Below are 46,529 nucleotides of genomic sequence, written 5' to 3' on the forward strand. Positions count from 1 at the left end.
TGACAGAGGCCTTGGCAGAACGGGGGCGATCTAATTCAGTGGGCTGATCCGGTCATGGGGGTCATGTTGGCCATGAGCAAATATATCCCCACAGCTGAGCTGAAATATTTACCCATTCGCCACCTGCTGCGCAGATTTGACCAATTAAAGCAGGCCCTGACGCCAAGAAAATAAAAAGGAAATGCCATGGCCAAGCAACTTGTCACCGATATTGTTATTAACCTTGCTGGCAACCTTGCCAATAAGGCGCGGCAATATGGACAGAGCATGACCCAGTTCGCTGCCAATAATCAGCGCGCCATGAACATGCTCAAGATGTCGGCCTCTGCTGCTGGCCGTGGTATCGATGCCCTGGGTAATCGTTATGTTGCCTTGGGGGCGGCGGTGGTCGGTGGTTCAGCGGTCCGTGGGTTCTCGCAGCTTGACCGCCGCATCTCCCGTATCGCCATCGCTGCCGAGATAAGCCGCGAGAAGTCGGCAGAGCTGTATGACGAGATCCAGCGGGTATCCAACCTCAAGGGCATTCGCATTGACCCTGCCGAAGCAACATCCGCCATTGAAGAGATCCTGACCAAAACCGGTGATCTTGAATACGCGATTGCCAACCTGCCCAATATTGCCGCCGTGATCCAGGCCACCGGCGCGGGCGGCCTTGAGGTCGGTGGTATCTTCACCGAATTCAAGAAGCTCAACATACAGAATAATGAGGCGGCCATGAGGGCCATTGACACCCTCAACCTGCAAGGCAAGAGCGGGGCCTTTACCCTGGGCAATATGGCCAAAGAGGGTCCCAAGATATTCGCGGCCTATGCCGCCACCGGTCGCCAGGGTGCCGAAGCAGTCACCGAACTGGGTGCGGCCCTGCAGGTGATCCGTCAGGGCGTCGGATCTGATGCCGAAGCGGTGACGGCCTTCGAATCCATCATTCGTGACCTGACCAGGCCTGATACTGTCAAGAAGCTCAAGCAGTTGGGCAACATCGATGTGTTCGACCCAGAGCAGCTCAAGCAGGGCAAAGAGGTCATGCGCTCCCTGCCAGCGCTGATTGAAGAGATCGTCACCAAGTCGGGCGGTCTCTCCAGCAAGTTGGCCGATCTTAATCTGACCGACGAAGCCAAGCGGGCCCTCAAGCCGGTGATCGCCGAGTTTGTACAGACAGGTGACGTCAAGGCGTTCGACGAGTTTCTGAAACTGTCGGGTGACGGCACCACCACCCTCAACGATGCCGCTGTGGCGGCCAATGACTTTGCCGCGAGCCTGCAATTGGTCAGCAACAGCTGGAACCAGTTCGCCAACCAGCAGTTGGCTGGCCCCGTGGCCGAGCTGGCAAATGCCATCAACAGCCTGGAACCGGATGCTGTGCAGAACTGGCTGGAGACAGGCAAGAATATCGCCCTGGTGGTAGGTGGTCTGGTGGCCGTCAAGAAGGGAGTGGATGCGGTACGCTGGACCAAGGGCGTCTGGGATGCAGCCAAGCCCAGCAAGGGCGGTGCCGGTGGTATGGGTGGCGCCATGTCCGATCTCGGCGCTACTCCCGTCTATGTAGTCAATATGCCAGGGGCTGGATTTGGTGATGGTTCATTGACTTCAGCAGGTAATGCGGCAGGGAACAAAAGCACACTCAATGTTCAGAAGCTTATTGCGGGAGGCACCGTGCTTTATGGGGTGTCACTTATTCCTGAACTGGGCGGATTGCCAAAGTTCAGCAGGGCTGAAGAACGTGCCAAAGAGTTGGCAGAAAAAGGCCCGGGACTTTTTAATCTGAGTACTGATGGAATCACGCCAGCCCCCGGCATTCTCGATGTGTTCGATGAGATGAAGGCCTTTTTTACCAGGGACATCAGCGCCAGCCCGCGTCCGGATAATTTGTCTGGCACCCTTGATATCAATGTCAGGGATGATCGCATTACCGTCCGTACCCGCGACACTGCCCCCGGGCTGAAAGTGAATGTGGATAACGGCCCGTCACTGATGCCGTAAGCGAGGTTTGAATGAGCTTTGAAGAGCGTTTGACCGCCTCGGTACGGGGCGTTGAATTCCTGCTGAATACCGTGGATGGCAAGGGCGGCCGCCGCGCCATCCCCCGTGAGTACCCCAAGCGCGAAAGCGGATGGACAGAAGATAACGGCGCCGTGCTGACCAACGAGCAGATCGTCGGCAAGCTGGTCGGAAAAGACTATCTGACCCAGCTGCGCAGCCTGCTCGATGCCCTGAATCAACCGGGTACCTGCGAGATGCTCCACCCCTGGTGGGGCGTGCGCACTGTGCAAGTCGGCGAAGTCAGCCACCGCCTGGACAACGAAGAAGACGGGGTGGCCTATGTCACCTTCACCGTGTGGGAAGCCGGTACCCGGTTGTTTCCCTCTGCTGCCATCGATACCGCCGCCACCCTGGGCAATGCCGCCGACGCCGCCAATGGCGCGACTGAGCAATCCTTCCTGGACTCCTTCCTGACCGGCATCGACAACATGGGCCCCATGGTCGATACCCTGCTCGATGACCTGGACGAGTTGACCCGTGGCCTGCCTACCTTGCCGGATCAGTTCCGTGAGTGGACTGATCGCCTGATGCGTACCAAGGATAGCGTCGGTAGCCTGCTGGCCTACCCGGGCGAACTGGCCCGCGAGGTAACGGGTATCGTCGAAGACATCAAGGGCGTCGTCACCGATCCCATCAGGGCGCTATCCGTATATGACAACGTGAGCCGCCGCTGGGAAGGTATGCGGGCAGAGCTGGCCATCACTGGGGGGCTGCCCACTGGCATCATCAGCGATGCCAATGCCGGGAGCGCGTCATCCGTGCCGACCATTGATACCCCTGACGAGCGCGATGCAGCCATGGCCAATGGTGTGGCGTTTACGGCCTTGATCCGTCGTGCCTCAGCCACTGCTGCTGCCAGTGCCATTGCCAGTGCCAACTTTGGCAGCGATCGCGACTTCACGGCGGATCCTGCCGGTTCGGTCACTATCGGCCAATCCCTCACTGGCGATCAGGTCAACAACCAGCTGAGCCGCCCCGTGGTGATGGATGGGGTCATCGGGGCAGACCGCAACCTGCTGCTGACTGCCGATGACCTGGAGGCCATGGCCAACCAGTTGGCCGCCACCTTGGCCGAGCTGGCCATGGATGCGGTAGAAGCCGGCGAAAGCGGCGTGTGGCGCTCCTTGCGTGACCTGCGCCTTGCCCTGCTCAATGACAGCCGAGAGCGAGGGGCCCAGTTGCCGCGCCGACGTCAGCTCACGCTGGCCACTACCACGCCTGCCGCTTTGCTGGCTTGGCAGCAGTATGGCAATACCGAGTACCGCGATCGCCTGGTCAGCAGCAACAACCTGCGTGATCCCGCCTTCATCACCCCCAGCACCCGAATCGATGTGATCGACGAGGTGGCCAATGGCTGAGCCCATTACCCTGCGTGTCGATGGCCAGCTCTATGAGGGATGGCAGAAGGTGCGCATCACCCGCAGCCTGCGCGATATCGCCGGCGATTTCGAACTGAGCCTGACTCGCAAATGGAACGATGCCAAGGCGATGGCGATCCGCGAGGGCAGTGCCTGCACTGTGCATATCGGCACTGACCTGGTGCTGACCGGGTATATCGATGACTTCATCCCCAGCTATGACGCCAAAGAGGTCAGCTGGGTGGTCAGTGGTCGCAGCAAGACCAGCGACCTGGTGGACTGCTCGGCCATCTATAAGAGCGGTCAATGGCAGGGCGTGACGCTGGACAGAGTTGCCCGCGATATCTGCCAACCATTCGAAATAGAGGTGCTGGTCGAGTGCGACCTGGGGGCGGCATTCCCTCGCGTGGCCATCGAGCAGGGCGAGACCTGTTTCGAACTGCTCGACCGCTTGGCCAAGCAGCGCGGGATCTTGCTCACCACCAACGAACTGGGCCAGCTGGTGCTGACTCAGGCCAGTGACCAGGTCATGGGGGCCAGCCTTGTCCTGGGTGAAAATATCCTGGCCGCCCGTGGCCAGTTCAGCATGCGCGACCGGGCATCAGAATGGATTGTGAAGGGCAGCAGCTATGGCGGCGGGACAACGTGGGATAACACGGCACCGGCTACCATTGGCGGCCAGAAGGCAACGATTACTGATCCTGCTGTCACCCGCTATCGCCCGCGCATCATCATCGCCGAAGACGTCACCACTGTGGCCGGGGCCAGCAAGCGCGGCCAGTGGCAGAAACAGCGCAGCATCGGCGAAGGCACCCAGACCGAGGTGACCGTCGCCGGCTGGCGTACTCAGGGCATAGAGGGTGACCGTGGCCCGCTCTGGCGTACCAACCGCCTCTGCCCCGTCAAAGACGAGATCCAGGGGCTAGATGAAAGCTGGTTGATTATCACCATTACCCTGATGGAAGACGATAAGAACGGCCGCGAAGCCATCATCAACCTGATGCCCCGCGAGGCCATGTTGATCCCGGTAGAAGTCGCCAAGAAACAGACCAAAGAGGTAACCACATGGTGACCATTCGTGATGTGCAGAAGTTGCTGGCGCCTCTTTCGCGCCGCCTGCGCCTGATTGCCGATAGGGCCATCGTCACCCTGGTAAACGACTCGTTCCAGCGGCAAGGATTGCAGTTGAAAGTGCTGGCCGACGAGAGCGCTGATGATGTGGAACGCTTCCAGAACTATGGCCACACCAGTGTGCCGCCAGAAGGGTCTGAGGCCATCGTGTTGGGCATTGGCGGCGCCCGCGCCGGGCTGGTTGCTATCGCTGTTGAGCACAAGGGATTTCGGCCAAAAAACTTGGAGGCGGGCGACTCTTGCCTATACCATCTAGAAGGTCACCGCGTTGTTCTTGGCAAGGAAGAAACAGTCTCCATCACAGCGAAATCCGTCATTACAGAAGCCAGCGAGAAAACCCTCACGATAAGCCCTGATAACGAGATTCAGGGCGCTATGCATGTCACATTGAACATCACCACCGATGCCGATGTGATCATCAACGGCAAGTCGTTCCTGGATCATAAACATGATCTACCGGGTGGAGGGCAAACATCTCCCCCTGTGTGAGGGGCGATGACCACAGCAATCACCTGGAACAACGAAACCGGCCGAGGCGATATCGAAATCACCTCGGCCGGTTTGCGTCAGGATGATGGCCTCGCCACCCTTGTATTGCAGATCCTGTTCACCGATGCCCGCGCCGATCCCTCTGACGTCTTGCCTGATGGCACCAACGACCGCCGTGGCTGGATTGGCGATACCTTCGCTGATGAGCCATGGGGCAGCAAGCTCTGGTTGCTCGACCGGTCAAAGCTCACCACGGACGTGCGCAACAAGGCGGTGACCTATGCGCAAACGGCCCTTGAACGCCATTTAAAGCCCGATTACGCCAAGCAAGTCGTCGTCACCGGCGCTATCCCCCAGCTCCAGATGCTGCAACTCGATATTGCCATCACCCGTCCCGATGGCTCGGCCATGACCCTCAGCATCAAACAGCGCTGGGAGGCGCAAGCCAATGCCCTATAACGTGCCCACTCTGCGCCAGATCATCGCCAGTGGTGAGCTGGATCTGGAATCCAGCCTCGACACTGTGCTGCCAAAGTTCAGCATCGAACAGGCGCTCAATATCGCCGTCAGTGCCGGCATCCGCGATGCCTATGACCACCAGGCCTGGATCGTGCGCCAGATCATCCCCACCACTGAATCTGATGACCAGACCATTGTTGAGCTGGCCCAGTTTGAAGGGGTGATCCGCAAGCAAGCCACCTATGCCGCTGGCCCTTCCACCTTGAGCGGAAACGTGCCTGCTCCGGTCGGTACCGTATTGCAGCACAAGGATGGCCGCCAGTATGCCGTGACATCCAGCGCCAGCCCCAGCAGCGGCACAGTCGCTGTTCAGGTGCAGGCCACCGCCGTCGGCGCATCTGGCAATCTATCCCCGGGCGAGGTGCTGACGTTGGTCACGCCTGTGCCAGGACTGCAATCAAGTGGCGTCAGTGGGGATATCAGTGGTGGTGCTGACATCGAGCCTATCGCTGAGCTGCTGGAACGCCTGCTGTTTCGCAAGCGCAACCCGCCCATGGGGGGCGCTGTGGCAGATTACGTGGCCTGGATGCGGGAGGTGCCCGGCGTGACCAGGGCGTGGGCCTATGACGTTTGGCAAGGCGGTGGCACGGTAGGCATTGGCTGGGTTTTCGATGACCGTATCGACATCCTGCCGACCCCGACTGACACGCTTGCCATGATGGAGTACCTCTTCCGTCATCCAGACCCGGCGACCGGCGTGCTGGTTGGGCGCCCTGGTGGCATTGAGCCGGTGCCTATCGGCCCTTTGCTCAAGACCACTGATCTAGCCATCACTCCCACGCCAGACAGTACCGATATTCGCGCCGCTATCCAGCGCAACCTGGACGGTTACGAACGCACCCTGCAGCCGGGCGACACCCTGCTGCTTTCCAAAATCCGCACTGCCATTGGCACCGCCGCCGGGGTGAAAAACTACACCCTCGATCTGGCTGCTGATGTGCCGGCTGATATCGATGAGTTGAACGTCATCGGGGTGATCACGTGGCCCACTCTGTAGAGCAATGGGGTGAATCACTCCAGCAGCAAATGCCCCGTGGCCGCGCTTGGCCACGTGACGTCGATGCTGACCTGCCGAAGTACGTCATGGGCTTTGCCAAGCGCCTGGCCGATTTGGAACTCAGTGCCGACCAGCTGCTGCTGGAGATGCGGCCAGAGACTACCAACCTGCTGTTGCCAGAGTGGGAAGCCTATCTGGAGCTGCCGGAGTGTGAGGCTGCCGAGCAGTCTTTCGAACGCCGCCGCGCTGCTGTTGTCGAGAAGTACCACCGCAAAGGCGGCCTGCAGACCTGGATGATTGAGCAGATCGCTGCCGCCCTGGGCTTCACCGTCAAGGTCTATGAGCAGTGGCCCCACCACGTGCTCAGAGACGTCAACTATCCACTCTATCCCGCCTCTACGCGCTTCGTGCTGCGCGTGGACGCGCTCGACATGCCAGAAGACCGCTTCACCGTGCTGGACAACGTTCTGACCCCTTTGCGGGGCAATGCACCCCTGGTGCTCGAATGCGTGCTCAATCGCCTGAAACTGGCTGGTTTTTACTACGACTTTAACTATGAGGTGTAACTATGTACTGGCCTGACCGTGGAAGTGGCGTTGGTGCAGAACCGGCCCGTAAACCTGTTATATCTGCTGTAAGGCAGTACTTCACAGAGGGTGGTGTTGGCCAGCCTCCCACCGTTCCTGGTGGGGATTGGTTCAACCAGATCACCAACGAGCTGCTGAACGTGTTGGCTGATGCAGAAATCTCTCCAAGTAAGAACGATGATACCCAGCTCTTGCAGGCTATAAAAAAAATAAGTGATGAAAATCTATCTCAATTAGGTGATTTCCAATCCAGATGTACGACGGCTGAACTTCCATTAAAACAATTTCCTGTAGGGAGGAGAATATTAGTTTCAGACCGAGATGATGCCGCTTTTGATGTCGTGGCGGGTGGTATATTTAATGGTTTCGATATCCTTGATGCTGGCGGTGGTAACACGGCAGCTCTAGTTCTTAATCGGCCAACTCCAATTCATTTTGGCGCAAAAGGTAACAAGATCGATGACGACAGTGATGCGCTTGAGCATTGGCTTAACTGCCCATATGGGGCCCTGTATGGTCTTGGTAAAGGATACAAAGTAACAAGAACGCTAGATGCCACGCAATCGACCTTCAAGCGCCTTGTCGGCGATGGAATGACGTTCTGGAGTGAGTTTGGAGTTCTTTCTGCTGAGACAGTAATCCTTGATATCAAAGAGCGACCAGTCGGGCAGCCTTACATCGAGAAGGTCTACTTCGATTGTCTTGACCCGGACAGTCCCCAGTCAGAGACTCTAAACACTGGAGAAACCTTTAACTGGATAGCAAAATCCTGGTTGTGCAGCTTGTACGCATCGGAAGGCGTGACTATTGAAAGTAGCCGTTTTTTCCGACATAAGCTCCCATACCGAATCAATGGTCTTCCAGGAGATACATTCAAGAAAGGTTCTAAAACACGAATCTTTGATTGCTGGCACATTGAATGCAGGGCTAGTGGCGGCATCACTGGTAGTGGTGTAGTGACACTTTGTGATGCAGTAGAGGTACAAAACAACTTCTACTGGCTAGGAGGTGAGGCTACATTCCCGAGCAACCGCAGGTTGTCAATCAGCGACAACATAGCGTTCATACCAGGCACTCCTGCAATTGATGTCGGGGGTAGTCTTGGTGCGCTGACAGACACAGTGAAGATTACCGATAACATCAGCTTTGGTCGTGACCCTATTGTTTGTGAGCTCGGAACGAAGGTTACGCTGATAAGTGGCAACATCTGCGTGGTCAGTTCAACATCCCCAAATGGGGTTGGAATAGGCGTGACGTCTGACTTTGCCGGCGGTCAGACCATAGACACTTTGAAGGTTGAAGGAAACCAAATCAGCCACTATAACGACCTTGGTACGACCGCGCAGTACTCGCACGGGATAAAAGTAAACGCCAACGCCAACTCTATATCCCGTGTGGATGTAACGGACAATACTGCTTACGGCCCTCGCATATGTGTTCAAGTTGATTCAAATGCAACTGATTGCGATGTTAGCAATAACAACGGATACCAGTGCTACCGAGGGGCCGTTCTTAACTGTTCTGGCACGGCGAACAGGAATAAGTTCACATCTCTCGGCGGAGTCCCTCAAACGGGAGGCTATGGGATTGGGGTGTTCGGTGGTGGGGTGATGAAGCTGAAAGATAACGATACTGCCAGATTTGAAAAAGACTATCGACTTGAGGGGGCATTGGATAGATACAAACTGCTGTCACCGATCCATGATCATGTCGATATGGCAGATGTAATCCACCTAGCCAATCAAACTGGGTTCCTTTATTTCGAGGGTGTGCGAGCCGGTGGGGTGGATACGTTCTTATCCAACTACAAGCGAGGCTCAACAAAGCTTAACCCGGCCCCATCAGCCGGTGGCTATATTGGCTTTGTTGCCGTAGGTGATGGTGGCCCAATGAAGGGGTATGGCGCTATACAGGCTTAACCTCTCTCCCTTCTTGTTCGCTCTGTGCGAGTGTTTTGATCATTCCTTGTAATGTTCATTACACTCGCTTTCTTTGCTCAATCCACTCGCGCCGCGACATCGGGGGCCGTCTATCCCTACGGCGTGATCGATACCCTCACCGGCCAGAAGCAGATGAAGTCCTATCAGGCGGTCTGGCTGGAGAACGACTTTATCAAGGTGATGTTGCTGCCGGAATTGGGTGGCCGCATCCACCGTGCCTACGACAAGGTGATGCAGCGGGATTTTGTCTATTACAACGAGGTGATCAAACCGGCGCTGGTGGGGCTGGTGGGGCCCTGGATCTCCGGCGGCATCGAGTTCAACTGGCCGCAGCACCACAGACCCACCACCTTCATGCCGGTGGATGTCACCATTGCGGATCGGGAGGGCGGCGCCAAGACCGTCTGGCTCGGCGAGGTGGAGCCGATGCGCGGTCTGCAGGTGATGGCGGGTTTCACCCTCTATCCCGACAAGGCGCTTATCGAGATCACCGGCAAGGTGTTCAACGGCAACGATACGCCGCGCCACTTCCTCTGGTGGTCCAACCCGGCGGTGAAGGGGGGCGATGCCCACCAGAGCGTCTTCCCGCCCGACGTGACCGCCGTCTATGACCACGGCAAGCGCGACGTCAGTGCCTTCCCCATCGCCCGCGGCACCTACTACAAGGTGGATTACTCCGCCGGGGTCGATATCTCCCGTTACCGCAACATTCCGGTGCCCACCTCCTACATGGCGGACAAGTCTGACTACGACTTCGTCGGCGCCTACTGCCATGACGAGCAGGGCGGCTTGCTGCACGTGGCGGATCACCATGTCTCGCCGGGCAAGAAGCAATGGAGCTGGGGCAACTGCGACTTCGGTCTGGCCTGGGATCGCAACCTGACCGACCACAACGGCCCCTACATAGAGCTGATGACCGGGGTCTACACCGACAACCAGCCCGACTTCACCTGGCTGGATGCGGGGGAGGAGAAGGTGTTCGTGCAGAACTTCCTGCCCTACAACACCCTCGGCACCCTGCAAAATGCCAACACCCGCGCCGCCATCAAGCTGGAACGCACCGACGACGGCCTGCTGTGCGGTGCCTACGCGATCGCACCGCTGTGCCAGGCCCGCTTCGAGGTGAGCGACGAAGGTGGCGTGCTGTTCACCCAGACGCTGGATCTGCAACCAGGCCAGGCCTGGCTTGAGTCGTTTGCCATCACCAGCGAGGGACGTTTGCAGGTACGCCTGCTGGATGAGCAGGGCCAGCCGATCCTGAGCTATCTCGAGCATTTGCCCGCAGGCGAAGCCCTGCCGGATCCGGCCACGGCGCCGGAGCCCGCCGTCAATCTCGACTCGGTCGACGAGCTCTACTTCATCGGCCAGCATCTTGAGCAGTATCTGCACGCCAGCCGCTCGCCGTTCGATTACTACCTGCGGGCACTGGAGCTCGATGGCGGCGACTATCGCTGCAATCTGGCGCTGGCGACGCTGGAGTACAACCGCGCCAACTATGAGCAGGCGCTGGCCTATGCCAATCAGGCGTTGACCCGAGCCCATCGGCTCAACAAGAACCCCCAGTGCGGCAAGGCCAGCTTGTTGCGCGGCCACATCGAGGAGCGCCTGGGGCAGTTTGATGCCGCCTTCGATGACTTCTACAAGGCGACCTGGAGCGGCAACTGCCGCGACAGCGGCTTCCTCGGACTGGCCCGCATCGCCATGGTGCGCCGCGACCCATCGCAGGCGCTGCCCTTTGTCGAGAAGAGCCTCGCGGTCAACGGCACCCACTACGGCGCCATCGCCCTCAAGGGCTTGGCGCTGCTGGAGTCTGGCCAGCGGGAGGTGGCCCTCGCCTATATCGACGAGCAGCGAGTCCGTTATCCACTCCACTATCAGCTGGCCTTCCTGCGCTGGCTGGCAAGCGAGCAGCCAACCGATCTCGAGGCGCTGCGTACTCTGTGCAACGGGCGCGGGGTGAATCTCTGTTTCCTGGCAAGCGACCTGCTGGCGCTGGGACGCCCCGAGCTGGCGCAGCAACTGCTCTCAACACTGCCGGTGGAAGAGACCCTGCCGCTGTTGTTCCAGGCCAGTCTGTTGCCTGAAGGTGAGGCGCAGGATGCCCTGCTGCAACGGGCCGAGCAGGCCTTTGGCCGCAAGGTGCGCTTCCCCAATACCCTTGGCGAGGTGGCCATGCTGGCGCAACTGCCCCACAGCTGGTTTGCCAGCTATCTGCTGGGCTGCTTCCACTACAGCAAGCGCAGCTATCCGCAAGCCATCGCCTTGTGGCAACAGGTGTGCGAGCTGGCGCCCGGATTTGCCCCCACCTGGCGCAACCTTGGCATCTATCACTTCAACAAGAGCGGCGATCCGGTGGCGGCCGAGCAGTGCCTAAGTCGGGCGTTTGCCCTCAAGCCGGATGATGCCCGTCTGCTGTTCGAGCTGGATCAACTGCACAAGCGCTGCGCCATGGCTCCCGCGGAGCGGCTGGCGCTGCTGGAGGCACACCGTGAGGTGGCCCTCAAGCGTGACGATCTGACTGCCGAGCTGCTCAGCCTCTATCACATCACCGGCCAGCTGGAGGCGGCGGTCGAGATCTTGCGGCTGCGCGAATTCCACCCCTGGGAGGGGGGCGAGGGCAAGGTGACCGGTCAGTACCTCATCAACCAGCAGCGCCGGGCGCTGGTGTTGATGACCCAGGGACGCCACGAGCAGGCCATCCCGTTGCTGCAACAGGCGCTGCACTACCCCCTCAATCTGGGGGAGGGGCGTCTGGTGGGGCAGACCGACAACGATATCCACTACCTGCTGGCGCTCTGCCACCTCGCCCGTGACAACCAGAGTCTGGCCGCCCAGTGCCTGCAACAGGCTTGTCTCGGTCAGGGGTCGCTGGGGGCCAGTCGCTACTACAACGATCAGCCGGTGGATTACCTCTTCTATCAGGGCATGGCACTGGCACGGCTTGGTCGGGTTGCGGAGGCTCAGCGTCTCTTTGAAGGGATGGTCGGCTGGGCCGAGCAGGCAATGGGCGAGCGGGTAGAGGCGGACTTCTTCGCCGTCTCGCTACCCGACCTCATCGTGCTGGATGACGACCCGCAGCACCAACATCGCCAGCACTGTCTGCTGGTCAGGGCGCTCGGCCTGTTGGGGCTGGGTCAGCGGGATGACTGTGAACAGACCTTGCGAGAGCTGCTCACCCTCAACCCGGCTCACGACAAGGGGCACCTCTTTGCCCTGATCTGCCGCGAGCTGTCACTCAACTCACAACTCTCATAACAAAAACCGGCGCCCCGCCACGGTGAGGGGCGCCACTGCACCCTACAATCGACAAGATGATAAGGATGAGTCATGGAACGCACGAAAAATCAATTGGATACGAACGGGCTCAATATGAGCTACATCTGGATGATCTGCCTGGTGGCCGCCTGCGGTGGCCTGCTGTTTGGCTACGACTGGGTGGTCATTGGCGGGGCCAAGCCCTTCTATGAGGCCTACTTCGCCATCACGGATCCGGCCCAGTCCGGCTGGGCCATGAGTTCGGCGCTGGTGGGCTGCGTGCTGGGGGCCGCCATCTCCGGCTGGTCAGCCGACCGCTTCGGTCGCAAGAAGCCGCTGATCCTGGCCGCGATCCTCTTCACCATCTCGGCCTGGGGCACGGCTGCTGCCAGTAACTTCGATCTGTTCGTGGTCTATCGCATCATCGGTGGTATCGGCATCGGTCTGGCTTCTGCACTTTCGCCCATGTATATCGCCGAGATAAGCCCGGCCGACAAGCGGGGCAAGTTCGTGGCCATCAACCAGCTCACCATCGTCATCGGGGTGCTGGCGGCCCAGCTGGTGAACCTGATGATCGCCGATCCGGTGGCGAGCAATGCGACCCCGGCCGACATTCTGGCCACCTGGAATGGTCAGTCCGGCTGGCGCTGGATGTTCGGCGCCGAACTGGTGCCGGCGCTGGCGTTTCTGGTGTTGATGTTCTTCGTGCCGGAGTCGCCGCGCTGGTTGGCCAAAGATGGTCAGTATGAGAAAGCCTCCCGCATGCTCGGCAAGATTGGCGGGGATGCCTATGCCAAGCAGACCCTGGCCGATATCCGTCAGACTCTGATGGGCGAGACCCACAAGGTATCGCTCTCAGAGCTGGGCAAACCCTCGGTGCGGCCGATCCTCATCATCGGGATTGTGCTGGCGGTGTTCCAGCAGTGGTGCGGCATCAACGTCATCTTCAACTATGCGCAGGAGATCTTTGCCTCCGCCGGGTTTGACATCAACAGCACCCTCAAATCCATCGTCGCCACCGGTCTTATCAACCTGCTGTTTACCCTGATTGCGCTGCCCATGGTAGACAAGATTGGCCGTCGCAAGCTGATGCTGATTGGCTCGGCGGGGCTGACCATCATCTACGGCATGATGGCGGCGGCCTATGCCACCGGTGTGCTGGGGCTGCCGGTGTTGCTGCTGGTGTTGGCGGCCATCGCCATCTATGCCCTGACCCTGGCGCCGGTCACCTGGGTGCTGCTCTCGGAGATCTTCCCCAACCGGGTGCGCGGGCTGGCGATGTCGGCCGGTACGCTGGCGCTCTGGATTGCCTGTTTCGTGCTGACCTACACCTTCCCGCTGCTTAACGCAGGGTTGGGCGCTGCAGGCAGCTTCCTGCTCTATGGCCTCATCTGTTTCGCCGGTCTCATCTTTATCTATCGCAAGGTGCCGGAGACCAAGGGGGTGACGCTGGAAGCGCTGGAAGCCCAGCTGGCCCAGGGCAAGGTCGAGCTGACGCCGACCAAGGCGAGCACCTCGGCATGACGGTTTACATATTGAGCAACCCGCATCTTCGGATGCGGGTCTCTGCACAAGGGGCCTGCCTGCTGGGGTTGGAGGATGACCAAGGGCGCCCGCTGCTGCGAGACACCGACTCGGCGCAACCCTGGCATCCCGGACAGAGCGCCCTGTTCCCCATGTTGCCGCTGGCCAATCGGGTAGCGGGCAACCGGTTCGAGTTGTGGGGGGATGACTGTTCGTTGCCTGCGAGCGAGCTCGATCCCGACTTCTTTTTGCACGGGGATGGCTGGCTACAGCCATGGCAGCCGGTGGCGCTGACCGACAGCTCGGTGACCTTGCAGTTCACCAGCCAGAGCGGCCCTTTTCACTACTTGGCGGAGATCGACTATCGGCTGCAGGGTGCGAGCCTGGTGGCGCGGATCAGCCTGACCCATCTCGGGGAGACTCCCGGCCTCTACGGCGCGGGTTTCCACCCCTTCTTCTGGCGCGACGAGCAGACCCGCATTCGTTTTCTGGCGAGCGGCGTCTGGCAGGAGGGACCGGACCATCTGCCAACCGACTGGGCGAGCAGACTGGCGCCCCAGCTCGATTTTCGCCAGTGGGCTCGCCCACAAGGGTGGCTCAACCACTGTTACGGCGGCTGGCGCGGTCAGGCCGAGATCGATCATCCAGCCCGCCAACAGCGCCTGCTGGTCTCAAGCGATGGCGGTTTTCTGATGCTTTATCAGCCTGATGACGCGAGTGGCTTCGTCTGTCTGGAACCCCAGAGTCACGCCGCCAATGCCCACCACCTGGCCGGTCACCCCGGCCTGCGGCTGCTTGGCCGCGGCGATCGCATGAGCATCGGCATGACCCTCAGCCAACAGCGGACACAAGCAGCCCAATAACCTTCACTGGCTCCCTTTAACGAAGGGCCTCAAGGATATGGGTGGGAGAAATCGAGCCCTCAGGCCGACTCTCGTTTTTGCAGATTGGGGGTAATGATATGGCGATTGGGGGCGAGTTCGGGTTGCTGCATCCGGGTCAGCAGCCGCTGGGCGGCCTGGCGACCGATTTCGCGCGCCGGTGAGCTGACAAAGGTGAGGGCGGGGGAGGTGAGTTCCGCCTCCGCCACGTCGTCAAAGCCGAGCAGGGCCACCTGCTGGCCTATGTAGTTGTCCTTGCCCACGGTGCGCCCGCTCGCCTCGACGCCATAGATGCCGCCGAGCGCTACCTCGGGGTAGTGGCAGAGCACGGCAGTTACCTTGGGATGCTGGTGCAGCAGCTGGGCTATGGTGTCGGCTGCGCTGCGCTGGGTGCGCTCGCATTCGAGCACCCACTCGGGTTTGAAGGGGAGGCCGTATTGCAGCAGGCTGGCGCAGTAGCCGCCGATGCGTTCGGCGCGGGTGAGGGAGTCGGCCCGCCCGCCCACGTAGGCGATATGGCGGTGGCCCTGCTCGATGAGATAAGTGGTGGCCTGCTGGGCGGCGTGGGTGTTGTCGGGGCCGATAAAGTCCACGTCATCGCGATAGTAGGAGCGGGCGGCGCACACCACCGGCAGCTCTGAGTCGAGCAGGGTTTCCAAAGTTTTGGCCGCCGCGCCGCGCACCGGATTGAAGATGATGCCCGCTACCCCTTGGCGCGACAGCGACTGTATGCTCTGCTGCAACCGCTCCGGGCTGTGGCCGCACTGGGTCAAAAACAGCAGGTAGCCCTGCTGCTCCAGCACCTCGCTCACCCCTGCCGTGACCTCGGTATAGAAGGGGTCGGTGATGTCGCGCAGGATCAGGCCCACCAGATTGGATTGCTGGCTGCGCAGGTTGGCGGCGGCGCTGTTGGGCACGTAGTCGAGCTCTTTTATCGCCTGCTGCACTCGCTCGGCGGTGGCCGGGGAGATGCGCCCCTTGCCATTGAGCACCATGGAGACGGTAGTGACCGAGACCCCCGCCAGCTGTGCCACGTCGGTGATCTTGACGTTTTTCGATACAAGCGGTTTGGGCGACATAGGTTTGGATGGCATGGGTTGTGACGACATAGGGCGAGTGCAGCAGCCATGGGCAAGGAGACCGGAGAGCCACAGCATACCCCCTCGTATATCCAAGTGAAACGTTACATCACAGTTGCGCCGATCTGGCTCACAAATTTTGACCCACTCGCCATTCTGGCCCGCCATTCTGTGATCCTGTCGGCACTTGTGAGTTGATAAAACGTTTTATCATCCACAACACCTGATGCAGGCTCTCCCCCCTGCCTGCCCTCGTCGAGCGCAGTGCGGGAGAGTGGCATCGAGACGTGACCTTCACTTCACAAGGATCAGACACATGGCCAAGTCCCCCGCCAAATCCACCGTATGGGAGTTCCTGCAGAGCCTCGGCAAGACCTTTATGCTGCCGGTCGCTCTGCTGGCTTTCTCCGGTATCCTGCTCGGTGTCGGCAGTTCGCTCACCAGCGATGCGGTCAAGCAGAGCATGCCCTTCCTCGACAACATGGTGCTGCAACTGCTCTTTCTCTGGATGACCAAGGTGGGGTTGGTGGCCTTTATCTACCTGCCGGTGATGTTTGCGGTGGCCATTCCGCTCGGGCTGGCGCGCGAGGAGAAGGGGGTGGCGGCCTTTGCCGGTTTCGTCGGCTATGCGGCGCTCAACCTCTCCATCAACTTTTATCTCACCGTAGCCCATGTCATCGGTGACGCCGCGGCGGAGAAGGCCTACGGGGTGAAGTCGATCCTCGGCATCAGCTCCATCGACACCGGCATTCTGGGGGCCATCATAGTCGGGGTGATCGTTGCCAAACTGCACGCCCGTTTCTACACCTACCGGATGCCTGATGCGCTCGCCTTCTTCGGGGGTGCCCGCTTCGTGCCCATCATCACGGCGCTGGTGCTGGGGGTGGTCGGTCTGGTGGTGCCCCTGGTCTGGCCCTGGTTTGCCGCTGGCATCAACGGCATCGGTGCACTTATCTCCCACGCCGGCCCCTTCGGCCCCTTCCTGTTCGGCACCGGTGAGCGGCTGCTGCTGCCGCTCGGTCTGCACCACATTCTGGTGGCGCTCATTCGCTTTACCGAGGCGGGCGGCACGTCGCTTGTGTGCGGCAACGAGGTGAGCGGCGCCCTCAACATCTTCTACGCCGAGCTCTCCTGTGCCGACACTAGCCAGTTCTCGGTGTCGGCCACCTCCTTCCTGTCACAGGGCAAGATGCCCGCCTTCCTCGGCGGCCTGCCGGGCGCGGCGCTCGCCATGTATCACTGCGCACGGCCGGAGAATCGCGGCAAGATCAAGGCGCTGCTGGTCTCCGGCGTGGTGGCCTGCGTCATCGGCGGCATCACAGAGCCGCTGGAGTTCCTGTTCCTGTTCGTGGCACCGGTGCTCTATGTCATCCACGCCATCCTGACCGGTCTGGGCTTCATGACAATGGGTCTGCTCGGCGTCACCATCGGCAACACCGACGGCAACCTCATCGATTTTCTGGTGTTCGGCGTGTTGCAGGGGACGGCCACCAAGTGGTATCTGGTGCCGGTGGTGGCCGCCATCTGGTTTGCCATCTACTACGGGGTGTTCCGCTTCGCCATAGTGCGCTTCAACCTCAAGACCCCCGGTCGTGAACTTGACACCGGCGAGACCGCCCAACCAGTCGGCAAGAAGGCGGGCAACAGCGGTTACAACGGCGAGATCATCCTCAACGCCTTGGGCGGGGCCGACAACATCCTCGCGCTGGATAACTGCATCACCCGGCTGCGGATGTCGGTGCAGGACATGAGCCGGGTTGATGACAAGGTATTGAAGGCAAACGGCGCCATCGGGGTGATCAAGCTCGACGAGCACAACCTGCAGGTGGTGATTGGCCCTCAGGTGCATCTGGTGAAAAACCAGCTGCAGAGCCTGATGGGGGCCTGATCCGGCCTGCCTGTGGCCTTGATTCTACGGGGGCGCCATGCCCCTTGTTCATTCGTGCTTTTGCTGGCGAGAGAAAAAGAGATGTCCAACACAGAACCGTTTGATTTTGACCGCCTGGTCGATCGCCACGGCACCTACTGTACCCAGTGGGACTATGTGGCCGACCGCTTCGGCCATGCCGACCTGCTCCCCTTTACCATCTCCGACATGGACTTCGAGACCGCCCCCTGCATTCGCCAGACGCTGGCAACAAGGCTCGAACACGGGGTATTTGGCTACAGCCGCTGGAATCACGACGCCTTCAAGGGCGCGGTGAGCGGCTGGTTTGCCCGCCGCTACGGGGCCAAGCTCGACCCGGATGCATTGGTTTACGGTCCCTCGGTCATCTATGTGATTGCCCAGCTGGTGAGTCTCTGGTCGGCCCCCGGCGAAGGGGTGCTGGTGCATACCCCCGCCTACGACGCCTTCGGCAATATGCTGGTCGCCAACGACAGGGTGCTGCTGCCCTGTCCGCTCAAAAAAGAGCAGGGGAGCTATCAGATCGACTGGACGTGCTTCGAGCAACAGGCGGCCCGCCCCGATTGCCGGATCCTGCTGCTGTGCAGCCCCCACAATCCCACCGGCCGGGTCTGGACGCGGGATGAGCTGAGCCGGATGGCAACCATCTGCCAGCGCCACGGGGTCAAGGTCATCTCGGACGACATCCATATGGATATGAGCTTTGCTCGCTATCTGCCGTGGAGCGAGGTGGCGGTGGATGATGGCTGGGCGTTGGTGAGCTCGGGCTCCAAATCCTTCAATATTCCGGCCCTTGGCGGTGCCTACGCCTTTATCGCCAACGCGGATGCGCGGGCCGCCTACCTGCAACGGCTCAAGGCGGCCCATGGCCTGTCATCGCCGTCCATTCTCGGGGTGCTGGCCCATATCAGCGCCTATCGGGATGGCGCTGCCTGGCTTGATGCGCTCAAATCCTATCTGCACGGCAACCTTGCCCATGTGGCGGCGCGGCTCAACGCCGCTTTTCCCTCCATCGACTATCGGGTGCCCGAGGGGACCTATCTCGCCTGGATTGACCTGAATGGTATTGGCATCGACTCCACCGAGCGGATGGATGCGCTGCAAGCCCTGCTGGTGGAGAAATACCGGGTTGCCATCATGCGCGGCGATACCTACGGCCCCGAGGGAAAGGGCTTTATCCGTCTCAACGTTGGCTGCCCGCGCGAGAAGGTGGATCAGGGACTCGATGCCTTGATAGGCGCGCTGGGGGAGCTGCTTGCCGGATAAAACAAGCCGCCTTGAGGCGGCCTGTTTATTTCGAGGCGGCCTTTTCAGACCGATAGCGAGTCTCTGCTAGCTGATCGAAGCGCAGGATCAGGGTATCGCCACCCTTGAGGCGGTAGGCGCAGTGAGAGTTGTTGCAGGCGATGCGGATATGGGGTTCATCCCGCAGCAGAGGGGATTGGCTATGGGCCTCGGTCTGCGGCCACTTGCCTTGTTCAAGGCGGGTTATTTGGGTTTGTGCTTCGGTTGCTCCTTTAAGGAAAAAGGCCAGAGCTCCCCAAGTAGGCAACAGGACTGCTAAAAACAGGAAGGTGAACTTGTTGTAGTTGTTTCCTAACCAGACAAGTGTTCGAAAAAGAAGGGGGGCTGGGTAGCGTCCAATCTTTTTCGCTCGTTTGATAAGCCCGCAGTAGATCATTGAGCTTTGCCATAGCCATGTGAGGTAAATTCGCCAGCGGGGACAGATAAGTAGAGCGATAGTCACTGAAAAAATCGCGAATATGCAACCTAATACAGGCCACATCCAAGGCTTGAACATATTGAGAGTAGTGAGGAGTCCAAAGGCCAGTAGAAAATCCGCAGGCGGCGAAAACTCGGCATAATCGAGGTTGAATGCCAAGGTATAGCCATAGTGATAGGCCATACCCAAGAGGTAGGTCGCGGCAGTCAGGGCTGGGATGGCTGTCATTACTAGCCCCACGAAACGCCAAGTTGTTCCCTTTTCTTCTGTCTCCGGTTCGGCGGCTCGCAATCTTTTCACATGCTGGCGAAGCCAGCGCCGACGTGCTACGGGTATTTTGTCACTCACTGTTATTTCCCTTTATGCATCGATTCGACGAACGGAGCCAAGCCTGGTTTGAGGGAGTGATCACTTTGGCTCTTCGGTGCGATACAGCACCTTGCCGCAGGCGAGGCAGGTATGGCGAAAGCGGTGATCAAACCAGCCGGTCTGGGGGTGACCCAGCACCTTGTCCGAGCCGCAGGCGCAGCAGTGGGCTCCCAGTTCATCATCGGTGGCGCACTCTGGGTGGGTGCTCAGATACTTGGCGCGGGTGGGCAGGCGTTGCCAGTCAGGCTGGGCATGGTGCTGGTCCCAGAAACGCCTGGCATAGAGGCTGGCAGCGAGGGCAAGCAGGCCGAACAGCCATAACAGATCCATGTAGTGACTCCTTGGGGGGACGCGTGATAAGGGGCTTGGATCAGAGAATGGCGCGGCTGCGAAACAGCACCTTGCCACAGGCAAGGCAGGTGTGACGCAGGCGGTAATCGCCGGCGCCGGTCAGCGGGCTGAACAGCACCTTGTGGGAACCGCAGGCGTAGCAGCTGGCGTTTTCACTATCGTCGGTGGCGCACTCGGGATGCAGGCTGAGGTACTCGGGCAGGGTGAGCAATTTGTCCCAGTCTGGCTGAGTGACAGAGCGGTTCTTGAGAATGATGCCAGCGGTCACCAGACCCGCCAGGGTGAGCAGTACGTCCGTCAATTCCACGTTGTGCAAGGCTCCGTCCATGTGCGGTCGCAAGGCCGGCTGGCTGGCGAAGGCACAATATGGCTCCTATCTTATCGATCCTTAGGGTGAGGGCGCTATCCCCGTCCGGGTAACGGCTAGCGGGTTGGTGCTTGGCTTCTGCCTGGCATTGAGAGTCTATGGATTGAAATAAACGAAGGGGCCTTGGGCCCCTCCTGTTGTACATCAGATAAAGTGCCCTCGTCAGGCTACCTTGCTGCTCAGCCGAGTGCGGGCCAGCAGCCCTTCCGGGTTGTGGATGGCCTCCCTGGTCTTCACATCGATGACCTCTATATTGGCGAAGCGCTCCCGGTTCTTAATGGCCACATCGTGGGCCAGGATGACGCAGCGAGCGTTGGCTACGTCCTTGGCGCTGATGCGGTTGATGATGCCGTTGGCGCCTTGTGTCTCTACTTTCAGCTTGATACCCGCCTTGGCGGCCGCCTTTTGCAGGCTCTTGGCGGCGAGGAAGGTGTGGGCCACGCCTGATGGGCAGGCGGTGATGGCGAGCACGTCCGCTTCCCCTTCCGCTTCGATGATCTGATAGCCGCTATCGTCGGCTGTCACTGTGTCATCCTCGGTCACCGGCTTTTTCAGCAGGTTGACGATAAGGGCCGTGGTCAGGGCGCCGAGCACGGTTCCCAGGATGTAACCCATCTTGCCTTCCACCACAGGCAACACTATCCAGCCGCCCCAGGGGGCATGGTTGATGCTGTGCATCATGAAGCCGGTGATGTTGCCGACGATCCCACCCGCGACGATGGCCGGTATGACCCGTACCGGGTCGGCGGCGGCAAAGGGAATGGCTCCCTCGCTGATGCCGATCATGCCCATGATGGCGGCCGCCTTGCCCGCTTCACGCTCTTCCTTCTTGTAGCGACGTGGTGAGAGCAAGGTTGCCAGCGCCATGCCGAGCGGTGGCACGCAGATGGCGATGCCGACCCCGCCCATCAGCCAGGGCTGGGTGTTGACCTGGGTCTGGGCGAACAGGGTCGCCACCTTGTTGACCGGGCCGCCCATGTCAAAGGCGGTCATGCCACCCAGGATGGCGCCCAGCATCACCTTGCCGGAACCCGCCATGCTGGAGAGCCAGTGGTTCATCCCTTCCATCATGGCGGCGATGGGCGCACCTATCACCCACATGACGATGCCGCACACCAGGAAGGTGCCGATCAGCGGATAGATGAAGATGGAGCCCAGCGAACTCATGGAGTCCGGTAGTTTTATGCGTTTGAGCTGATTGACGATGAGGCCGGCGATAAAGCCCACCAGGATGGCACCGAGAAAACCGGTGTGAAACTGCTGTACCGCTATCCAGGAGCCGATCATGCCCGGCGCCAGCCCCGGTTTGTCCGCCATTGAGTAGGCGATGTAGCCGCCGAGCACGGCGGTAAACAGGGTAAGCCCCGCTATCCCCATGTCGGCCATGTCCTTGAGCACGCCAGCCTCGGGCACGGCTCCCTTGCCGCTTATCATCACCGAGAGTGACAGCAGCACGCCTCCCGCGACGATGAAGGGGATCATGTGGGAGGTGCCAAACAGCAGGTGCTGCTTGAGGGTATTGAGCTGGGCCTTGATGCTGCGATCCTGGGGCTCCGGTGCATTGGCTCTCGGTTGAGCGGTTGCCTCGGCGCGCACCGGCTGCTTGCCGGCAACGCTGGCAGGTGCCGTGGCTGTCAGCAGTTTGAGCACCTCGGCCTTGCTGGTGGCTGCCTGCATCCGGGAGATAAAGCCGGGTTCCAGCAGCTTGGTGGAGAGTTCGGCCAGCACCTCGATGTGGTGGTTGGCGCCGCCCGCCGGGGAGGCAATCATGAAAAACAGTTTGGAGGGCAGCCCATCTTCGGCGCCGTAGTCGATCCCCTGCCGGCTGATGCCGATGACGATGGCGGGCTGCAGCACAGCCTCACTCTTGGCGTGAGGCAGGGCAACCCCCTGTTCAAAACCCGTGTTGTCGAGGTTTTCCCGCGCCCAGAGGTCGCGCACGAACTGATCCTGATTGCCTATCTTGCCGCTGGCGTGGAGTCGGGTGGCCAGTTCGACAAACAGTCCCTGCTTGTCGTTGGCCGCTATGTCGAGGCAGATCAGCCCTTCATCTATCAAGGTAGTTAGCATTGGTGTCTCCTGGCTCTGAGAGCTCTGGTGATATGAGTAACGGAGCAAACGATTGACCTGTCTATTGTTTCGCTCAAGCCATGTCACCGAAATCGGACATATGTGTCCTTTACTGGATTTTTGTGCCAACGCCCTCGCTCTGTGAGGCGGTTCGCATTTTTATTTTTGCCATGCTCTCGACGAGCATTCTGTTAAATGCTTTTAAAAACAGTTCGTTGTGGTGAGTTGGTAACTGGAGATCGAGAGTCTGTTTGACCATGCTCCGCTTGGCCCGGCAAGACAGGATGGATATTTGTGTGCATTCACTGACTCTTGAAATGTGAGCTGTCTGGCAAAAATGCAACAGGGAGGAGTTAGTCGCTGTTTTTTTCATCACCATTTGTGCTGGCATGACAGGGGAAAAGGGATGCTGCACATGAAGTCGTTGCCGGGGGATTGGCGTGGGCATAGACACAATCCGCTGATCTTGCAGCAGGATATGGGCGGGCAAGTGCTGGGTAGCCCTGGCTGTCATGGCTTAATAAGACGTCTTTCCCATTTTTTAGATTGATTTATGGATAATCAATCGTTTATTTCGTTGGACGGTTATGGGGATCCAGGTGTCTGACTAGGTGAGCAGGTTGGCCAGCGTCTATACGGGCAGTGCCGTCAGCCAGTATGTAACCCTATGATGTAAGGAGACATCCTGATGGAAACACTTGACCAGAAGATCGACACCATGCGTGAAGAGTTCAAGCAGCAGGAGCTCAAACAGGCTCACGACAAGTGGCAAGCCAGAGTTGAAGAACTGCAACAGATCAGGCCAGGGCAACCGGAAACGGTTGAAGAGTAGCCACTGAGCCTATTGCTTGCCGATAGCCAAGCCCAAGTCAGTTTCGCTGTTAAGCAGTCAATCCCCCCACCGCCCACCAGGGCTGTGGGGGTTTTTATTGTTGCCCGATATGGTTTTGTGATTGCCACCGTTGCAGGCGTTGTTTCAGGGAGTTGTCGCCCGGCGGAATAAAATCATCCATCAGAAAGCAGCGGCTGTCGCCACTCTTTTGAAAGTGAAAGGTCACTGTCTGCGGCTCTTTCTGGGTGTCGGAGAGAGCAAACAAATAGGTCATACCCACCGTCACGGAGTCAACCGTGTGGCTGACCAGGCTGAAACTGATGGGGTCGGTCACCTCGCCATCCTGCGCATTGATCCAGGGATCGGCATCAAGTGCGCAGGCCTCGCCATCGGCGTTGCACCGAGCTTCACTGCTCAGCACGGTGAAAAAATCCGGGGTCAGCAGATCCTTTATGTTGTCCGGTTCTGTGTAATAGAAGTCCCTGTGCTCACGCCAAAAAGCCTTGGCCAGCGTGAGTGCGGTTTTGTTATCACAGGCGGCATGGCTTGAGCCGCTCAATAACGCCAAGCATAAAAGCGATAACCCGGAATAGCATTTCATGGTGTCTTCCTGACGTGCGTTGGGTGACGACAACGGTCCATGGATGGCGTCAAGGAGGCTTGATAGCCAGACGGGCATCATATCCAATGTGGAGAGTGGAAAAAGCGTGATGTGGTGAATCCTTGCTGCATATCAAGAAATGTATCAGGGAAGTGGGGGCGATGCGCAAGAGGGACAGAGCCGGGACGTACCAATAGCAAGGTGCCATCAGTGATGGCACCTTGCGCGTTGATTCAGTCATTGATCCCGTGCCGGGTTCACGCCTTAGCTGAGGTTGCCGGCGCGGGCGACCCGGCCTTCGGCCAGCAGCTGGTACTGGCCGGTGGCGGCGGGGACAAAGGCGGACTGGCCCTTCTCGAGGCGCAGCGTCTCGTCGTCCTGCTTGAGCGTCACAGTGCCATCGATGGCAAACAGGATCTCGGCGCTGGCAGTGGTGAGCTGATGCTCGCCGGCCGGGTAGACGCTGAAGGTGAAGTCCGGTACCGGCACGTCGAAGTGCTGCACCGCACCGTCACAGCGGGGGGCCAGCAGGATCTGGTCATCCGGCTTGGGCAGGCAGCGGGTGCAGGCCAGCAGCTCTGCCACGTCTATGTACTTGGGGGTGAGCCCGGCGCGCAGCACGTTGTCCGAGTTGGCCATGATCTCGAGGCCGGTACCGCGCACATAGGCGTGGGGGGTGCAGGCATCGAGGAACATGGCCTGACCCGGCTGCAGGGTCACCACGTTGAGCAGCAGCGGCGAGAAGAGTCCCACATCCCCCGGGTACTGGGCGGCCAGGCTGGTGATCAGCGCAAAGGTCTCCTCATCCTGATGATCGCCTGCGTAGGCAAGCAGGCTCGCAAGGGCCGCTTCCTTGCGCTCCCCCGTCAGGATCAGCAGCTGGTGGAAGAAGTGCTGCAAACCACTTTCGTGTTGGTTGGCGGCAAGGGCCGCAACCAGATCGGCGATAGCCGCCGGCTTGACCCGCTCGAACAGTGCCAGGATGGCCGGGATGGCGCGAAAACCGTTCATCGCCTGATAGGGAGTGAGGGCAAACACCAGCTCCGGCTTGTGATTGGGATCCTTGTAGTTGCGATTGCCCGCCTTGGGGTCGATGCCGGCGGCCTCTTCCCTGGCAAAGCCGGCTTCGGCTTGGGCTTTGCTCGGGTGCACCTGAATGGAGAGGGCCTTCTCGGCACACAGCACCTTGAACAGGAAGGGCAGGCTGCCGAAACGGGCCAGGGTGGCCTCTCCCAGCGCGGCGGCAGGGGCCATGTCGATCACCGTCGAGAGCTTCTGCGCACTGTCCGCCAGCATCACCTCGGAGCAGCCGTTGGGGTGGGCACCCATCCATAACTCGGCCTGGGGTTTGCCTGCCGGATTGGGGATGCCGAACAGGGCGGTGAGGGCGTCATGGCTGCCCCAGTCGTAGCCTTGAATCGGATTTTGCATGAACAAAAAAGAGGGCAGGTCGCGACTGCTCATAAGGGACGCCTCATTTAGTGTGAAGAAAGTCGGGTGAAGAAAAGGGTGGCATTGCTGCTGTGGACCGGACTATAACATGGTCGGTCGTGGCCGCCGCAACCGCTTGCCTCTCTCTATTTGATCAGGATCAGCATGTCACTCATCTTCAGCCAACTGCTCGATGGTGCCCTCCATGAGCAGGCCCCTTTCGAGCAGATCTGGTTTGCCCAGGATCAGGGGGTGCCGCCCGGTTTCAGTTATCAGGTCAACTTTCCTCGCCTCGAACTGGTGTTCAGCGGTGAATACCACAACCAGATCTGGGACAAGGAGCAGGGCTGCAAGGAGATAAGCGTGCTGCCGGGGCAGGCGATCTACATCCCCCCCAATGGCTGGAACAAGCCGCTGTGGACCACGGACTGCTCAGTATTGAGCCTGCTGTTTGGCAAGCGTCAGCTGGGGTTCAGCCTGGTGAGCAAGCGGCGGGAAGATCCCGATTTTTTCGACGTGCAAAAGCACAGCATCATGGCGCGGGCCGGCCATGTGATCGAGCACATACTGGCGGCGCTCAACGTGCTGACCGAGGATCCCGGCCGCTCCCCCACCGACAACCACCTGTTGCAGGCGTTGCTCACCAGTGCCCGTCAGTTGTTGGCGGAATCTGCCGCCGAGCGGCCAAGAGGCGCGGATCTGTTTCATGGGATCTGCATCTATATCCAGGAAAATTTTCACCGCTCCATCACCCGCGACTCCATCGCTCACCGCTTCAACGTGTCGGCCAGCCACCTCTCTCACCTGTTCCGCGAGCAGGGCCACATGCGCCTGGCCGATTACATCAGCTGGGTGCGGATCGATCGGGCCAAATTCATGCTGAAAAAGTACCGCTTCCGCCTCGAAGAGGTGGCGAGCCGCTGCGGTTACGGTGATGTGAACTATTTTTGCCGGGTGTTCAAGCAAAAGACCGGGCTGACCCCTTCCCAGTATCGCTCCCTGAGCCAGCCGCAGGGGCAGGGCGAGGGGCTGGTGGGGTAAGCAGGGATACCGCTGGAACCTGCGTGAGTCAGGTGTTGGCGGGGCCGCTGTGGATCCGGGGCTGGCAGAATGGACGCATTGTGATCCAGTACTCGACTATGGTCTGACATGCGTGCTCGCCATTTGATTATGAAAACGAATGGGCTAAGATGGCCGCGCGCAACTTACAGATTGATAACAAACGGAAGTTAGGAGATGCCGATGGAAAGCAAAGTAGTTATCCCGACCCAGGGCCAGAAAATCACAGTCGATGCCAACGGCAAGCTGCAGGTTCCCAACCATCCGATCATTCCGTTTATTGAAGGGGATGGCATAGGTGTGGACGTGACCCCGGCCATGTTGAATGTGGTGAATGCTGCGGTCGAGAAAGCCTACAAAGGCGAGCGCAAGATCGCCTGGATGGAGATCTATACCGGCGAGAAGTCGACGCATATCTATGGCGAAGGTGCCTGGCTGCCGGCCGAAACCCTGGATTTCATTCGTGAATACTGCGTGGCCATCAAGGGCCCGCTGACCACCCCGGTCGGTGGCGGTATTCGCTCCCTCAACGTGGCCCTGCGTCAGGAGCTGGATCTCTACATCTGCCTGCGCCCGGTTCGTTACTACGAAGGCACTCCGAGCCCGGTCAAGCGCCCTGACCTGACCGACATGGTGATCTTCCGCGAGAACGCCGAAGACATCTACGCCGGCATCGAGTGGAAGGCGGACAGCGATGAAGCCAAGAAGGTGATCGCCTTCCTGCAAAACGAGATGGGCGTGAAGAAAATCCGCTTCCCCGAGTCCTGCGGCATCGGTATCAAGCCCATGTCCAAGGCCGGTACCGAGCGTCTGGTACGTGCCGCCATCGAGTACGCCATCGACAACGATCGCGACTCCGTGACCCTGGTGCACAAGGGCAACATCATGAAGTTCACCGAAGGTGCCTTCAAGGATTGGGGCTATGCCCTGGCCCAGAAAGAGTACGATGCCCAGCTCATCGATGGCGGCCCTTGGTGCTCCTTCAAAAACCCGAAAACCGGCAAGACCATCGTGGTCAAGGACGTCATCGCCGACGCCTTCCTGCAACAGATACTGTTGCGTCCGGCCGAGTACGACGTCATCGCCTGTATGAACCTCAACGGTGACTACATCTCCGACGCGCTGGCCGCTCAGGTCGGTGGTATCGGTATTGCACCCGGTGCCAACATTGGTGACGGCGTGGCCCTGTTCGAGGCGACTCACGGCACCGCGCCCAAGTATGCAGGTCAGGACAAGGTCAACCCGGGTTCGCTGATCCTCTCCGCCGAGATGATGCTGCGCCACATGGGCTGGGTCGAAGCGGCCGATCTCATCATCAAGGGCATGGAAGCGGCCATTGCCAACAAGACGGTCACCTATGACTTCGAGCGACTGATGGAAGGCGCCACCCTGCGCTCCTGCTCCCAGTTTGCCCAGGACATGGTCGATCAGATGTAAGCGGTGAGACTGAAATGCAAAACCGGCGCCATGAGCGCCGGTTTTTTTATGGGTGACAGGCCCATGAGCCTGAGAGGGGCACCTGCGATCAGGTGGTCTTTTCCACGTGTTGTTGATAGAGCTGTTGCCACTTGCTGCTTTCGGCTTCATCGCCCTGCGTCTGCCAAAACTCGCAGATGGAGTTGGCGAGCTCGGATGCCATGGCGTGATCCCCATCGCGGCGACTCATCAGATATTGTCCCAGCCAGCTTTGATATTGTTTCATTGCCCGATCTCCTTATCTAAGGTGCCCTTGGGTGTTGCCCGTCTGGCAAAACAGCCTCTCGACCGTTGCCAGACCTGACTCAACCAGGTCACTGTTTTCCTGCGCACCTCTGTTCGTTGTTATCGCCGGATTGGGTAGCGATCTCGCCGGATAACGGCGCTAACGGGGCGCAGATGTCAAAAAACGGTCCCTATGTTATCACAAAATAACCAACTTGGGGGGATTGGCAGCCGCAGGAGGATGTGTGGCGGGCTCATGCTCAGGGCAAAGGGTGTGCCATCTTGCTGATCCATGAAGAGAAAAACCCGCCAGGGTGGCGGGTTTATCGGGTGAAAAAAGATCAAATTTTGGCGGTAGCCAGGTATGTTTCCATCTCTTCGGCGGGCACCATGCCACCGCCGGTGGCCCATACCAGATGGGTGGCCCTGGCCAGGGTAGCGGCATCGACGCCGCGCTCCATCTGCCACTTGCGATCGGCTTCCACGCGCCACGGGCCCGGCATGCCGGCCAGCGCCGAGGGTTCGAGTTTGATCTGCTCATCCCGTGCCAGCAGCCCCAGCAGGTCATACATCTCCTGATCGCTCAGGGTGTAGAAACCTGTCAGCAGCCGCTCCATGGCACGGCCGACGAAACCGGAGGCGCGGCCCACCGCCAGGCCGTCGGCGGCGGTGAGGTTGTCTATCCCCAGATCCTGCACCGCAATGGCATCGTGCAGGCCGGTGTGGACCCCGAGCAGCATGCAGGGAGAGTGGGTCGGCTCGGCGAAGAGACAGTGGACGTTGTCACCGAACGCGAGCTTGAGACCAAAGGCGACGCCACCCGGACCACCGCCGACGCCGCAGGGCAGATAGACGAACAGCGGGTGTTCGGCATCCACCTTGATGCCCATCTCATCGAACTGCTTTTTCACCCGCTCACCTGCTACCGAGTAGCCGAGGAACAGGGTGCGGGAGTTCTCGTCGTCGATAAAGAAGCAGTTGGGGTCGCGTTCGGCCTCCTTGCGCCCTTGCTCCACCGCCACCCCGTAATCCTCGGCGTATTCCACGACTATGACCCCATGCTCGCGCAGCTTGCGCTTCTTCCACTCCCGCGCATCGGCCGACATGTGGACGGTGACGGTAAAGCCGAGCTTGGCGCTCATGATGCCGATGGACATGCCGAGGTTGCCGGTGGAGCCCACGGCAATGCTGTACTGGCCGAAGAACTGGCGAAACTCGTCCGTGAACAGCTTGCTGTAGTCGTCTTTTTCGCAGAGCAACCCTGCCTTGATCGCCAGCTGTTCGGCATGGGTCAGCACCTCGTAGATGCCGCCGCGCGCCTTGATGGAGCCGGAGATGGGCAGGTGGCTGTCTTTTTTCAGCAGCAACTTGCCGGTCACCTCGACGCCGTAGCGCGCATTGAGCGTCGCCTGCATGGCCGGGATGGCGACGATCTCGGACTCCAGAATGCCTTGGGTGACGAGGGTCTCGGGGAAGGCGTCGCACATGTAGGGGGCGAAGCGGGCGAGGCGGGCTGAGGCATCCGCCACATCGCTGCCATCCAGTCCCACATGGGGCAGGCCAACCGCCAGCGTGCTGGCCTTGGGGTTGAACCAGGTCACGGGCTCGAGTGCGATCAGGGAGCGAACCAGCGGAAATTGAGCGATGAGCTGCGAAATGTCGTTCTTTTTCATAGGAGTCTCGGTCTTGTTACACGATATAGGAGAGCAGGAAGGTACCGGCCAGCGCCATCAGGGAGGCGACAAAGGTGGCGGTAGTGTAGTACTTGAGCGTTTCGTTCAGGGTGGCGCCGCAATACTGCTTGACCAGCCAGAACAGGGAGTCGGTCACCATGGTGCAGCCGATGGCACCGGAGCCGATGGCGAGCGTCATGATCTCGGGGCTGATGTTCGGGTAGTGCACCATGATGGGGGAGACAATAGCGGTGGCCCCCATCATGGCGACGGTGGCCGAGCCGACGGCGGCATGCAGCACTATGGCCACCAGCCAGGCCAGCAGGATGGGGTGCATGTCGAGCTGGGAGAGAATGGTCGCCAGGCTGTCCCCCAGGCCACTTGCCTTGAGCACGCCGTTGAAGGCCCCGCCGGCCCCTATGATCAGCAGAATATTGGCGATGGAGGAGAAACACTCCTCGGTCTTGTTCAGCATCCCTTCCATTTTCATGTGCTGGCGGATCCCCAGCACGTAGTAGGCGGTGAAGGCGGCGATGAACATGGCGGTGATGGGGTTGCCGATGAACTCCAGCAGGGTATAGAGGCTGCTGGCGTGATCCATGTTGAGCTCGGCCACCGTCTTGGCCAGCATCAGCAATATGGGCAGCAGCACGGTGAAGAGGGAGGCACTTAAGGTAGGGAGGCTTGCCTCGTCGCGGGCCTCTATATTCGCAAAGGCGGCGGGCACCTCCTTGAACGGCACCCGTTTGCCGAGCAGTTTCAAAAACAGCGGGCCGCCCACCAGCGAGGCAAACAGCCCGACCGCGAGGCCATAGACGATGACGGAACCTATGTCGGCACCCAGCTGATTGGTGACGTAGAGCGCGGCCGGGTGGGGCGGCACTATGCAGTGCACGGCCATCAGGGCGGTACAGAGCGGGATGGCCAGCGTCAGCAGCGAGGTCCTGGTCTTGCGGGCGATGGAGAAGGCCAGCGGAATGAGCAGTACCACCCCCACTTCGACAAACAACGTGATGCCGCACACCAGACCGACCAGCACCATGATGACCTGGGGCGAGAGCCAGCGGCACTTTTGCAGGGCGAGGCCGATGCGCTCCGCCGCCCCCGATACCTCCATCATCTTGCCGAGTATGGTGCCAAGGCCGATGACGGCGGCGAGAAAGCCCAGGGTGCCGCCTATGCCCTCTTCCATGGCGTTGACCATCTTGACCGGGTTCATCCCCATCATGGTGCCGACATAGAAGCTCGCCAGCAGCAGGGCGAGGAAAGGATGCACCTTGCCTTTCACTATGGTGAAGACAATCAGAATGATGCTAGTCAGCAAGGTACCGACGACCCACACTTCAGAATTCATACTGCGCCTCGACATGGATGATGAGTGATGATGTAGGCGTCTATTGAATGAAAATGGCGGGTGGCTGACAAATGATGAAAATGGCGTCTTGGGTGAGCTGAAGTGATGCAAAGGTGCCACATTCATCACATTTATCGGTGCTGATACGATTTGAGTTGTATGGGTGCATCCAAAGGCGGGGTTTATGGCTATCATCTGTGCATTTTTTGGGGCGGTGAGGCGAGCCAGATGTATACCGAAGACAACTACGTATCGAGAAACAAGCTGCTGAACGGTTATCAGCTCTCCAAGCTGCATACCTTCGAGGCGGCGGCCCGTCACAGCTCGTTTGCCCTGGCGGCGGATGAGCTGGCGCTCAGCCCGAGTGCGGTGAGCCACAGGATCAGTGCGCTGGAAGAGGAGCTGGGCTTCAAGCTGTTCCAGCGTTTTCATCGCAAGGTGATGCTGACCGCAGAGGGGCAACGAGTCTTCTGGGCGCTGAAATCCTCGCTGGAGTTCATCAATCAGGAGATCCTGGAGATCAAGCATCAGGAGCTGTCCGGTTCCCTGACCGTCTACTCCCGCCCTTCCATCGCCCAGTGCTGGCTGGTGCCCAGACTCGCGGATTTTTCTCGCCTGCATCCCCAGATCGACTTCAACGTCATGACCGGCAACGAGAACATCAACCTGCACGGCTATGGCATAGACCTGACCGTCTATTTCGATGACAAGATCCCGGAGCGGCTCGCCATCCACCCGTTGATGGACGAGTACATGGTGCCGGTGTGCAGCCCCGAGTATGCCGATCAGCATGGACTGATGGACAATCCTGACCACTTGTCTCGCTGTCGTCTGCTGCACGACAGGCAGGCCTGGGGCTATGACTCGGACTGCGACGAGTGGGGCAGTTGGGCCCGCCAGTGCGGCATCTCCCTCGATGCCTGTCAGTCGAACATGGGGTTTGATCGCTCCGATCTCGCTATCATAGCCGCCATGAATCACGCCGGGGTCGCCATGGGCCGCAAGAACCTGGTGAGCAAGCGGTTGGCCAGACATGAACTGGTCGCCCCCTTTCCAGGCATGGAGGTGCGCTGCGAGCAGCGTTACTACATAGCGACCTTGCCCAACCGCCAGTGCCCCAAGATCCAGGCCTTTATCGACTGGGTCTGCGCTCAGGCACGGGAGACACAATAAGTGGCGGAGCCAAGCGTCTTGTTAGCGTGCGGCGGGACGAAAGGTAAAACCCGGCAAGACAGCCCTCGCCGTCACCCTGGAGCCAATGGGGCGACCTCGGCATGACTGCGGGGTTACTGCAGCCGTCAGACTACCAAATGACAAAGGAGGTGAGCGGGAGAGGGGAGCTCATGCTGGGCGATGCGGCAGGCACAGAAGAGGGGCATAAAAGATGTTGAAAGGCTTGAATCACCATGATGGCGGTCTTTGGGGGGATGACCTGCTTCAAGGTTGGCCTTTCAACATCTGATGGGGGCAGCGCCTTTCTATGGTTGTGCGCTGACAGCGTGGTTATTGATGCAGCGCACGCTGCGCCTTGACGGTTGCCGGCTTGATGGCCACCCCTTCATTGCCCCAGGAGGCGCGCAGGGTGTTGACCAGTTCGGCCACCTGTTCGTTGTCGAGAGTCCAGCCATAACCCGGCATGTGGTAGCCGATATGACCCTGAGTAACGGGGGTCTCGGCGCCGTACAGCAGCACGTTGATCAGACTTGCCGGATCGTCGGCCAGTACGGTCTGGTTGCCCACCAGCGAGGGGATGACGTGGTCATTGCCCTGACCATTGATCCCGTGGCAGGTGGAGCAATACATGGCATAGTCCGCCTTGCCGACCGTGCTGGCGTAGGCCCGGTTGCCCTGGGCTGGCGGCGTATGATCCCCGATCTCGACGAGATAGGTAGCGATGCTGGCCAGATCCGCGTCGCTGAAGTACTGGCTGCTGTGCATGATCACTTCCGCCATGGGACCTGAGACTGCCTGATGCTGGCTGCGACCGGTTTTCAGCAGATCGATCAGCGCCGGCTTATCGTAGCGGGTGCCGCGAATGTTGGGGGCATACCAGCCATCCAGGGTGGCGCCGCTCAGATAGAGGGGGTCCGCCTCGGTCAGGGCTTTTTCCTGCATGCCGAGTCCGCGCGGGGTGTGGCAGCTGCCGCAGTGACCGGCACCCTGCACCAGATAGGCGCCGCGATTCCACTGCTCGCTCTTGCCCGCTACCGGGGTGAAGCGGCTGTCATCGTGATAGACCCAGTTCCAGCCCATCAGCGGCCAGCGCATATTCAGCGGCCAGGGGATGTTGCTCTCCTTGTTGGCGATGGCCAGCGGCTGCACCTCCTTCATCAGATGCTGGTAGAGAGCGTCGAGATCTGTATCGCTCATCTTGGCGTAGGCGGTGTAGGGCATGGCCGGATAGAGCCGATGACCATCGCGGGCCACCCCTTCACGCATCACCTTGATGAACTCCGGCAGGCTGTAGTTGCCGATGCCGTGGGTCTTGTCGGGAGTGATGTTGGTGGCAAACACGGTACCGATGGGGGTCGGGAAGCCTTTGCCACCGGCCAGCGGCTTGCTGGTCTCGCTGGTGTGACAGGCGGTGCAGTCCCCCAGTTTGGCAACATATTCCCCCGTAGACATGGCGGGTGCAGCGTGAGCAGCAAGGGCGGGCAGGGCCAGCAGCAGGGCGCTGGCGGTCAGTGACAGGGGGCGGTTCATTGGGCACCTCCCTTGTGCATGGCGACCAGCTCGTTGACGGCGCGCCAGGCCTGATCGATGGCGGAGTGGGCGTAGGGGCTCCAGTCCGAGTCGGAGTTGGCGATGGTGATGTTGCCGATGGGTTGGCGACCCAGCTCGATCCACTTGTCGCACTGCTCCTCGTCATCGAACAGGGTGTTGGTGATGTAGGAGTAGCCGTGGGACCAGCGGTTGACCGTGATGGCGAGGATATCCTGCTGGTGGTTGAACCCGGCGCCGCCCAGCATCCCCTGCAACTGCTCGCGGATCATCTGCTCGTGCTGCTCGAACGGCATGCCGAGGATCATGGCGCGCCCCTTGCGGGATTGCTCGCGGGCCGAGAGGCCGCTGCCAGGCAGGGTCGGCACGTAGACCATGTGCAGGCACATGGGCAGATCCGGGTTCTTGGGATGCTCGTAGCCACCCATGCTGACCGGATAGTCGAGCTTGACCCGGCTGTAGGGTGCTGCCGGGGAGTAGACCTCGTGCACCCCCAGCTTGACGAAGGCTTGCCAGTTCTTGATCACCACCTTGGTATAGACCAGCGGTGCCTTGGCATTCTGGTGCAGCGCCTCCTTCTGGGGTTCCGGCAGCTCGGGCACCATGTAGGGGATCATCATGTTGTAGCCGGCCATGATCGACTGCCTAGCCCGCACCCGGTGCAGTTTCCCCTCCTTGATGTAAGTGACGTCCACTCCCTGTTTGCCGTCTTTGAGCGGCACGTTTTTGGCCTGCAGCGCCGTGCTGCCGAGGCGCAGTTGTACCTTGTGCTCCGGCAGGTCGAGCTTGCTGTAGTCAAACTTGGCCAGCACCACATCCTGCATGGTGTGACCCGGCGCCACCTGCGGGATGAGCTTGCGCACCATCAGGCGGGTGAGGCCGGCGTTGCCATCCGGGAAGTGGAAGATGTAGGGATCGTCCAGCTCCGCCTGCTCTTCGGCATCGAGTGGAGTGAGATCCAGTCCGTCGAAGCCCGGCAGGGCACAGAGACGCGCATCGGCGCAGGCGGTGGCATCGATGCCGACCGCCTGGAAGTCGTTGGTGCGCTGCTGGAAGTAGGTGATGGCCCGCTCGCTGAGGCCCACCTTGTCGCGCAGGAAGCTGGTGTAGCTGTTGCGGGTCATCCAGAGGTCTTTCTCCTCCCGGCTCATGCCGCTCAGGTAGTCGATTTTTTCTTCGTGCAGCGCCAGCAGGGCGGCCTTGTCGGTCTCGTCCAGCGGGAAGTCACCGATAAACTGCGCCAGTGGCCGGCCGTTAAGGCGATCGCGGGGGATGTCGTCGGCCACGTTGTGGCCCGGGTCGCCGCTCACCACCTTGTTGACGCCAAAGTGCTGCTCGTCGAAGTAGACGCCGCGGCTCAGGCCCAGATCCGGGTAGAAGGTCTGCTGGAACCCTTTGGCCAGCTCGTCGATGTTGACCTCCAGCGCCTTGAGCAGCCCAAGGGCGATGGGGCTGTAGACAGAGCGCGGTGATTGCAGGGATTCACTGCCGCCGTAACCCAGACGCAGGCCATCGGGGGTGGTGAACTCGTTGCGCTTGGCGTGACCGCCAAAGTCGTCGTGGTTGTCGAGCAGCAGGATCTTTTTATCCGCCCCCAGCAACTGCTGATAGAAGCAGGCGGCGGCCAGGCCGCTGATGCCGGCGCCGACGATCACCAGATCGTACTCCCCCTCGAGGGGAATATTGGCGAAGTCATACTGCTTGCCGTCGCGGGCTATGCTGTGGGCCGGTTCGAAGGAGCCCGGGTGGTTACCGCGCAGGCCGGTGAGGGCGGGCGGATAAGCCAGCGTCTTGTCGGCCAGCGCACTGCCACCTTGCGCCGCCTGCAGCAGATTGATGGGGGCTATGCCTGCAGCAATGGTGATGGCAACGCCGTTGAGAAAATCTCTGCGTGTAATACTCATGGCAATCCCTGTTGTATGAAGAGTCAAATGAGAGATGGGATAGGGTTGAATTCGTGACTGGCTTGGTAACGAAGGGGCGCACGCTAACGCCATATCCGGATGGAGTCCATGGCTTTGATAATAACTTATTAAACAAAATGATGAGTCCTGTGATAGCCAGGAGTCGAGGAAAAGCATGCAATATGCATCTTTGCGGACGATGGCCCCATTAAACCCATGGAATTAATTAGCGTTTGTTTTGATTAATTATGGTCCGGTTCGAGTTCATGGCGATGGCTGCGATGATCCATGGTCAATGCCGAAAACCGTGTCGATATTTTATGCAAACACAAGAAAATAATGGAATTTGACCCTGTCTAATACAAGGTTAAAAAGTCATCTGTCTATTCAATCAGCAAAATCTGGATGAAATAAAGCCACCCAATGATTAATTGGTAGTTAGTCGACGTTGACAAATTCATTGCCGTTTAGGCATTAACATGCTTCACACACAAATTTCAAACCGCACACAAGTGCGGGATTAATTTTTCATGTTGTTCACATCCCCCCCCGATGCAATAGAATGATGCGTTTTTATTACAACTTTACGCCTTGCGAAGATGAGGAAACGGCATGAGACCTGATGTAAAAAGGGGCTTGGGCGCCTTGCTGTTGCTCGCGACAACCGGCTTGCTCAGTGGTTGCGACATGGCTCTAATGAGCCCCAAAGGGCAGATTGGTCTGGAACAGAAATCACTGATATTAACGGCCATCGGGCTGATGTTAATTGTGGTGATCCCTGTGATTATTATGGCAGTGGCATTCTCTCGTAAATACAGAGCATCCAATACCAACGCCAAATATACCCCGGATTGGTCTCACTCCAACAAGATTGAAGCGGTCGTCTGGACCGTCCCTGTCATTATTGTCGCCATCCTGGCGGTCATTACCTGGAAAACATCCCACTCGCTGGATCCTTATAAACCGCTGGAGTCGGACGTCAAACCGATCCAGGTCGATGTTATTTCCCTCGACTGGAAGTGGTTGTTCGTCTATCCGGAACTGGGTATCGCCTCCGTCAATGAACTGGCCTTCCCGATCAATACCCCGGTCAATTTCCGGGTGACCTCCGACACCGTGATGAACTCCTTCTTCATTCCCCAGCTGGGTGGTCAGATCTACGCCATGGCGGGCATGCAGACCAAGTTGCATCTCATCGCCAACGAGGCGGGCCAGTACAAGGGGATCTCCGGCAGTTACAGCGGCGCCGGTTTCTCCGGCATGAAGTTCAAGGCCATCGCCACGCGAGATCAGGCCGACTTCGATGCCTGGGTCGCCAAGGTGAAACAGTCACCCAAGATGCTCGCCACCATGACCGAGTTCGAGGCCCTGGCCAAGCAGAGCCAGAACAATCCGGTGGAGTATTTCGCCAGTGCCGACCCGGCCCTGTTCGTCAATGTGATCAATAAGTTCATGGGTGACATGAAACCCGGTGAGCACCAGGGCATGGCGCACGAAGGTGCCATGCAGCATGGCGACACCATGGATCCTCAAGCAATGGACCATGACAAGATGACCCATGATGAACCCATGGATCATGCCGGGCATATGGCCATGCCGATGGATGACAAGAGTGTGAAAGCAGGATCCGAGGAATAATTGATGTTTGGAAAATTAACGCTCGACGCTGTCCCGTACCATGAACCCATTATCATGGTCACGATAGCCGCTATCTTATTGGGCGGGCTGGCCATCGCCGGGCTGATCACCTATTTCGGCAAGTGGCAATATCTGTGGAAAGAGTGGTTCACCTCGGTGGATCACAAGCGTCTCGGTATCATGTATCTCATCCTGGGGATGGTCATGCTGCTGCGCGGCTTTGCCGATGCGGTCATGATGCGTACCCAGCAGGTGATGGCCTCGGCCGGTGGCGAAGGCATATTGCCGCCCCACCACTACGACCAGATCTTCACCGCCCACGGCGTCATCATGATCTTCTTCGTGGCCATGCCGCTGGTGATAGGTCTGATGAACATAGTGGTGCCGCTGCAGATCGGTGCCCGTGACGTGGCCTTCCCCTTCCTCAACAACCTGAGCTTCTGGTTTACCGCTGCCGCCGTGGTGCTGATCAACGTCTCCCTCGGGGTCGGTGAATTTGCCCAGACCGGCTGGCTGGCCTATCCGCCCTTGTCGGGCAAGGAGTTCAGTCCCGGAGTCGGGGTCGATTACTGGATCTGGAGTCTGCAGATCTCGGGGTTGGGCACCCTGCTGACCGGCGTCAACTTTTTTGCCACCATCATCAGGATGCGTGCACCCGGCATGACCATGATGCGGTTGCCGGTGTTCACCTGGACCGCGCTGTGCGCCAACATACTGATCATCGCCTCCTTCCCGATCCTGACCGTCACCATAGCCCTGCTCACCGCAGACCGTTACCTGGGTACCCATTTCTTTACCAATGACATGGGTGGCAACATGATGATGTACATCAACCTGATCTGGGCCTGGGGTCACCCCGAGGTGTATATCCTGGTGCTGCCGGTGTTCGGGATCTTCTCCGAAGTGGTGGCGACCTTCTGCAAGAAGAAGCTGTTCGGCTACACCTCTCTGGTGTGGGCGACCATTGCCATTACCGTGCTCTCCTTCGTGGTCTGGCTGCACCACTTCTTCACCATGGGATCGGGTGCCAACGTGAATGCCTTCTTCGGCATCACCACCATGATCATCTCCATCCCGACCGGGGTGAAGATCTTCAACTGGCTGTTCACCATGTACCGCGGTCGCATCGAGTTCACCTCGCCCATGCTGTGGACCGTCGGCTTCATCATCACCTTCACTGTGGGTGGCATGACCGGGGTTCTGCTCTCGGTGCCGGCCGCCAACTTCGTGCTGCACAACAGCCTGTTCCTGATCGCCCACTTCCACAACGTCATCATCGGCGGCGTGGTGTTCGGCTGCTTCGCCGGTATCACCTACTGGTTCCCGAAGGCGTTCGGCTTCAAGCTGGATGATGTCTGGGGCAAGCGTGCCTTCTGGTTCTGGATCACCGGTTTCTTCGTGGCCTTCATGCCGCTCTACGTGCTGGGCTTCATGGGCATGACCCGTCGGGTCAGCCAGAACATCGATCCCGAGTTCCACGGCTGGCTGGTCGTGGCGGCCTGCGGTGCCGGCCTCATTGCCATCGGCGTCCTGTGCCAGGTGATCCAGGTGGTGGTCAGTATCCGTGACCGCGAGAAGAACCGCGATCTGACGGGCGATCCCTGGGGGGGCCGTACCCTGGAGTGGTCGACCTCCTCACCGCCGCCCTTCTACAACTTCGCCATCGAGCCGAAGATCACCGGTCTGGATGCCTTCTGGGAAGCCAAGCAGGATGGTTCTGCCTATCAGCAGCCGAAACACTATGACCCGATCCACATGCCGAAAAACTCCGGCGCCGGTGTCATCATCGCGGCCTTCAGCGTGGTGTTTGGTTTCGCCATGATCTGGCACATCTGGTGGATGGCCATCGCCGGCTTCGTCGGCATGATAGCCACCTGGATCATCCACAGTTTCAATGATGACGTGGATTACTACGTGCAGGTTGACGAGATCGAACGGATCGAGCGTCAGCATTTTGAAAATCTCAACAAGGTGGCTTAATTCCATGGCGACTGACGTTCTACATCACACTCACGGCGCCCATGACGATCATGGGCACCATGATGCCGGTGCCACCAAGGTGTTCGGTTTCTGGATCTACCTGATGAGTGACTGCATCCTGTTTGCGACCCTGTTCGCAACCTATGCAGTCCTGGTCAACGGCACCGCCGGCGGCCCGACCGGCAAGGACATCTTCGAGCTGCCGTTCGTGTTTACCGAAACCATGCTGCTGCTGCTGAGCTCCATCACCTTCGGGTTCGGCATGCTGGCCATGAACAAGAACAAGGTTTCCGCAGTCAACGCCTGGCTGCTGGTGACCTTCCTGCTTGGCGCCGGCTTCATCGCCATGGAGATCTACGAGTTCCACCACCTGATCGCCGAAGGCTTCGGCCCGCAGCGCAGTGGTTTCCTCTCCGCCTTCTTCACTCTGGTCGGTACCCACGGGATCCACGTGACCAGTGGCCTGGTCTGGATCATCGTGATGATGGTGCTGGTGAGCAAGAAGGGACTGACCGAGCGCAACCGCACCCGCCTGATGTGCCTGAGCCTGTTCTGGCACTTCCTGGACGTGGTGTGGATCTGCGTCTTCACCGTGGTCTATCTGATGGGGGTCATGTAAATGAGTCATTCAGTTGATATTTACTGGGTCAGCCACGGCAGTGCCAGAACCTATCTGATGGGGGCAATGTAAAAATGAGCAATCATACCGTTGACAATCACGGCGCCAGCCACGGCAGCGTCAAGTCCTACATGACAGGGTTCGTGCTGTCACTCATCCTGACCGCGATCCCCTTCTGGATGGTGATGGATGGCTCCGCCTCCCACGCCATGGTGCTCGGCACCGTGGTCGGCATGGCGGTGGTGCAGATTTTCGTGCATCTCGCCTACTTCCTGCACATGAACACCTCGTCAGAGGAGCGCTGGAACCTGGTGGCACTGGTGTTTACCGTGCTCATCATCGCCATCGTGGTGGTGGGGTCCCTGTGGATCATGTACAACCTCAACGTCAACATGATGGTCCACTGAGCGGGTTGATGTGATGATGAAGCAATACCTGCAAGTGACCAAGCCGGGCATCATCTTCGGTAACCTCATCTCGGTTATCGGGGGATTCCTGCTGGCCTCCAAGGGGAGCCTGGATGTGCCCCTGTTCATCCTGACCATGGCGGGTGTCTCCCTGGTGGTGGCCTCCGGTTGTGTGTTCAACAACTACATCGACCGGGACATCGACTGCATCATGGAGCGCACCAAGAATCGCGCCCTGGTGAAGGGGCTGATCGCCCCCGGCGTGTCGCTCTGGTATGCGAGCGCGCTGGGCGTTGCGGGCATTGCACTGCTCTACTTTGCGGCCAATCCGTTGGCCGCCTTGCTGGCAGTGCTGGGCTTCCTGGTCTACGTGGGAGTCTACAGCCTCTACATGAAGCGTCACTCCGTCTATGGCACCCTGGTCGGCAGCCTCTCCGGCGCCGCGCCGCCCGTCATCGGCTACTGCGCCGTGAGCGGCCAGTTCGACTCGGGTGCCTTGATCCTGCTGGCGATCTTCAGCCTGTGGCAGATGCCGCACTCCTATGCGATTGCCATCTTCCGCTTCAAGGATTACCAGGCGGCCAACATACCCGTGCTGCCGGTGGTGAAGGGGATCTCCGTAGCCAAACACCACATCACCCTCTACATACTGGCGTTCATGGTGCCGACCCTGATGCTGTTCCTCGGCGGTTACGCCGGTTACAAGTATCTGATCGTGGCGACTGCGGTCAGCGTCTGGTGGCTGGGCATGGCGCTGTCGGGTTACAAACAGGCGGTCGATGACTCCCTCTGGGCCCGCAAGCTGTTCATGTTCTCCATCGTCACCATTACCTGCCTGAGCGTGATGATGTCAGTGGATTTCCAGCCGGATGCGGCGCCGATTTTAGTGAGCATGCTGCCCCGATAGTGTGAGTTGTGCCCCTAAATGCATGAAATCCAGAGCCGGGAACCTTCCCGGCTCTGTTATTATGGGGCCGCCCCGTTGGGCACTTTTCCCGTTGTTCGGGTGTGGCATGGCGCGTGTCAGCCACTCCTTGCGTCTTCCTTCTCCCTGACCTATCGAGGCCATCATGAATGATTTCACCATGACGAGGGGCGAGCGCCGCGCGACCTGGGCGCTCGGCTCCGTCTTCTCGTTGCGCATGCTCGGCATGTTCATGGTCCTGCCGGTGCTGACCACCTACGGCATGTCGCTGGCGGGCGCCTCCGAGGCGCTGATCGGCTTGGCCATCGGCATCTATGGCATGACCCAGGCGCTGTTCCAGATCCCGTTCGGCTTGCTCTCCGATCGCATCGGCCGCAAGCCGCTGATCGTCGGCGGCCTGCTGATGTTTGCACTGGGCAGCGTGATCGCGGCGCTGACCCACTCCATCTGGGGTGTCATCCTCGGCCGCGCCCTGCAGGGCAGCGGCGCCATCTCGGCCGCCGTCATGGCGCTGCTCTCGGATCTCACCCGCGAGCAGAACCGCACCAAGGCGATGGCCTTCATCGGGGTGAGCTTTGGCATCACCTTCGCCATCGCCATGGTGACGGGCCCCCTCATCACCCACGCGCTGGGGCTGTCCGGTCTGTTCTGGCTCATCGCCCTGCTGGCGCTGGGGGGCATCGCCATCACCCTCTGGCTGGTGCCGACCCCGACCGGTCACCTGCTCAATCGCGAGTCCAGCATGGTCAGGGGCGGGATGCGCACCGTGCTCACCAACCCGCGCCTGCTCAAACTCAACCTCGGCATCCTCTGCGTGCACACCCTGCTGATGTCGAGCTTCGTGGCGCTGCCGCCGCTGCTGGAGCAGGCCGGTCTGCCCCGCGACAGCCAGTGGCAGGCCTATCTGGTCACCATGCTGGTCGCCTTTGTGAGCGTGGTGCCCTTCATCATCTATGCCGAAAAACGCCGCCAGATGAAGCGGGTCTTCCAGGCTTGCGTGCTGGTGATGCTCGTTGCCGAAGTGGTGTTGTGGCAGGCCGGGCTGCAGCTGTGGGGCCTGCTCGCCGGTTTGCAGCTCTTCTTCATCGGCTTCAACGTGATGGAGGCGCTGTTGCCGTCGCTCATCAGCAAGGAGTCGCCACCGGGTTACAAGGGCACCGCCATGGGGGTCTATTCCACCAGCCAGTTCATCGGGGTGGCCATAGGCGGCAGCCTGGGTGGCTTGCTCTACAGCCTGGGGGGCGGCGTGCTGGTGTTTGGCAGTTGTGCCCTGCTGGCCCTGGCCTGGCTGGGGGTCAGCCTCACCATGCAGGAGCCCCCCTATGTGAGCAGCCTGCGCATCGTGCTGCCGGTAGGAGTCGAGGCGAGCCCGGCGCTGGAGCAGCGGATCCGCGCCTGTGACGGGGTAAGCGATGTGCTGCTGGCGCCGGCCGAGCGCTCCGTCTATGTGAAGGTGGACAGCAAGCGCCTGAGCCGGCGCGATCTGGAGTCGCTGGTCGCCGCCTGACGGCGTCAGCCACCATGCAAAAGCCCGCCAATTCGGCGGGCTTTTTGTTGATGTGTTCGATGAAATCTGGCGATCAGCGCTCGATCAAGGGGGCCGAGCGATAGCTCCACAGGCCGTAGGTGCGCAGCGCATCGCGGTAGATGCCGAGCAGCTCGTTGTCGCTCACCTTGGCCAGGGTCGAGAGCGACTTGTCCGGGTAGCTGACGCTGTCTATCTGGATCCCGGCCGGGCCGCTCTGCCAGCAGGCGATCTCCAGCAGGGTCTGGCCCCGGCGCACGTGGCTGGCCGAGCTTACCAGGGTGGCGTACTGGATCTGGTGGCGGGCGAGGGCATAGCTGCTGTAGAGGGCGTTCTCCACCGTACTGGTGGCGTAGTTCTCCTCTATGATACGCGATCGATCTATGCCCTTCTTCACCAGCCAGTCCGCCATCAGCTTGCCCTCTGTCTGGCGGTTCTGGGGCACGCCGCCGGTCAGTATGATGAGCGCCGCCGGGTTGGCCTGAGCCAGGGAGCGGGTGGTCTCCAGCCGGCCCAGCAGGATGTCGTTCATGCTGCCATCGGGGTTGAGGGCATAGCCCAGGGTGACGATGGCCCGGTTGCCCGGCTTGGGTGAACGCTCCCCCTGATCCTTGAGCGGGGTGGCGTTGACGCGGGCCACCGTATCCAGGATGCGCTGCAGATCGGCAGCGCGACCGGGATTGAGGGTCGCCAGCTTGCTCTGGTATGTCTGGGCGGCGCTGGAGTTCTGCTTGAAGGTTTGCCAGGTGGCCAGATAGGTGAGCAGGTCTATGTCGTCCGGCGCCGTGCTGAGCGCCTGCTCGAACAGGCCGATGGCCTTGTCCACGTTGCCGTTGTAGATCTGGGCGTTGGCCGCCGAGATCAGCAGGTCGGTGCGGTAGGGTTCGAGCTGATAGGCTTGCAGCAGCAGTTCGGTGACCCGCTCCATGTTGCTCGGCATCTTGGCGGTGAAACCGGCGGTGGAGATGCGGGCTGGCGACTTGAAGATCTGCCAGGCATCTGCCAGCAGCTGATCCACCACCTGGCGCTTGCTGATGTACTGGTCGTAGTTCTGCTCCTTTTGCAAGGAGCGCACCGGTGCAGCCCAGGCATTGGTGGAGACAAACACTGGCAGCGTCAACAGGCTGGCCAGGGTCAGGGCAATCGCTGTTCTCTTCATCATGGCGTTCCACTTGGGGTTAGGGGCGTTATGCCATTGCATGACCCGTAGGGGCTTTTCCAATAAAAACATAAACTTGGTGATTGCCTACTCTACTCCTTTTAAGATGAAAAAAACGTGAACCGTTTTGGTTATCCGGGGATGGGGTCTGTGCCTCGCTCCGGAGCCGTCTGCGCGCGCTGCCCCGCCGGCAGGCGCTCATTGGGCTTGCACTCACTTGCTGTTCAATCCTGCCGCGTTTTCGGGCGAGCCCCTGTCCGGGGTGAAAAAGTTGCCGAAGCCAATCGTTTTACCGCTTTTTCTGTGATGGCGATCACTGTAGCATCGCCGCCCGACCTGCCAGCCGGCCGCATCTCCCCCTGCGACTGCGCTGGCGTCACCCGATACATGCTGTCACCCGGAACGTGAATGACCCCAGGATGGGACCCGCCACTAACCTGTAGGTTTGTGGTCTGCGTGTCGCGTGGGTCGGCACCTCTCCCGCCGGATCGCCCGCGACGCCTGTCTGCAGACTTGCCATATGAAACTCCTCTCTTCATAGGTGCAAGATGACACTGTTATTGAGTCTGGTCGGTATGCTGGCCCTGATGTTTATCGCCTGGCTGGCCAGTGAAAACCGCCGAGCCATCCGCTGGCGAACCGTGCTGGGTGCGCTCGCCCTGCAAACCGGCTTTGCCGCCCTGGTGCTCTATTTTCCCCCCGGACAAATCATGCTCGGTGCCATGAGCAATGGCGTCTCCGCCCTGCTCGGCTTTGCCGACAGCGGCATCCGCTTCGTGTTTGGCGATCTGGCCAGCAACGGCTTTATCTTCGCCGTGCGAGTGTTGCCGTTGGTGATCTTTATCAGCGCGCTGATCGCCGTGCTCTACCACTTCGGCATCATGCAGTGGGTGATCCGGGTATTGGGCGGCGCCGTGCACCGCATGCTCGGCACCAGCCGCGCCGAGTCGCTGGTGGCCACCGGCAATATCTTCCTGTCGCAAGGGGAGTCGCCGCTGCTTATTCGTCCCTTCCTCGCCGGCATGACCCGCTCCGAGCTCTTTGCGGTGATGACCTGTGGCATGGCCTCGGTGGCGGGCTCTGTGCTGGGCGGTTACGCCGGTCTGGGGGTCGATCTGAAATACCTGATTGCGGCCTCCTTTATGGCGGCGCCGGGTGGCCTCTTGATGGCGAAACTCTTGGTGCCGGAGCAGCAACAGGTGAGCGAACAGGCCGAGATCACCCTCGACAAGAGCGACTACAGCAACGCCATCGATGCCCTGGCGGGCGGCGCCATGAGCGGCATGAAGATCGCCGTGGCCATCGGTACTATCCTGCTCGCCTTTGTCAGCGTCATCACCATGATCAACGCCGGTCTCACCACCGTCGGCGAGTGGTTCGGCTGGGCCCATCTCTCCTTGCAGCAGCTGCTGGGTTATCTGTTTGCCCCGGTGGCCTGGCTGATTGGTGTGCCCGCCAGCGAGATGATGGCGGCAGGATCCCTGATTGGTCAGAAGGTGATCATGAACGAGTTCGTCGCCTATCTGGACTTTGCCAATATCAAGGCTGACCTGAGTGCCCACACCCAGATCATCATCACCTTCGCGCTGTGCGGTTTCGCCAATCTGGGCTCCATTGCGGTGCAGCTTGGCTCCATCGGCACCATGGCGCCGGAGCGCCGTCACGATGTGGCCAATATGGGCTTCAAGGCTGTGCTGGCGGCGACCCTGGCCAACCTGATGAGTGCCACCCTGGCCGGGATTTTTGTCTCGCTGGCCTGATGGTTGGCTTGATAGCCGGTTAATCTGCGGCAAAAATAAAAGACCCCCTCTTGCCGTTGGGCGAGAGGGGGTCTTTTTCGTTGGTTTGGTTACAGCTTGCCGGACTCAAAAAAGTGGGAGTCCTAATTGCACTGTGTCACCTGAGATTTCTGAGGCGCACCAACTAGGTTTTCGTTAAAACGAGATTTATAAAATCAGATTTTTTCCGACGGTAGTCATCTTGAGATCGGCCTTCACAAGACATTTTGAGTTCATTGTATCGTTGAACCAACGAAGGGTCGGCGCGCAATTTTTCACGAAAAATCAGGAAAAATTCAAATTCAGAACCATTGACCACCAGCTGAAAAGCAACGCCATCACCCGACCTTGACTCCAGCATGCACAGTTCCGATGTTCTCAAAGTATCGGCCTTTTCTTGAAAGCCCAATGTCGTCAGGAGCTGGATGGAAGCTTCTAGTTCATCACTTTCCACGCCGATAAAAATATCAAGATCGCCTTTAGATATTGCCAGCGGAATTGAAGAGGCACCTACGTGTTCAACTCTTGCCTTCGGAAGCAATTGTTTGTATGGAGATGGTATTCACCTGACAGTTGCCCACAAAAGGGAGTGGTCATACGGCTTCAAACCGGATAACAAAACGGTACCCCTACCGT

At 59.6% G+C, this 46,529-nt stretch carries 39 protein-coding genes (1 of these 39 only partly in view); 25 read left to right on the forward strand and 14 right to left on the reverse strand.

All coding sequences use genetic code 11. The features are described 5' to 3' along the window. The 12 genes from ACW5XD_RS18580 to ACW5XD_RS18635 all read left to right on the forward strand — a co-directional run. Nucleotides 1-47, forward strand: the final stretch of a protein-coding gene (locus ACW5XD_RS18580) for a phage tail assembly protein (protein ID WP_456496154.1). Its footprint begins 325 nt before the window's first position; 47 of the gene's 372 nt are visible here — the last part of the coding sequence; its start codon lies off the left edge, out of view; its stop codon occupies nucleotides 45-47. Between the two features lie 139 nt (nucleotides 48-186). Beyond that, nucleotides 187-1,980: a hypothetical protein gene (locus ACW5XD_RS18585; protein ID WP_456496155.1), complete on the forward strand. Its 1,794-nt coding sequence runs from the start codon at nucleotides 187-189 to the stop codon at nucleotides 1,978-1,980. A gap of 11 nt (nucleotides 1,981-1,991) precedes the next feature. Continuing rightward, nucleotides 1,992-3,398: a DNA circularization protein gene (locus tag ACW5XD_RS18590; RefSeq protein ID WP_456496156.1), complete on the forward strand. Its 1,407-nt coding sequence runs from the start codon at nucleotides 1,992-1,994 to the stop codon at nucleotides 3,396-3,398. Then, nucleotides 3,391-4,470: a phage baseplate assembly protein gene (locus ACW5XD_RS18595; RefSeq protein WP_456496157.1), complete on the forward strand. Its 1,080-nt coding sequence runs from the start codon at nucleotides 3,391-3,393 to the stop codon at nucleotides 4,468-4,470. The genes ACW5XD_RS18590 and ACW5XD_RS18595 overlap by 8 nt, the downstream gene beginning before the upstream one ends. Continuing rightward, entirely contained in the window at nucleotides 4,464-5,018 is a 555-nt protein-coding gene (locus ACW5XD_RS18600) for a phage baseplate assembly protein V (protein ID WP_456496158.1), read from the forward strand. The genes ACW5XD_RS18595 and ACW5XD_RS18600 overlap by 7 nt, the downstream gene beginning before the upstream one ends. Before the next feature lie 6 nt (nucleotides 5,019-5,024). Continuing rightward, nucleotides 5,025-5,477 carry a phage GP46 family protein gene (locus ACW5XD_RS18605; protein WP_111588212.1) on the forward strand — a complete coding sequence of 151 codons (453 nt, stop codon included), beginning with the start codon at nucleotides 5,025-5,027 and terminating at the stop codon, nucleotides 5,475-5,477. Then, a complete protein-coding gene (locus ACW5XD_RS18610) occupies nucleotides 5,467-6,534 on the forward strand; it encodes a baseplate J/gp47 family protein (RefSeq protein ID WP_456496159.1) in 1,068 nt (355 codons plus the stop codon). The genes ACW5XD_RS18605 and ACW5XD_RS18610 overlap by 11 nt, the downstream gene beginning before the upstream one ends. Next, the gene (locus tag ACW5XD_RS18615) at nucleotides 6,519-7,100 is read left to right on the forward strand and encodes a YmfQ family protein (protein ID WP_456496160.1); all 582 of its coding nucleotides are present in this window, start codon (nucleotides 6,519-6,521) and stop codon (nucleotides 7,098-7,100) included. The genes ACW5XD_RS18610 and ACW5XD_RS18615 overlap by 16 nt, the downstream gene beginning before the upstream one ends. A 2-nt stretch (nucleotides 7,101-7,102) precedes the next feature. Next, nucleotides 7,103-9,040, forward strand: a complete 1,938-nt coding sequence (locus ACW5XD_RS18620; RefSeq protein WP_456496161.1) for a hypothetical protein — start codon at nucleotides 7,103-7,105, stop codon at nucleotides 9,038-9,040. Between the two features lie 51 nt (nucleotides 9,041-9,091). Next, nucleotides 9,092-12,316: a DUF5107 domain-containing protein gene (locus tag ACW5XD_RS18625; RefSeq protein WP_456496162.1), complete on the forward strand. Its 3,225-nt coding sequence runs from the start codon at nucleotides 9,092-9,094 to the stop codon at nucleotides 12,314-12,316. A gap of 72 nt (nucleotides 12,317-12,388) precedes the next feature. Next, nucleotides 12,389-13,840 carry a sugar porter family MFS transporter gene (locus ACW5XD_RS18630; RefSeq protein WP_456496163.1) on the forward strand — a complete coding sequence of 484 codons (1,452 nt, stop codon included), beginning with the start codon at nucleotides 12,389-12,391 and terminating at the stop codon, nucleotides 13,838-13,840. Then, nucleotides 13,837-14,703, forward strand: coding sequence for an aldose 1-epimerase (locus ACW5XD_RS18635; RefSeq protein WP_456496164.1), 867 nt, complete (start codon nucleotides 13,837-13,839; stop codon nucleotides 14,701-14,703). Before ACW5XD_RS18630 ends, ACW5XD_RS18635 begins: the two co-directional genes overlap by 4 nt. Before the next feature lie 59 nt (nucleotides 14,704-14,762). On the opposite strand, the gene ACW5XD_RS18640 is transcribed toward ACW5XD_RS18635, so the two are convergent. Beyond that, complete coding sequence (locus ACW5XD_RS18640) at nucleotides 14,763-15,800, reverse strand: Mal regulon transcriptional regulator MalI (protein WP_456496187.1); 1,038 nt, start codon at nucleotides 15,798-15,800, stop codon at nucleotides 14,763-14,765. A 316-nt stretch (nucleotides 15,801-16,116) separates the two neighbouring features. Here ACW5XD_RS18640 and malX point away from each other — a divergent pair, with 316 nt between their 5' ends. Beyond that, on the forward strand, nucleotides 16,117-17,688 hold the full coding sequence (gene malX / locus ACW5XD_RS18645) for a maltose/glucose-specific PTS transporter subunit IIBC (protein WP_456496165.1): 1,572 nt from the start codon (nucleotides 16,117-16,119) through the stop codon (nucleotides 17,686-17,688). A gap of 81 nt (nucleotides 17,689-17,769) precedes the next feature. Beyond that, nucleotides 17,770-18,972, forward strand: coding sequence for a MalY/PatB family protein (locus ACW5XD_RS18650; protein WP_456496166.1), 1,203 nt, complete (start codon nucleotides 17,770-17,772; stop codon nucleotides 18,970-18,972). 25 nt (nucleotides 18,973-18,997) lie between these two features. Here ACW5XD_RS18650 and ACW5XD_RS18655 read toward each other — a convergent pair whose 3' ends face one another. The 4 genes from ACW5XD_RS18655 to ACW5XD_RS18670 all read right to left on the reverse strand — a co-directional run bounded on the left by ACW5XD_RS18655 (nucleotide 18,998) and on the right by ACW5XD_RS18670 (nucleotide 22,586). Then, nucleotides 18,998-19,777, reverse strand: a complete 780-nt coding sequence (locus ACW5XD_RS18655) for a hypothetical protein (RefSeq protein ID WP_456496167.1) — start codon at nucleotides 19,775-19,777, stop codon at nucleotides 18,998-19,000. A gap of 60 nt (nucleotides 19,778-19,837) precedes the next feature. Then, nucleotides 19,838-20,128, reverse strand: coding sequence for a hypothetical protein (locus ACW5XD_RS18660; protein WP_456496168.1), 291 nt, complete (start codon nucleotides 20,126-20,128; stop codon nucleotides 19,838-19,840). Nucleotides 20,129-20,168: 40 nt separating this feature from the next. Then, nucleotides 20,169-20,456 (reverse strand): hypothetical protein, encoded by a 288-nt coding sequence (locus tag ACW5XD_RS18665; protein ID WP_456496188.1) that lies wholly within the window; start codon nucleotides 20,454-20,456, stop codon nucleotides 20,169-20,171. 222 nt (nucleotides 20,457-20,678) lie between these two features. Further along, nucleotides 20,679-22,586: a PTS fructose transporter subunit EIIC gene (locus ACW5XD_RS18670; protein WP_456496169.1), complete on the reverse strand. Its 1,908-nt coding sequence runs from the start codon at nucleotides 22,584-22,586 to the stop codon at nucleotides 20,679-20,681. Between the two features lie 688 nt (nucleotides 22,587-23,274). On the opposite strand from ACW5XD_RS18670, the gene ACW5XD_RS18675 reads away from it, so the two are divergent. Continuing rightward, on the forward strand, nucleotides 23,275-23,418 hold the full coding sequence (locus ACW5XD_RS18675; protein ID WP_456496170.1) for a hypothetical protein: 144 nt from the start codon (nucleotides 23,275-23,277) through the stop codon (nucleotides 23,416-23,418). Nucleotides 23,419-23,512: 94 nt separating this feature from the next. On the opposite strand, the gene ACW5XD_RS18680 is transcribed toward ACW5XD_RS18675, so the two are convergent. Then, nucleotides 23,513-24,097, reverse strand: coding sequence for a hypothetical protein (locus ACW5XD_RS18680; protein ID WP_456496171.1), 585 nt, complete (start codon nucleotides 24,095-24,097; stop codon nucleotides 23,513-23,515). Between the two features lie 186 nt (nucleotides 24,098-24,283). Then, on the reverse strand, nucleotides 24,284-25,483 hold the full coding sequence (gene manA, locus ACW5XD_RS18685) for a mannose-6-phosphate isomerase, class I (protein WP_456496172.1): 1,200 nt from the start codon (nucleotides 25,481-25,483) through the stop codon (nucleotides 24,284-24,286). A gap of 132 nt (nucleotides 25,484-25,615) precedes the next feature. Here manA and ACW5XD_RS18690 point away from each other — a divergent pair, with 132 nt between their 5' ends. Next, nucleotides 25,616-26,491 (forward strand): helix-turn-helix transcriptional regulator, encoded by an 876-nt coding sequence (locus ACW5XD_RS18690; protein ID WP_456496173.1) that lies wholly within the window; start codon nucleotides 25,616-25,618, stop codon nucleotides 26,489-26,491. A 201-nt stretch (nucleotides 26,492-26,692) separates the two neighbouring features. Continuing rightward, entirely contained in the window at nucleotides 26,693-27,946 is a 1,254-nt protein-coding gene (gene icd, locus ACW5XD_RS18695; protein WP_005312750.1) for an NADP-dependent isocitrate dehydrogenase, read from the forward strand. 88 nt (nucleotides 27,947-28,034) lie between these two features. Here the strand turns inward: icd and ACW5XD_RS18700 are convergent, their stop codons facing one another. The 3 genes from ACW5XD_RS18700 to dsdX all read right to left on the reverse strand — a co-directional run bounded on the left by ACW5XD_RS18700 (nucleotide 28,035) and on the right by dsdX (nucleotide 31,237). Next, on the reverse strand, nucleotides 28,035-28,211 hold the full coding sequence (locus ACW5XD_RS18700) for a hypothetical protein (RefSeq protein WP_005328937.1): 177 nt from the start codon (nucleotides 28,209-28,211) through the stop codon (nucleotides 28,035-28,037). 340 nt (nucleotides 28,212-28,551) lie between these two features. Next, complete coding sequence (locus ACW5XD_RS18705; RefSeq protein WP_456496174.1) at nucleotides 28,552-29,883, reverse strand: D-serine ammonia-lyase; 1,332 nt, start codon at nucleotides 29,881-29,883, stop codon at nucleotides 28,552-28,554. Between the two features lie 16 nt (nucleotides 29,884-29,899). Next, complete coding sequence (gene dsdX, locus ACW5XD_RS18710) at nucleotides 29,900-31,237, reverse strand: D-serine transporter DsdX (protein WP_456496175.1); 1,338 nt, start codon at nucleotides 31,235-31,237, stop codon at nucleotides 29,900-29,902. 228 nt (nucleotides 31,238-31,465) lie between these two features. Here dsdX and dsdC point away from each other — a divergent pair, with 228 nt between their 5' ends. Beyond that, complete coding sequence (gene dsdC / locus ACW5XD_RS18715; protein ID WP_456496176.1) at nucleotides 31,466-32,410, forward strand: DNA-binding transcriptional regulator DsdC; 945 nt, start codon at nucleotides 31,466-31,468, stop codon at nucleotides 32,408-32,410. Nucleotides 32,411-32,740: 330 nt separating this feature from the next. Here dsdC and ACW5XD_RS18720 read toward each other — a convergent pair whose 3' ends face one another. Beyond that, on the reverse strand, nucleotides 32,741-33,940 hold the full coding sequence (locus tag ACW5XD_RS18720; RefSeq protein ID WP_456496177.1) for a c-type cytochrome: 1,200 nt from the start codon (nucleotides 33,938-33,940) through the stop codon (nucleotides 32,741-32,743). Beyond that, the gene (locus ACW5XD_RS18725; protein ID WP_456496178.1) at nucleotides 33,937-35,862 is read right to left on the reverse strand and encodes an NAD(P)-binding protein; all 1,926 of its coding nucleotides are present in this window, start codon (nucleotides 35,860-35,862) and stop codon (nucleotides 33,937-33,939) included. Before ACW5XD_RS18725 ends, ACW5XD_RS18720 begins: the two co-directional genes overlap by 4 nt. A gap of 612 nt (nucleotides 35,863-36,474) precedes the next feature. On the opposite strand from ACW5XD_RS18725, the gene cyoA reads away from it, so the two are divergent. The 6 genes from cyoA to ACW5XD_RS18755 all read left to right on the forward strand — a co-directional run bounded on the left by cyoA (nucleotide 36,475) and on the right by ACW5XD_RS18755 (nucleotide 42,938). After that, entirely contained in the window at nucleotides 36,475-37,500 is a 1,026-nt protein-coding gene (cyoA, locus tag ACW5XD_RS18730; protein ID WP_456496179.1) for a cytochrome o ubiquinol oxidase subunit II, read from the forward strand. 3 nt (nucleotides 37,501-37,503) lie between these two features. Further along, on the forward strand, nucleotides 37,504-39,480 hold the full coding sequence (cyoB, locus tag ACW5XD_RS18735) for a cytochrome o ubiquinol oxidase subunit I (protein WP_456496180.1): 1,977 nt from the start codon (nucleotides 37,504-37,506) through the stop codon (nucleotides 39,478-39,480). Between the two features lie 4 nt (nucleotides 39,481-39,484). After that, nucleotides 39,485-40,099 (forward strand): cytochrome o ubiquinol oxidase subunit III, encoded by a 615-nt coding sequence (locus ACW5XD_RS18740; protein WP_456496181.1) that lies wholly within the window; start codon nucleotides 39,485-39,487, stop codon nucleotides 40,097-40,099. Nucleotides 40,100-40,173: 74 nt separating this feature from the next. Next, a complete protein-coding gene (locus ACW5XD_RS18745) occupies nucleotides 40,174-40,506 on the forward strand; it encodes a cytochrome o ubiquinol oxidase subunit IV (RefSeq protein WP_456496182.1) in 333 nt (110 codons plus the stop codon). A gap of 10 nt (nucleotides 40,507-40,516) precedes the next feature. Further along, a complete protein-coding gene (cyoE, locus tag ACW5XD_RS18750) occupies nucleotides 40,517-41,413 on the forward strand; it encodes a heme o synthase (RefSeq protein ID WP_456496183.1) in 897 nt (298 codons plus the stop codon). Nucleotides 41,414-41,576: 163 nt separating this feature from the next. Further along, nucleotides 41,577-42,938, forward strand: coding sequence for an MFS transporter (locus ACW5XD_RS18755; RefSeq protein WP_456496184.1), 1,362 nt, complete (start codon nucleotides 41,577-41,579; stop codon nucleotides 42,936-42,938). 73 nt (nucleotides 42,939-43,011) lie between these two features. Here ACW5XD_RS18755 and ACW5XD_RS18760 read toward each other — a convergent pair whose 3' ends face one another. After that, nucleotides 43,012-44,115 carry an ElyC/SanA/YdcF family protein gene (locus tag ACW5XD_RS18760; RefSeq protein ID WP_456496189.1) on the reverse strand — a complete coding sequence of 368 codons (1,104 nt, stop codon included), beginning with the start codon at nucleotides 44,113-44,115 and terminating at the stop codon, nucleotides 43,012-43,014. 548 nt (nucleotides 44,116-44,663) lie between these two features. Between ACW5XD_RS18760 and ACW5XD_RS18765 the strand changes: the two genes are divergently transcribed. Then, nucleotides 44,664-45,875 carry a NupC/NupG family nucleoside CNT transporter gene (locus ACW5XD_RS18765; RefSeq protein WP_456496185.1) on the forward strand — a complete coding sequence of 404 codons (1,212 nt, stop codon included), beginning with the start codon at nucleotides 44,664-44,666 and terminating at the stop codon, nucleotides 45,873-45,875. A 163-nt stretch (nucleotides 45,876-46,038) separates the two neighbouring features. Here the strand turns inward: ACW5XD_RS18765 and ACW5XD_RS18770 are convergent, their stop codons facing one another. Next, nucleotides 46,039-46,434, reverse strand: coding sequence for a GrpB family protein (locus ACW5XD_RS18770; protein ID WP_456496186.1), 396 nt, complete (start codon nucleotides 46,432-46,434; stop codon nucleotides 46,039-46,041). Nucleotides 46,435-46,529: the final 95 nt, after the last annotated feature.

The sequence above is a fragment of the Aeromonas enterica genome, assembly GCF_054052465.1.

Coding starts and splice junctions, on each gene's coding strand:
- ACW5XD_RS18585 (WP_456496155.1), top strand. CDS start 187: ATGGCCAAGCAACTTGTCACCGATATTGTTATTAACCTTGCTGGCAAC.
- ACW5XD_RS18590 (WP_456496156.1), top strand. CDS start 1,992: ATGAGCTTTGAAGAGCGTTTGACCGCCTCGGTACGGGGCGTTGAATTC.
- ACW5XD_RS18595 (WP_456496157.1), top strand. CDS start 3,391: ATGGCTGAGCCCATTACCCTGCGTGTCGATGGCCAGCTCTATGAGGGA.
- ACW5XD_RS18600 (WP_456496158.1), top strand. CDS start 4,464: ATGGTGACCATTCGTGATGTGCAGAAGTTGCTGGCGCCTCTTTCGCGC.
- ACW5XD_RS18605 (WP_111588212.1), top strand. CDS start 5,025: ATGACCACAGCAATCACCTGGAACAACGAAACCGGCCGAGGCGATATC.
- ACW5XD_RS18610 (WP_456496159.1), top strand. CDS start 5,467: ATGCCCTATAACGTGCCCACTCTGCGCCAGATCATCGCCAGTGGTGAG.
- ACW5XD_RS18620 (WP_456496161.1), top strand. CDS start 7,103: ATGTACTGGCCTGACCGTGGAAGTGGCGTTGGTGCAGAACCGGCCCGT.
- ACW5XD_RS18625 (WP_456496162.1), top strand. CDS start 9,092: ATGTTCATTACACTCGCTTTCTTTGCTCAATCCACTCGCGCCGCGACA.
- ACW5XD_RS18630 (WP_456496163.1), top strand. CDS start 12,389: ATGGAACGCACGAAAAATCAATTGGATACGAACGGGCTCAATATGAGC.
- ACW5XD_RS18635 (WP_456496164.1), top strand. CDS start 13,837: ATGACGGTTTACATATTGAGCAACCCGCATCTTCGGATGCGGGTCTCT.
- ACW5XD_RS18640 (WP_456496187.1), bottom strand. CDS start 15,800: ATGTCGCCCAAACCGCTTGTATCGAAAAACGTCAAGATCACCGACGTG.
- malX (WP_456496165.1), top strand. CDS start 16,117: ATGGCCAAGTCCCCCGCCAAATCCACCGTATGGGAGTTCCTGCAGAGC.
- ACW5XD_RS18650 (WP_456496166.1), top strand. CDS start 17,770: ATGTCCAACACAGAACCGTTTGATTTTGACCGCCTGGTCGATCGCCAC.
- ACW5XD_RS18660 (WP_456496168.1), bottom strand. CDS start 20,128: ATGGATCTGTTATGGCTGTTCGGCCTGCTTGCCCTCGCTGCCAGCCTC.
- ACW5XD_RS18670 (WP_456496169.1), bottom strand. CDS start 22,586: ATGCTAACTACCTTGATAGATGAAGGGCTGATCTGCCTCGACATAGCG.
- ACW5XD_RS18675 (WP_456496170.1), top strand. CDS start 23,275: ATGGAAACACTTGACCAGAAGATCGACACCATGCGTGAAGAGTTCAAG.
- ACW5XD_RS18680 (WP_456496171.1), bottom strand. CDS start 24,097: ATGCCCGTCTGGCTATCAAGCCTCCTTGACGCCATCCATGGACCGTTG.
- manA (WP_456496172.1), bottom strand. CDS start 25,483: ATGAGCAGTCGCGACCTGCCCTCTTTTTTGTTCATGCAAAATCCGATT.
- ACW5XD_RS18690 (WP_456496173.1), top strand. CDS start 25,616: ATGTCACTCATCTTCAGCCAACTGCTCGATGGTGCCCTCCATGAGCAG.
- icd (WP_005312750.1), top strand. CDS start 26,693: ATGGAAAGCAAAGTAGTTATCCCGACCCAGGGCCAGAAAATCACAGTC.
- ACW5XD_RS18700 (WP_005328937.1), bottom strand. CDS start 28,211: ATGAAACAATATCAAAGCTGGCTGGGACAATATCTGATGAGTCGCCGC.
- ACW5XD_RS18705 (WP_456496174.1), bottom strand. CDS start 29,883: ATGAAAAAGAACGACATTTCGCAGCTCATCGCTCAATTTCCGCTGGTT.
- dsdX (WP_456496175.1), bottom strand. CDS start 31,237: ATGAATTCTGAAGTGTGGGTCGTCGGTACCTTGCTGACTAGCATCATT.
- dsdC (WP_456496176.1), top strand. CDS start 31,466: ATGTATACCGAAGACAACTACGTATCGAGAAACAAGCTGCTGAACGGT.
- ACW5XD_RS18720 (WP_456496177.1), bottom strand. CDS start 33,940: ATGAACCGCCCCCTGTCACTGACCGCCAGCGCCCTGCTGCTGGCCCTG.
- ACW5XD_RS18725 (WP_456496178.1), bottom strand. CDS start 35,862: ATGAGTATTACACGCAGAGATTTTCTCAACGGCGTTGCCATCACCATT.
- cyoA (WP_456496179.1), top strand. CDS start 36,475: ATGAGACCTGATGTAAAAAGGGGCTTGGGCGCCTTGCTGTTGCTCGCG.
- cyoB (WP_456496180.1), top strand. CDS start 37,504: ATGTTTGGAAAATTAACGCTCGACGCTGTCCCGTACCATGAACCCATT.
- ACW5XD_RS18740 (WP_456496181.1), top strand. CDS start 39,485: ATGGCGACTGACGTTCTACATCACACTCACGGCGCCCATGACGATCAT.
- ACW5XD_RS18745 (WP_456496182.1), top strand. CDS start 40,174: ATGAGCAATCATACCGTTGACAATCACGGCGCCAGCCACGGCAGCGTC.
- ACW5XD_RS18755 (WP_456496184.1), top strand. CDS start 41,577: ATGAATGATTTCACCATGACGAGGGGCGAGCGCCGCGCGACCTGGGCG.
- ACW5XD_RS18760 (WP_456496189.1), bottom strand. CDS start 44,115: ATGAAGAGAACAGCGATTGCCCTGACCCTGGCCAGCCTGTTGACGCTG.
- ACW5XD_RS18765 (WP_456496185.1), top strand. CDS start 44,664: ATGACACTGTTATTGAGTCTGGTCGGTATGCTGGCCCTGATGTTTATC.